The sequence below is a fragment of the Citrobacter sp. Ct235 genome, assembly GCF_030332305.1.
Classification (GTDB): domain Bacteria; phylum Pseudomonadota; class Gammaproteobacteria; order Enterobacterales; family Enterobacteriaceae; genus Citrobacter_A; species Citrobacter_A telavivensis.
The window spans coordinates 1-56156 of sequence record NZ_JAOWIC010000049.1 but is presented as its reverse complement, the minus strand read 5'-3'; the positions used below and the strand labels follow the sequence as shown (position 1 = coordinate 56156).

The following is a 56156-nucleotide window of genomic DNA, read 5'->3' as shown; positions in this document are numbered from 1 at the left end:
TTTGTTACTGGTTCATCGTAAAAGAGCCGGTAAAAGTAGAAGAATAATACCGTCAGGGGGAAATCTCCCTGACTTTTAACAGAGGTTATCAATGATTAAACATCGCGTTATTCACGCTATAGAACAGACCGGACTTATTGCCATCGTGCGCGGTATCGAGCCTGAATCTGTTTTGCCTTTGGCTGAAGCGTTATATGCAGGTGGCGTTGAGGTGATAGAGGTGACGTGCAATTCGACACGTTATCTGGAAAGTATCACCGCGCTAAAAACGAAAATGGGAGACAAGATGAAGGTGGGTGCGGGAACCGTTATCAATCCCGTCATGGCACAACTGGTTATCGATGCTGGTGCTGATTTCGTGTTGTCGCCAGATTTCAATCCCGACGTCGTCTCTATGGTTCATGAGAAGCAACGACTGATGATTCCGGCGGTGATGACGCCATCCGAAATCCTCCAGGCCTGTCGCCTGGGCGTGGATCTGTTGAAGCTTTTTCCGGCAAACAGCCTGGGCATCGATTATCTCAAAGAGATCCAGGGGCCGCTCGATAATCTCGCGCTGATCCCGGTTGGCGGCATCACGCTTGAAAATACGGCAAGCTTTGCGCAAGCAGGCGCGTTTGCTGTCGGCGTCGGGAGCGCGCTGACAAACAAACAGTGGGTAAAAGACGGCGAATGGGGAAAAATCACCCGCCAGGCGGAGGCATTTATCCGGGCGTTTCGTGATAACAAACACCGATAAATGACACCGGCACATCGCCCTGCACGTTTTTCCTTCATTGTGTTCATGAAGTCCGCCTGGCTATACTGCGGCTCATTAAAACTACAGTGAGGGAAGAACGTGTCTGAGAAGATTAACCGCTCTGTCGCACGGGCACTGGAAATCATGGAGCTGGTTGCGCAGAGCAAAGAAGATCTCACCATTTCAGAGATCAGCAAATTTCTGGCCATCCCGAAAAGTACCACTTTTGATATCTTGTATACCCTTCTTGAAAAAGGATATCTGGAGCAGACCAGCGAAAAGCAGAAAACGTTCAGGCTGGGCATGAAGCTGTTCCAGACCGGCGCTCACTATCTCGACAGAACGCCTTTTCGCGATGTCGCCCACGCCACGCTGGAAAATCTGGTTGAAAACGCAGGCGAAACGGCCTTCCTCGCGATTCTGAACAAAGATGAACTGGTGTATCTGGACAAGGTTGAAAGCCCCAATTCCGTCAGAACCTCGGCACGTATTGGTTCCAGTAATCCGCTTTACTGCACCGGTCTGGGTAAAGCCATTCTCGCCACCCTGCCCGATGATGAAGTGCGCGCGATAGTAAAACGAACCGGTGGCCTGCGTCCCGTCACCCCCTATACCATCACGGATGAAGCACAGTTTATGTCCATACTCGCCCAGGCAAGACAGCAGGGTTATGCGGTCGATGACAGGGAACATAACAGCGAAGTCTTTTGTCTCGCCGCGCCGGTGTACAACCTCCACGGGCATGTTAGCGCAGCGATTAGCGTGGCCAGTTTATTTTCCAAAGTGAAAGACGATCGGCAAAAAATTGAGGTACTGGGTAAAATGATCTCAGCCGCTGCCCTGGAGCTTTCACACCGAATTGGGTATCGCGGTAAGTCTCTCTATATGAATGAATAACGTCACCGTCTGTTCGCCTGAAAGAAACGCTCAGGCGAACCAACTGACTATCCCTGTCGCCAGAATAATAGCCGTTCTTTCTGCGCAATGAGCAACTCCGTCGCATTAATAAATAAAACCCCAGATATATATTCACAAAATAAATATTTCCAATAAATTTATCACTGCTGTTTTTGTTTTGAAGATGAATTGTACGACTACGATTCAATTCTCTCTGGTTACATAAAGCAATCTTGATATCACATCCAAAAAAACGATATTTCACTTTGCCGAAATAATAAAGTCAATGATAATGCGCCCGTTCGTCTCCTCAAAATGGCGGGATATTCTCTATGCTACATTTATTTGCTGGTCTGGATTTATATACCAGCTTGATGCTTTTACTTGCGCTGGTCTTTGTCCTGTTTTACGAAGCGATTAACGGATTTCATGACACCGCCAATGCAGTTGCGACCGTCATCTATACCCGAGCCATGCAACCCCAACTGGCGGTGATAATGGCTGCAGCGTTCAACTTTTTTGGCGTTCTACTGGGAGGACTCAGCGTCGCATATGCCATTGTGCATATGCTACCCACGGATTTACTGCTCAATATGGGCTCGTCGCATGGCCTCGCAATGATTTTCTCTATGTTACTGGCGGCGATTATCTGGAACCTGGGGACCTGGTATTTCGGTTTACCCGCCTCCAGTTCCCATACCCTGATCGGCGCAATTATTGGTATCGGGTTAACCAACGCGTTGATGACGGGAACCTCGGTAGTCGATGCGCTGAACATCCCGGCAGTGGTCAATATCTTTGCTTCGTTGATCGTTTCTCCCGTCGTCGGAATGGTGATTGCAGGCGCCCTTATCTTCCTGCTGCGCCGCTACTGGAGCGGTACCAAGAAACGCGATCGCATCCATCGTCTCCCTGAAGAACGGAAAAAAAAGGGCGGGAAAAAGAAGCCACCATTCTGGACGCGTATTTCACTCATTTCCTCCGCGGCCGGCGTAGCCTTCTCTCACGGGGCGAACGATGGTCAGAAAGGGATCGGTCTGGTCATGCTGGTCCTGGTGGGGATTGCACCAGCCGGATTCGTGGTGAACATGAGCGCGACCGGATACGAAATCACCCGCACCCGCGACGCGGTCAGTAATCTTGAGGTTTACTTCCTGCAACATCCCGACGCGTTAAAACAGGTCGCCGACAAGACTCAACCGCCTGTCACACCGGCGGCAAATATCGCACCGGCGACGGAATTTCATTGCCACCCCGCAAACACGATGGAGGCCATTCATCGCGTCAAAGCACTGTTGCCTGCCAACCTGGAGAGTTACGACACATTAAGCGTACCGCAACGCAGTCAGCTACGACGCATCATGCTGTGCATCTCCGATACAACGGATAAAGTGGCGAAACTGCCGGATATCAGCCGTAGCGATGTGCATCTGCTGAAGAAACTGAAAACCGATATGCTGAGCACGATTGAGTATGCGCCGATTTGGATAATCATGTCAGTCGCGCTGGCGCTGGGCATGGGAACCATGGTTGGCTGGCGTCGCGTGGCAACCACGATTGGCGAAAAAATTGGTAAGAAAGGAATGACCTATGCCCAGGGGATGTCCGCGCAGATCACGGCGGCAATCTCAATCGGTCTTGCCAGCTATATCGGGATGCCGGTTTCTACGACGCACGTACTCTCTTCTGCCGTAGCGGGAACGATGATTGTCGACGGTGGAGGATTGCAGCGAAAAACCGTCACCAGCATCGCGATGGCCTGGGTATTTACGTTGCCTGCGGCAATTCTGCTGTCGGGATGTCTGTACTGGGCTTCCCTGCAATTTCTCTGAGCCAACTGACGGTTCAGGTGAAGCGATATATGCGTAAAAATGCCCAGTCAGCCAGACTGGGCATACAGAAACAGAACGAATTTACTGAAGGGTGAGGCTAACGGCATCCGTATTATTGTTACGGTAATGATAGCCGCTGGCTGTCATAAACTCTGCTATCGCCTTTTCCGCATCCGCCAGTACATCATCCAGCGATTGATTCGCATCGATGTCGACCAATTGTGCGCCGCCAAAAGTCAGCTGTGGCGTTATTGCTATTTTTCTGGCCAGGGCTTCTCTGCGGTGATCGGGTTTACGCGCACAGGCAACATCGAGGTCAACATTCAGTTTTATCACTAAATCCGGCTTATGACTGGCCATCCAGCGGAACGCCGAGCGTTCTTGTTCAGCCAGCCAGGAAACGAAGCGACTTCCGTCAGCATTGGCAGGAAACACGGTGCCATCATAAGCTCCGGGAATTTGTATTTGAGGATAGCGATCGGCTAATACAATTAGCCCACGGCGTCGACACGCCAGCATATGACGAAAGCGCAATAACCGACGCACCACGAAGGACATAATCACTAATGCGGGTACAGGACCTGGTAATTTCCTCGCAGTTTTCACTTTATTACGCTCAATAGTTTTACCTAATAATCTCCCCATTAACGGTAATTTAACCACGGCGCGCCCCACATTTCCGGCCTGTTTACCTAAATGCACTTTTTCTGCGGGACCATATTTCTGCAAACAGATCAGAAGATGTTCACAGACCGTTGTTTTCCCCGAGCCATCGCTGCCAATAATGGCTATTAGCGGAGGTTTCATTGACATCATAAATATACCCTCAACATAAAATCCTTATCATGAATATTTTATTAACGCGACACCCTTTTGGATATAACTATTAATACTAAAACGACAATTAGACATTGTCACAACTTTGTTGAACAGATATTCTTGGGACACCACAGCGAATATACACCCCTTTATTTAAACTGGATCTTTCGTGAGTCAATATACTATTCCCACTATTAATCCCCCTTTCGTTCGGGTGATTGCCATAGTCGGCTGCGATGGTTCAGGTAAATCAACCCTGGCTGCCAGTCTGGCCCCTCTTCTGGCATCACAATTGCCGACAAAACAGCTTTATCTCGGGCAGTCTTCTGGTCGTATTGGTGAATGGATCGAACATTTGCCCGTCATCGGGGCGTCGGTGGGTCGTTACCTGCGAACAAAAGCGGCACGTGTGCACCAGCGCCCCTCGTCACCGCCAGGAAACATGACGGCGCTGGTGATCTTCCTGCTCTCCTGCTGGAGAGCGTATAAATTCCGCAACATGTTGATCCAGAGTCGGCAAGGCACATTATTTATCGTCGATCGTTACCCCCAGACGGAAGTCCCCGGGTTTCGCTTTGACGGGCCGCAGTTGGCCAAAACAACGGACGGCAACTGGTGGGTGCGCCTTCTGAAAGCGCGCGAACTCCAGTTGTACCAGTGGATGGCCTCCTGGCGCCCCCTGCTGCTGATCAGGCTGGATATTGATGAAGAAACCGCATTCTCGCGCAAGCCTGACCATCCACTGTCCATTCTCCACGAGAAGATCATGGTCACGCCGCATCTGACGTTCAATGGGGCGACAATCCTCGAACTGAATGGTCGGGAACCGGCGGATAAAATCCTTATTGCATCATTACGTTCAATTCAAGCCTCTCTTCGCGATCACCGGATCGGATTTGCGAGTCCTTTTTAAGACGGAACGACATGGAAACAGAGAACTCAAGCCCCCTGAATGCGCCGTTGCCGGAATACATTCAAGGACTTATTGCCGTGGTCGGCTGCGATGGTACCGGCAAATCCACGCTGACGGCCGATCTGGTTAAAAACCTGCAACAAAAGTGGGTGACCGAGCGCCGCTATTTAGGGCTTGTCTCCGGAGAGGATGGCAACAAAATCAAGCGTCTGCCGCTGATCGGCACATGGCTTGAGCGGCGACTGGCGGAGAAATCATCAAAAACGCAAAGCATGAGTACCCGAGCCCCCGCACTCTGGGCGACGTTAATTATGTACGGATTCTCTGTGCGCCGAATGGCTAACTTACGCAAAGCGCAGCGGCTGGCGCAAAGCGGCGTTCTGGTGATCAGCGATCGCTACCCTCAGGCCGAAATTTCCGGATTCCATTATGACGGACCGGGTATTGGCATCGAACGCGCGACGGGCTGGGTGAAAACTCGCATGGCAAAGCGCGAATCCCGTCTGTATCAGGAAATGGCGTTATGCCGTCCTGAACTCATTATTCGTCTTGGTATCGATATTGATACCGCATTTTCCCGTAAGCCTGACCATGACTACAACGAGCTGCGCGACAAAATCGACGTCATGGTGAAGCTCACCTACAACGGCTCAAGAATTCTCGATCTGGATTCCCGAGCGCCCTACCGCGAAGTGTTGGAAAAGGCGCTGGCTGCCGCATCCGTTGCGGCACGGAATTCCCGGCGCAGAAGCGTGATGTCGTGACGCATCAGCCCTCAACGGAGTCGGGGCGCACAGAGCGAAAGAATGTCTGAACTCAGGCGCGGTGCCATTCGCCAGACTGAGATTTTATACTGGGCGGGTTTGCTCCCGCTGAGTGATGATTAACCTGGCCTGACGGGTTTTCTCCCATGAAAAAGTGGTTTGCTGATGGCGCATTTCGCACCATCATTCGTAATAGCGCCTATTTAGGCTCCAGCAACGTGGTGAGCGCCCTGCTGGGTTTACTGGCGCTCTCCTGCGCCGGTAAAGGAATGACGCCAGCGATGTTTGGCGTGCTGGTCATCATTCAGTCGTATACCAAAGCCATTAGCGATTTTGCCAAATTCCAGACATGGCAACTGGTCGTTCAGTACGGTACACCCGCGCTGGAAAGCAATAACCTGCATCAGTTTCGCGATGTGATCTCTTTTTCTTTTAGTCTGGATATCGCCAGCGGCGCGGTGGCTATCCTCTGCGGAATGGGGTTACTGCCGTTTCTTTCGCACTCGTTAGGCCTCGACGCCGACAGCTTCTGGCTGGCAATGCTGTACTGCACGCTAATCCCTTCCATGGCCTCATCGACCCCAACAGGGATTTTACGGGCGGTCAACCGCTTTGACTTGATTGCCGTCCAGCAGGCGACCAAACCCTTCCTGCGCGCACTTGGCAGCGTTATCGCCTATTTCGGTGACTTTGGGTTTGCCGGTTTCGCGATCGCCTGGTACGCCTCCAGCCTGATTGGCGGCACGATGTACTGGTGGTTTGCCGCGCGCGAACTGCGTAGCCGGAATATTCACGGTGCGCTACGCCCACGGCTGTTCGAATCGGCGCGCCGGCTCCAGGGCGCATGGAGTTTTGTCTGGTCAACCAATATTGCCCACACTATCTGGTCTGCGCGAAATTCATGCAGCACGGTGTTGGTAGGTGTCGTTCTTGGCCCCGCCGCCGCCGGACTGTTCAAAATTGCGATGACCTTTTTCGATGCCACTGGCACGCCGGCGCAACTGCTTGCCAAGAGCTTTTATCCCGAAGTGATGCGTTTAGATCCGCGCAGCAAAAAGCCGTGGCAACTGGGAATGAAATCGGCGCTATTAGCCGGTGGTATCGGCATCGCCGTGGCGCTTGTTGTGGTGATTGTCGGTAAGCCGCTCATTTCGCTGGTTTTTGGCGTCAAATACCTGCAGGCGTACGACCTCATCCAGATCATGCTTGGCGCGATTATTGTGTCGATGCTGGGGTTTCCCCAGGAATCACTGCTGCTGATGTCCGGCAAACAACGGGCTTTTCTGACCGCGCAGACCATCGCTTCCATCGCCTACATTGTCCTTTTGCCGGGGCTGTCGCATCTCTTTGGCGTGGTCGGCGCGGCGTTTGCCTACTTCGCCGGGCAATGCCTGGATGTACTGCTTTCCCTGATCCCGACGCTACACGCTTATCACCATCGCCGTAGGTTGCCCTTTACCGCAGCCAAAGAGACTCACTCATGACGCACGAAAAATTCTCGCCTGACGTTCTCCAGCGCCTGTTTGTCGCGGTGGAAGAAGATGACATCGTCGATCGCCATGCCGTACTGCCGGATCGTGTGCAGATTGACTGCACCGACGTCAACATCCGCCGCTGTTATGATCTGTGCCTGCAGTTTTGGGAGGACGGTTTTACCCGCAAGGACTTACTACGGTTGGTACTGAAGCAATTACGAGGCTGCGAGCTGTCAGAAAATGAACGGATGCAATACAAACACATTCGCGCGCGTTATAAACATTTACGTTTTGCTCAGCGACTCTATCGCAAAAACCACCAGGCAGGCCGTTTATTCAGCAAAACCACCGTTTTTCTCGGCCATTTCCAGGACGGATTTCGTAATGGGAATAAAACGATTACTGCCACTTATGGAAGGCTGTTGCGTATTTACCTGAGTTTCCCCGTCTGGCGAGTCGTCCAGTATTCCCTGCGTCACAGTCAGTCAGAAACGACAAGCGGATTTATGGTCTATTGTCAGGCGCAAATGCGCACGCTGCGAGAATTAATTACCAGACCGCAACTGACAGGAAGTGAATTTCATGCCATGCGGAAAATCATTAGTCAGCAGGTTTCGTATTACGACACGTTACGTTCCCTCGATCCGGACAATCACGATGCCCGCGCAGTCTCCCGCTTTCTGGCCGCGATTAATGGTCTGATGGGAGACCGACATGATGAGATGGTGACCGATGCAATGGAAATGAGAAAACCGTACGATGTGCCGAGCGCACTGGATAGCGCTATTCGCGAACGTATAGAACAATTGCTCACCCATTATCCTCTGTAGGTCGAGCTGTACATGATTGCCCTTCCCGACTCAGCGAAATAAAGGATCTGCGATGCTGCTACGTCGATTACTGATTGCTTCACTCTTGCTCTCGCCATGGCTGGCGTCCGCGCATAACTTTGTCGAAGGCCAACCGGTCAAGCCGATCGTCATTACAGATCGTGGCGAATTGCAGTTGGATAATCATGATGCGTTTACCTACCGAAACTGGAACAGCAGCGAACTGGCGGGAAAGGTGCGCATTGTTCAGTACATCGCCGGGCGAAAATCCGCAAAAAAGAAAAACTCAATGCTGATTAAGGCCGTAAAGGTCGCCAATTTTCCCCAGGACCGCTTTCAACCCACCACCATCGTGAATACCGACGATGTGATCTTTGGCTCCGGTTTCTTCGTCCTCGGAAAAATAGAAAAAAACAAACGCCGCTACCCATGGGCACAATTTATCATCGACAGCAGCGGACTGGGCCGCAGAACCTGGCAACTCAATGAGATGAGTTCAACCATTCTGGTGCTGGACAAAGAGGGCCGCGTCCTGTGGGCAAAAGATGGCGATCTGACGCCAAAAGAGGTGCATCAGGTTATCGCGATGGTACATAAGATGGTTGATGAATAGCCGGGCCCGCGATGAAATTAATTGAACGCTATATCATGACCAGTATTCAACGACTGGTAGCAACCCTCGTGGGTTTTCTGATCTTTATTTTCGCCAGCTATTGCGCGCAGCGCTACCTGACCGACGCAGCAAACGGCACATTAGCCCTGGACGTCGTGTTGAACGTTGTCTTCTACAAGGTACTGATTGCGCTGGAGATGCTGCTCCCCGTCGGCCTGTATGTTTCCGTCGGCGTCACCCTCGGTCAGATGTATACCGATTCGGAAATCACAGCGATATCCGCCTCCGGCGCTACGCCTTCGTGCCTTTATCGCGCCGTCATATTCCTCGCCATTCCATTAAGCATTCTGGTGATGCTGCTGTCACTGTACGGCAGACCCTGGGCTTACGCGCAAATTTATCAGCTAGAACAACAGTCGCAGTCTGAGCTGGATGTCCGGCACCTGCAGGCAAGAAAGTTTAATATCAACAACAATGGGCGGATGATCCTCGCCCGGCAGATTGATCCCGACGCGGCTCATCTCAGCGATACGTTGATTTATACCTCCTCTGACAACAGGACCAGTATCTTCAGGGCCAGCAGTGTTGACGTTGTCGACCCATCGCCGTCGACCCCCACGGTGATGTTGCACACCGGTACCGCCTATGTTCTGGCGCATCAGGGGCGGGATGATAACGAGCAGGTTTTTCGCAATCTCAAACTGAACCTGAAACCGTTCGACCAGAGTGACGAGGTCAAACGCAAGGCGAAATCCGTCGCTACGCTCTCCCGCTCCTCTGCACCTGCTGATGCTGCGGAACTGCAATGGCGGGAAAGTCGTGGAGTCAGCGCATTGCTAATGGCGCTACTGGCTGTTCCATTAAGCCGCGTCAGGCCACGCCAGGGACGGTTTTCCACGCTGCTCCCACTCACGCTCTTATTCGTCATCATTTTTTATGGCGGCAACATTTGCCGTACGCTGGTTGCCAACGGCGCGTTGCCCGTGACTCCGGGCCTGTGGTTGGTTCCCCTGCTCATGCTGGCTGGCCTGTTTCTGCTGCTGATCCGCGACGGCACTCTGCTGTGGAAAATTCGTCGATGAACATCTTCAGCCGCTATTTAATACGTAATCTCTTTTTGGGATTTGCGGCTGCCGCAGGGTTATTGCTTCCCCTGTTTACCACCTTCAATCTGATCAACGAACTCGATGATGTGAATCCTGGCGGATATCGCTGGACGCAGGCCGTGATGGTTGTGTTGATGACATTGCCCAGAACTTTCATCGATCTTGGCCCGTTTATCGCGCTGATCGGCGGTATCGTCGGGCTGGGACAGTTGTCGAAAAGCGGGGAGTTAACCGCAATACGCACCACGGGATATTCAATTTTCAGAATAGCCATAGTGACGCTATGCGCAGGACTGATGCTAACCGTTGCCCTTGGTGTCATTGATGAATGGGTTGCCTCGCCAATGCAACAGCGGGCATTGCAGATAAAGACGCGCTATACCCGTCACGATATGGCGGGAAACATTCTGTGGGCCCGGCGCGGCAATGAGTTTGTAACGGTGAAGTCGCTGAACGAACAGCGTCAGCCAGTAGGCATTGAGCTGTTTTACTATCGGGCGGACCATTCTCTACAACGGTACATTTATGCGAAAACGGCGACCATTTCAGACAACGGGACCTGGCAGCTTGAGGATGTAAATCAAAAAGAGTGGGCCAACGGTAAGGAGACAACAGAGACGAAAGAGAGCGTAGCGTGGCCATCTCTCTTTGCCGGTATGAGCCTGCAGGAACTCACCCTGCCCAGCAGTAGCTTTTCAGTTAAGCAACTCGGTCATTATATTTCCTACCTGAAGAGCACGGGCCAACCCAGCCTCGAGTTTACGCTGGCGTTGTGGCAAAAAGTAGGGCATCCGCTTTTGATTCTGGCGATGATTTTACTGGCAATCCCTTTCACTTTTAGCGCCCCCCGCGCCCCCGGACTGGGGAGTCGCTTAGCCGTCGGCGTGGTCGTTGGACTGCTGACTTACGTCTGCGATCAGATCATCGTCAACCTGGGGTTGCTGTATTCCCTTAATGTGCAGATGACAACGCTGGCTCCGCCGGCATTGCTTCTGGCGATGGCGTTAATCCTTGTTTTTCGATTCGATCGCCAGCCCTGATATCACAACATTTATCAAGTTGCGCGATGGACCGAAGATTCAGAAACCACAGCAGGTATTCTCAGGAAGAATATCCGCTGCGGGGAGAGAGTATTATTTTTTCAGCTGTGCAAATGCCTGAATAATCGTGTCAATCTGCTCGTAGGTATGTGCCGCATTAACGCTGCAGCGTAGCATCGCGATCCCGGCGGGTGCTGCCGGTGGCAAAATGAGATTCACATAAACGCCTGCGGCAATCAGTTCGCGCCAGGTACGCAGCCCCTCTTCTTTCGTACCGATAATAACCGGGACCACGGGGCTGATGTGTGAACTCAGCTCATAACCCAGTTTCTCAAGCCCTTCATACAATCGCACTGCGTTATCCCACAGCTTTTGGCGCAACTCCGGTTGCGCGGCGATCGTTTTTAACGCAGAACGAACGGTTGCAATGCTCGACGGCGAAGGCGATGCGGTGAAAATATAAGGGCGACTGGCGTAACGCAGAACGTCCATACCCCGATCGCCTACGGCAAAACCACCAATGGAAGCCAGGCTCTTACTGAAGGTTCCCACAATAATGTCGACATCCTGCTCCACCCCCGTCGCTTCCGCCAGTCCTCGCCCCGTCGCCCCCATCACGCCAAAGGAGTGCGCTTCATCGACAATCAAAAAACCACCCAGCCGTTTTTTGATGTCGACAATGTCGACCAGTGGCGCGATGTCGCCCAGCATACTGTAAATGCCTTCGACGATGATGATAGCGTCTTTGGCGCGCTCACCGAGGCGTACCATACGTCGTTCCAGATCTTTCGCATCATTGTGGCGAAAACGGATAATTTCTGCGCCGCCTAACGCACAGGCATCATAAATACTGGCGTGGCTGTCCGCATCCAGCAGTACCACCGCATTATGATTGGCAAGCGTGCTGATTATCCCTAAATTAGCGGTATAGCCCGTGGAGAAGACGATGGCCGACGACCGGCCAAAAAACGCAGCAATCTCCTGTTCTAACGCTAAATGCGGTCCATAACTGCCGTTCGCCATCCGCGAACCGGTCGTACCCGTCCCCTGGTTCGCTAATGCCGCCTGCCCCTCAGCAATCGCCTGGGCATTAAAGGTTAGTCCCAGGTAGTTATTGGTACCCGCCAGAATAATCTTTTGGTTGCCAATCCGCCCTTCGGTTGCGGAATACACTTCATCTATACAGGTGCCAAATGGGTTAATCCCCGTCATTCGAAATTGTTCCCGCTCGCTGGCAAGGCGTGCGAATTTATCATAAAGACTCATTGATACTCTCCAGATAAGGGATTAACGCTTCCATTAATTGCGCAGGCGTTCTGACATCCAGCAGGATATTAATGGGGATAGAAATATCGAATTTATCTTCCAGCAACATTAATAAATCCATGACCTTAATTGATTCCAGCCCAAGATCATTAACCAGATCGCTGTCCGGTTGGATATCCACACCGCTTTCGACCATACCCTGCAAACAGTAAAGGGTGTAATCCATTACTTCTTCATGATTTAACATAGAAAATAACATACCTGTAATCTAAATAATCAAAATAGCCCCTGGCGTAACGCATATTCCAGGCTAACCCGGGGAACCCAATTTATGTTCTCGCACAGACATTTATTATTTGCTGACCAGTCCGGGTGGGTTAATTCGCAAACTTTACTGCGGGTCAACATCGGTTCTTTTCCGGCAAACCGACTGATTAACGTACTCGTCCCGGCAATCAATATCAGCAATGGCAGCGGAATGCTCACGGTCCGAACCGGCCGCTTACTTACCGCAGCCGCAATTTCCTGAAGACGTTGCCAGTTATAGCCGCCGGCAACCCCATCGCATAATTCATAAGGATAAACCGGCGTCCGTTCGGCCATGAGCCATTGACTGACGGCCTGAGCCAAATCGCTCACATGCAAAAATGACAATCGGGTATCGACAGCGCCAAATCGCGGAAGATAGCCTCGCAGCATCGTACGAAACAACGGGTTTAACTCTTTGTCACCGGGCCCGTACACCGCCGTAGGGCGAAATATCCCCAGCGTAATCCCGGCGGCCATCGCCGTTAGCCGTTGTTCAGCAACATGCTTGGAATTAGCATACCAGGAGAGTTCAGGGTGACGAGCCGCCAGCGAGGAGATAAACAGAAAGCGCTGACAACTGCCGCTCTCTTTCGCAGCCTGCATCAGTCGCTGACTCCCTTCGACATTACAGCGGGTGAAGACTGCTTCTTTGTGTCCTCGCACCTGCCCCGCACAGTGGACTACGTGATCGGCCCCTGCGACCAGTTGCGCCAGCGTCTCGCGTTCTTCCAGCGCCCCCCGGATCCAGACAAGATTTTCGCGCGCGTCGTGACGGGCGGTTCGGGTTAACGCCCGGACGATAAAACCCTGGGAAAGCAGCGCCTCAATAATATGTTTCCCGATAAAACCGGTCCCGCCGGTCACCGCAACGATGGTACTCATTGCGCATAACCCGACGCGGGGATTGGTGAATTCATGGGGTCGGCGAAAAGATTCAGATAGCGTTTTTTTGCTTCCGCACGGGCCGGTTTCCCGGAGGATGTTCGTGGAATGCTGTGCGGTGGCAAGAGCTCAATGCTAACAGAAACGCCAAACTCGCTTTGTACCCGGGCGGTCAGACTGTGGACTATCTGCGCGCGACGTTCTTCACAACTGACCCGGCACTGGATCTGTAAAATAATCCGTTCCTGGGACGTCACAAACGCGATTGCATCGCCAGAATGAATTTCCGGTTCCTGTTCCGCAATATACTCAATATCCTGTGGCCAGATATTCCGACCACGAATGATGATCAGATCTTTTATACGTCCCGTCACGTACAGATAGCCATCCAGCAAATAGCCCAGATCCCCGGTATCCATCCATCCGGTTGACTGGATTTCCTTTTGCGAAACCGGATCCTGAAAATAACCGTCCATCAAGCTCGGACCGGATATACAGATATGGCCCACTTCTCGTTCAGGAAGCGGGATCCCGATTTCGTTACGAATTTCAATGCGGTGACCCGGTAGTGCTTTGCCACAGTTCACAAAGGTGGAAATCGCCCGGGTATTTTTCGTTGGCGCAACCGCTTTGCCCTGGTACTCGAGTATGTCGCGATCGACGTCGTTCACCTGAGAACCCGACGCTTCATCGGAAAAACTCACCGCCAGCGCATTTTCAGCCAGTCCGTAGCACGGCATGAAGGCTTTACTGTCAAACCCCGCGCGCTGGAAACATTCGCCAAACTGATTGAGTTGCCCGGCAGAAATGGGTTCGGCCCCCACCCCAGCCACACGCCAGCAGGAGAGATCTAACCCGGCAAGTTCGTTGTCATTGATGCGACGCAAGCATAAATCGTAACCGAAGGGGGGGGCCACGGAGACGGTGCAGCGGTTCTGACTGATCAATTTCAACCACTGTAACGGGCGCATAGCGAAATCCTGGGTGCGCAGATAGTCCACGGAGAGTTGAGTCGCCACAGGCGTCAGCAGAAACCCCACCAGCCCCATATCATGATAAAAGGGCAGCCAGGAAACGCAGCGGTCGCTGTCGCGTAATTTGATCCCATCATGGCTAATCACACGCAGATTCGACATCACTTCACGGTGGGTAATAATGACACCGCGAGGAAAACGCGTACTGCCAGAGGTGTACTGGAGGTAGGCAATGTCATCCGGCAATGGCTGTGGCAGTTCGATATCCTTTTCCGGCAACGCATTAAATTGCGCATTGCTGAGGATATGGATTGCCGCCCCATGATCGTTGACAACATCTATCAGTGACAACCATTGGTCGCTGCTGATAATGACCGCAGGCTGACAGCTGGCTAACAGACCCTGCAATTTCGCAGAATAAGAATCGCGTTGCCCGACGCCCATTGGAATGGCCAGCGGTACCGCCACTAAACCCGCATACTGACAGGCAAAAAAGGCTTCGACAAAACCCACGCTGGTTTCCGCAATCAGCGCGACGCGATCGCCCTTATTGAGATTCAGCGAAAGCAACCGCCGTGCCCCGGCTTGTGCCCGCCATTTTAGCTGACGATACTCCAGTACGGCTTCAGGCTGATTGCGTCGATCATAAAAATTCATTCCTGCATTTCCCAAAGCGGCGTAGTCCAAAGCTTCCGCCAGGGTTGAAAAGTCAGCATAACGCATAGGAAGAGAATGAGTAGATATTCTATTGGACATATACACCATGAAAATGTTTGGATTTAAAATCGCTGGATATACGAAACAAATAATCGGCACTGGGTAATATAAATTAAATGGTCATTAAACAGCACTTCTTTTTTTGGATAAATAACCATAACAATTATAAATGATTGCAAATATTTTAATGATGACAGGAATAATATCCTTCGCACATATATTTCATCTCTTCACCAACATTAAAAATTATCATTTATTTCCTTGAACGCCACTATCTAACGTTTTATCTTCCCGTTTTATCGACAACCGCATAAAGTGGTAAAAGAGAAAAATAGACATTTCATAATTTATTCCGTTTTCGGATGCTGACGTTACCGTATGGTAATGAATGTAATTATGTTTATTTCTGCACTTTTTATTTAGGGCAATTTATGATTCAGATACAAAAAGTCATGAATAAACATGACCTCAACACCTTTATCTCTTTCCCTTCTTCACTCTATGGCGCTGACGACTGCTGGATCGCCCCCTTGAATTTTGAACGCGCAGAGCATCTGTCTGCAAAAAATCCGGGGTCAGAACATATCAACTGGCAGGCATGGATCGCAAAAAAAGAGGGACGGGTGGTCGGGCGAATAACCGCGCAGATTGATACCTTACATCGCAGACTGTACGGCGATGACACCGGTCATTTTGGCATGATCGACGCCATCGACGATCCTGAGGTCTTTAGCGCGCTGTTTGCTGCCGCCGAAACATGGCTGAAATCCGTCGGGGCGCGAAAGATAACGGGCCCTTTTAGCCTGAACATTAACCAGGAAAGCGGCCTGCTGGTTGATGGCTTCGGGACGCCCCCCTGCGCACTGATGCCGCACGGTAAGCCCTATTATGGCTCCCGGGTCGAACAACTGGGGTACACCAAAGGAATCGATCTACTGGCTTACTGGATGCAGCGGACAGATTTATTCTTCTCGCCATCGCTGGTCCGACTGATGGATCAGGTGCGTGAAAAGGTGACCATCCGCAGCATTAATCGCAAGCAATTCAGTGAAGAGATGCAGATTCTGCGGGAAATTTTTAACTCCGGATGGCAGCACAACTGGGGATTTGTCCCCTTCACGGAACACGAATTCGCCGCCATGGGCGAGCAGCTCAAGTTCCTTGTACCGGACGATATGATTTACATCGCTGAGATAGATTCTATCCCCTGTGCCTTTATCGTTGGTCTGCCAAATATTAATGAGGCTATCGCCGATCTCAATGGTCGGCTGTTGCCGTTCGGCTGGGCCAAACTGCTCTGGCGGCTGAAAGTAAGCGGTGTCCGTACCGCGCGGGTGCCTCTGATGGGCGTACGTCAGGAGTATCAGTTCAGTCGTATTGGTCCGGTCATGGCTCTGCTGTTAATTGAGGCGTTACGTGAACCGTTTGCCAGACACCATATCGACGCAATAGAGATGTCCTGGATTCTGGAATCTAATAGCGGAATGCGCACGATCCTGGAACGCATCGGCGGGATTGCCTATAAGCGCTATCGCCTGTACGAAAAACAGCTCTGAGCGCATCATGGACAGACCTTAAACAGATTACACGAGCAATACGTACCGGCTCTGTTCCGGTGATGACCGACGCCCTCCACTGGAAGAGAATATCGCCATCACACGCCGCGAAAAGGGAATCCGTAAGGATTCCCTTTCCTGTGACTTCTCGGTTTACGCGATGATCGCATTCATTTCAGAGTCTGCTCGTCTTCAGCAGCAGAGAAGACAATATTCAGACCACGAGGCCGAAATATTGTTGAATGAATCAACATATATTTGTACCAGCGTAAAAATAGCCGCCGATCGTTGACCCCAATACGTTCAAGAATACTGTACAATCTTGAATATATTGACTTTTGACTCAACCCCAGATATTGCGACGCGTCAGCATACGTTTCCAGACAAACAATCGCATTGAGCGTGTGTTTGTCTGCCCGGTTCATCTTTGTCATAAACTGACAAAACTCACACTTCTGTTCGTCACTGTTATCCTGTGCATCTCTGAGTTTTTCAATAATCCGCTGGATAGAATCACAATAATTGATATGCTGTTTCAGGTATAAATTATCTTGCTTTTCGGAAATACTCACTACTGTATATTCAGAAAGCAATGCACAACAGCATCGTGTTTGTACCCACATAGCAGGAAGAAAGCAGAATGGTTTCCTGTCTGACGGTCTCGCTGCCCTATTCTTTAATTCACTCAGCGCAAGAGCGATAAGTGGAGAAAGTTTATCATCAACAACCACGTTATCCCTCCTTGTACCGCCGTTTGCAAATATACACTTATCTTAAATAAAACTGCCAAAAGATATAACTGTTCAATCTAATACATCATGATAGGAAACAGCTATCACCATTTCTTTTTTTACCGCCAGATCAGATCACATCATTAACAATCCTGAAAGATTAAACTTAATTATCAATAGATTACATTTCAACAAAAACACACGAAGAGCAACAAAAATCAAACAAAACACAACAATAAATTCATATCCCGGGCATGCAACACCATCAATTAAATAGGATTATTTATCCTATAATCAGAAAAACAAACAAATTACATCGTCATTCTTAGGTGTCATAGGAAAATACAAATTAGGATTGTTCTTAGATCAAGGAATAATCTCTAAATAAGAAGAAAGAATGAATGGAATGCATTAACTCAAGGTCGTTTTATTTAATGGCAAATTTGAACAGAACGCCTTTTCATTTTTATAAAGCCACTATCACTTCGTCAAAAGCAATAGTTCTCATCTGGGGTAAATAACGGCATAGCCGAAAGGCTATGCCGTATCACTCACATCATCGCGCCATTAACGCAAATACGCCCCAACCGAAGTATTCCCGGGCGTACGTGACATGGCGTTTAGGCGCTATCGTCAACTCCGTACGAACCTCGTCGGCAAAATCATCCTCAGCGTTAGCCTCTAACCAACGACGCATTGTCAGCCATTTCGCCGCTTCGTACCGATCCCAGCCCTCCTGATCTGCCAGTACCATTTCCACCACGTCATAGCCGAGTTCGTCGAAAGAGCCGACGAGCGCAGGAAGGGTGAGAAAATCAGTCATGGACGAGACGCCACAAGCCTGGGCAATCTCTTCCGTCGCGGGAACCTGACGCCAGTATGGTTCACCGATCAGTATCATTCCGCCAGGCTTGAGGCTTTTTGCCAGCAGTTCGATACATCCGGCGACACCACCGGCAATCCAGGTCGCGCCAACACAGGCCGCCATGTCGCATTTTTCGTCCGTGACGTAACCCGCCGCGTCGTTATGAATAAAATGGACGCGTTCACTGACGCCGAGCTCTTCAGCACGCTGTTTTGCCTGCGCGGTGAAGAGCGGACTCATGTCGATACCGGTACCGTTAATACCGAGATCGCGCGCCCAGGTACAAAGCATCTCACCTGAGCCACTGCCGAGATCGAGAATACGCGCCCCCGACTTCATGCGTAACACGCGGCCCAGTGTGGCGTACTTTTCCGGCGTGAACGGGTTATGAATACGGTGTTCACTTTCGCTAATCGTAAAAATACGTGGGATATCCATTAATTAATTCCTTTCATTGGGTTACGAATGACAGAACGTTCAATCAGGTCATTATTCATGCCAGTGCTCCGGTTGCATTAAGGCCTGCGCACACTGAATTTGGCCAGTACGAGCATGTGGCTGAGCAGAGAGGGATTGCAGCATCCAGCAGGCCTTGTGCTCTTCCGGGATGGGATAAGGCGCAGGATAGCCGTTGTCTCCTGCGCAAGGTTTGAATCCATGTCGCGGATAGTACGTGGCATGACCGAGAACAAATACGCGCTGACACCCCATCAACCGTAAGTGTTCTAAACCGGTACGTATTAATAATCCACCCACTCCTCTCCCCTGGTATTCCGGTATGACCGCCAGAGGCGCGAGGATATGCATCAGGGGAGATTCCATTTCCCCTTTGAATGTCGCCCGGGTGAACAAGATATGCCCGACGGCTTTACCTTCATGTCTGGCCAGCAACGATAACGTCGGACGTGCACTTTCGTCTTGCAGCAAAGCAGCCACCAGATCGGCCTCTTTACTGTAGCCAAATGCACGGGTTTCGACTTCCCGAATGTCACTTGCATCACTCTCATCGGTGATATGAAAGGTGAAGTTGCGTGTTGTCATAGAACTCTCCTTAGCGGTTATCTGGCTGGGCGCGAACGTTGTTCAGCCCGGTGGTATTAATGCGGTAGGGTTGACCATTGACGGATTTGATCAGCTTTTTGGTTTTGAGTTTTTTGAAGACGGCGAGCGTACAGTCGGCGAGCAGCAGCCCTTCGCGGCTGTAACATTCAACGGCGGTGACGCGGCCTGACGTATCGCGAACGTGCGCAATACGTCCACCTTTGGCGAGAACGTGTAAGGTACGTTGTTCCTGACGGGATAAATTCATACTGGAAAACCTGTTTAATCATCATGTGCAAAACGTGCAAACACACAGCGGTGTCCGCATTCGATTTCAGCGCATTGATAATCAGTCCGGCCTGGAAAGGTCGGGGAAACTGATTATCAGATGATTACATTCTCCAGCATCAAAGCCTCGGGTTGAGTTGAAAGGTATTTACGGCATGAATGGTAACACGTAATTTCAGCAGGGATATGTGCAGGTCGGGGAAATGTGATCGATGTCGAAAACGCGAGCCCGCCCACGGTCATGGCTTCCTCTTCTGTCCATCCACGGTCTCGCTGGCAGGCAGAAAGATAACCCATTGTTCTGTAACGATAACTCTCAATTTTCTTGATTTTAATTAAAATAAAACGATAAAAAATTATTGTTTTACTTTAATTTTGTGTATTGTTTGCACTATCACGCTAAGCTGACACACCGAGGTTCTATGTCCACTGATGCACTGGCACAACTCAGCCAAAGAATGGTCACTTTCACCATGATGCTATTGATTACCATCGTTTTGGTAAATTCGATTGTTCTGTTTTTTCCCATATTGTCATTTTCGAATGAGTTCTACGGGATAACGCTGTCTCTCACTGACCAGCGACTCTCTGCTCTCAATGTCAGCCTGCAGACGTTGCCATGGTGGCAGGCAGCGGGGGCCGGAGTCATCAACCTGTTGGTCATGGCGCCACTTTGTTACTGCCTGTATCAACTACGATCGCTATTTAAGGCCTATGCCAGGCGGAACTATTTTTCCGCCCGTTCGGCACAACATATGAGCAGAGTCGGCGCTTCTCTGGGGGTCTGGACTGTAATGACCCTGCTTGCGGATCCTGTTACCAGTTACTGGTTGACGATGCTTAACCCCGCAGGAGAGCGTGAAATACTCATCGGGTTTGAGCTCCATCATGTCGTCTGGTTTTTTATTGCGCTGTGTGTGATGGCAGTGGCTAAAATACTGGAAAAGGCGAGTGCTCTGTACGAAGAAAATAAACTTTTCCTCTGAGGCGGTAACAGCTATGGCAATCATTGTTAAACTGGATGTGTTACTGGCCGCAAGAAAAGTCAAATCAAAGGAGCTTGCGGATGCGATTGGAATTACGGAGCAGAATCTTTCGCTAATAAAACAAGGGAAAATTAAAGGCTTTCGATTTTCAACCCTTGATGCATTATGTAAATATCTTGATTGTCAGCCCGGCGATCTGTTCAGTTATATCCCCGTTAAGGAGGATAACGACGATTAATCGCCCGATTCAATCCTGATATTATATTTCTTCCAGCCTGAATAAACACCGCTGCTTGCGGCGGCGTTTATTATTGGACAAGCCCCCTGTAGCCCTACCCCGATTTTGGTTTCTGATGACAACACAGGTTTACGACCTGCACGAGTACATGATTAATTCTATCTGAAAGGAGCATCAATTATGTTTATACGGATAATAGCCACTTCCCTTGCCCTCTGTTCTGTTTCTTTCATCCCCTTTGCTATGGGGGAAAGCGATAATATGTCTCAGGCCACGAGTACGCCGGGGAATATTGCTGAAGAGCGACTGAATCGCGGGGATTATCGGGATCTTATCGTTTACAAGACCGGTCGTCTTGCCGGGCAACCCGCGAACAATGCCTTGCGCTGGGATATTGCGCAGGATGAATTGATAACAGGAAACCTCGATAAAGCAGAAGAATATCTGAAACCTTTATTCGACGATCCACTATACATGGATGAGGCGACCTATACGCAGGGGCTGATTCGTTATTTGCAGGGTGATTATGTACAAGCGGAAACACTTTTTCGGAAAGTATCCAGGGATCTGAGAAGTCAAATTCGACTGCTTTACGTTTATTATCAGACGGGCCAATATACGAAAGCGAAAACATTGTTCGACAATGCGCAACTGAATTCCCTCAGTCAGCATGACAGCGCCCTTCTGAGTTTAATGAACGCATTTGGCACAGACCAACCCTACAAACCCGAGTGGAAAGCTGACCAGGCCCTGTTGCCGTTTATCTCCATGAATCATCTACCGGTGGTCTCCGTCAGGGTGAACGGAGAACCGGTTAATGTTTTTATCGATACCGGCGCTGATTTATTTGTGCTTAATACGGCAATGGCGAAGAAACTGAATCTCAAATCGCAGGGTAGTTTCACAGGGACCTATGCCGGAGGAAAGACCGCAGAAACCCATTATTCCCGACTGCAAACATTGGGTCTGGGAGAGGTGACATTGCATGACGTCCCTGTTGATGTTGCAGAGTTTCCGGACTCATGGGTTTTTACGGATGAGACCACGGGTGAAAAAATTGATGTCGACGGTATTTTATCCACCGGCGTGTTTCACCAGTTCCTCACCACGCTGGACTATTCGCAGCGACAACTGGTGCTGATGCCCAGAAATAAAGAGAGTCAACGCAAAGTCGCCGAAGGCGGTGGCACAAACATTCCCTTTATCCTCGAGGGGACGCATTTCATGATAGTCAAAGGCGCGGTGAACGGTAAGGAGGACATGACCTTTTTCCTCGATTCAGGTCTTGACGATCCAGAGGCCGCAATTTTGTTGCAGAAAGAAGCACTAAATTACATCGGGATGAAATTGCAGGACGGGGAGCACATGATGCCGGATGACGGCAAAGGAGGACTTGGCGGTGGCGGTTTTGCAATAACCCGCCTGCCCGTCGACAGTATCTCGGTCGGCAGGTTAAATCAGAACAATTCGACAGGGCTTTACGGTGTGTTACCGGCAGAACTCTATTTCACTGAATCCGGCATGATTCTGGACGGCTTTATCAGTCATCAGTTTTTAAAACACTATAAATGGACCATCGATTTTGACTCAATGGTGATGACATTCCAGTAACGAAATAGCGTTAAGGCCTGTGATATCACGACAGGGGGAATCGGTCTGGAAGTATCACTATCACCCTATAGTCAATATCGTCGCTCGCATAACACGCGGCCTACCGATACAGGCAGGCCGCGTAAACGGTCTTACCGCTGACGCGTTGCCGCTTTCATGCTCATCACAAATGCCCCCAGCTCAGCCAGCATCGCCCCCTCGTTATCGACATACTTCTCGATGATTTTGACGATGGCAGAGCCTGAAATGGCCCCGGTCGCACCGGCTTTAATCGCGTCCGTCACCTGATCGGGCGTGGAAATGCCAAACCCCAGGAGGGTTGGCGGGGCCTGATACTTATCCAGCGTTGCAACCAGATGTTGCAGCGGCTTTGCCGCCTGCCGTTCGGTACCCGTAACCCCTGCCCGGGAAAGCAGGTAGGTATAGCCCCTTCCATGGAGGGCAATCTCCTGGAGAAGTTTATCGTCGGCGTTCGGGGGACAGATAAAAATGGGTGCCACGTTATGACGCATCGCGGCCTGACGGAACGGCTCCGACTCTTCGAACGGCACATCCGCCACCAGCACCGAATCAACCCCAATACGTGCACATTCAGCATAAAACGTGTCGATACCCCGGTTGAAGACCAGATTGGCATACACCAACAGCCCCATCGGAATGGTCGGGTGCCGCTGGCGAACAGTGGCCAACATCTCAAAACACAGGGCCGGTGTGACGTCTGCTGCAAAGGCCCGCAACGCGGCATTCTGAATCGTCGGACCATCAGCCAATGGATCCGAAAATGGGATCCCCAACTCCAGCGCGTCTGCCCCTGCCGCAATCAGGGCATCGATAATTCGTAGCGACTGCTTCGGGCCCGGATCGCCGATCATCACGAAGGGAACAAAAGCACCTTCTCCACGGGCGTTTAGCTCAGTAAAAAGCGTGTTATAGCGTTCCATCAAATTTCTCCTCGTGCGTGCAGAATATCGTGTACGGTAAAAATATCCTTGTCTCCCCGACCTGAGAGGTTAACCACCAGCAGTTGCTCTTTGTCAGGATTTTCGCGCATCATTCTCAGGGCGTGAGCCAGCGCGTGAGAGGATTCAAGGGCCGGAATAATGCCCTCTTCCCGACTCAGGATCTTAAAGGCCTCCAGCGCTTCATCATCGGTAACGGAGACATAGTCCGCACGCCCAATGCTGTTCAGGTACGCATGTTGTGGTCCGACGGAGGGGAAATCCAGCCCCGCAGAAATGGAACAGGACTCAATGATTTGCCCCTCATCGGTCTGCATCATTGGCGATTTCATGCCGAAATAGATGCCCACGCGACCGTGCTTTAATGGTGCCCCATGCTCACCCGTTTCAATGCCATGACCGGCCGGTTCCACACCGATAAGCCCGACGCGCGGCTCATCAATAAAGTCAGCAAACATACCGATTGCATTCGAACCGCCCCCCACACAAGCGATCACCGCATCCGGCAGACGACCTTCTTTTTCCAGAATCTGTACCCGGGTTTCTTCCCCTATCATGCGCTGGAACTCACGAACGATGGTTGGGAATGGGTGGGGCCCCGCCGCCGTGCCCAACATGAAATGCGCTGTTTCATAGCTACCGGACCAGTCGCGGAGCGCCTCGTTAGATGCATCTTTCAGGGTTGCAGAACCGCTGTGCACCGGGATCACCTCCGCCCCCATCAGGCGCATACGAAAGACGTTCGGCGACTGGCGCGCTATATCCTTCGCCCCCATATAAATGCGACATTTCAGTCCTAGCAGCGCGCTGGCGAGGGCGGACGCTACGCCGTGCTGCCCGGCCCCGGTTTCAGCAATGATCTCGGTTTTCCCCATGCGCTTTGCCAGCAACGCCTGCCCCAACACCTGGTTGGTTTTGTGCGCCCCGCCGTGGAGCAGATCTTCCCGTTTGAGATACAACGTCGTGCGGGTTCCTCTGGTGAGATTGCGGCACCGGGTCAGCGCGGTGGGACGTCCGGCATAGTTTTTCAACAGATCGGTAAACTCGGTCTGAAAGGCCGGATCGTTCTGCGCGTTAACAAAGGCTTCTTCAAGCTGAAGCAGGGCGGGCATGAGGATTTGTGGAACATACATACCGCCGAATTCGCCGAAGCGGGGGTTGAGTATTGTGCTCATTATGGCTCCTTAATGTCTGCGCATTGCCTGAAAAACCGGGCCTTTTCCCTGGTCTGGACTCTGCACGTAAAGTGAATTCAGTAACTGCGCAGCATCTGCTGGCTTCGTTCATGCGGTGAGACTTTCCGCGTGTGACAAAATTTGGGCAAAAAAAAGCCCGCTCATGGCGGGCCGGGTATCGGTGTGCAGACTGCAGACGTGACGATACTGCCCGTTAACGGGAAGTGCGCCACCAGTTGTGCTGAGTCATCATTGAGAATGCCATTACCTGATACCTGTATAATTCATCATTTTGTACTAGTTAACTAGTTCAATAGTGTAAAGTCAACACTTTCCATGAATAAAATGTGTTCACCCCGGAATCGCCCCCGCTGTCGTTCAAAACGCGTTAGCGTAATAGACAAACGCCAGCTTATTGCCGTCAGGGTCTCTGACATAGGCGCTATGAAAACCTTGTCCATAATACGGTCTGTGGCCCGGCGCGCCTTCATCCGTTCCCCCCAGGCTGAGAGCAAGCGCGTGAAGCTGCTGAATATGTTCAAACGAGCGGGCATTCAGCGCGACCATCGTACCATTACCGACGCTGGCAACGTGACCATCAAAGGGTTTACCTACGCACAGTCCGGTGGTGCAGTTTTCACTGAACGTTCCCCATGATGCGCCCTCTTCACCCCGACCTGCCTTCGGGTGTCCAAGCAATTCCATTAATGGATCATAGAAAGCGATCGCGCGTGGCAGATCGTTAGTGCCCAGCATGACGTATGAAAACATACTCCCTCCTCATTGTGATGCCACGGGGATTATCCGTTTTATGTCCCCAGGCAAGTATCGCCGTCAGGTAGCAGCAGTCTACTTAACATACAGAACGATGGCGCAGCGTTAAGCGTGTCAGATCAATAGAACAGGTCAATACCACTATGAAGATTGATTGAACTCATATACCCGACGATCGCCGTTTTGCTAGTCTCAGCGTATCTCTTTGCGAGTCAACAGGATGATGACACAGGAATTTTCTTCCATTACTGCGCATCCATACGCCATGTAGTACGGCGCTGACTTTGGTTGGATTAAATAAGATGGATGAAAATGCGGTTCTGACATTGCTCAACGAGCTGGGTATACCTTATCAGTATGTCTCACACCCGGAGGTGAAAACGGTTGCCGATCACAGGCGTTTCACAGTGACGTTTCCGGCCCAGTTGCTCAAAAACCTGTTACTGAAAAATAGCTCGGGTAAGCACTTCTACCTGTACATTCTTGATGGTAATCACAAGGCAGATCTTCGCGGATTAGCGTTGCAGCTTGAAGAATCTCGTCTGTCTTTCGCGTCGCCAGCCGAGTTGATGGAAACGTTAGGCGTTGAACCTGGCTGCGTGACGCCTTTTGCTGTCGCGCATAGCGGCAAAAGAGATATTCAAATAATCATCGACTCATCCGTCTCTGCCAGGCAGTCACTGGGATTTCATCCTCTGGTCAACACCGCGTCAGTCTGTATTTCCCGGTCGGATTTACTACGGCTGCTGGCAGCTTACGGTTATTTTCCGGCAGAAATTCAATCTGATGGCCTGCTCCGGTTACTGGCTCACCCGCTTTAGGGCGGGCGAGCCAGTAGCGCATCCTGGATGAGCTTAGCGTAGCAGCACTTTACCCAGCAGATACGTTGTTGCCTGTCCGCCGATATAAACACGCTCTCCCACGCTCTGGCAGCGTAACTCCCCGCCGCGTTCAGCGCCCTGATGCGCCAGCATCTCTGCTTTGTTTAGTCTTTCGGCCCAGTAAGGAATGAGCATACTGTGCGCTGAACCAGTGACGGGGTCTTCCGCTACGGCTTCTCCCGGGCAGAAGAAACGGCTGACAAAATCGTATTTCCCTTCCCCTGGCGCGGTGACGCAAACCATTTTCCCCAGGGGAAGCATGGCATTGATGTCCGGACGTAGCGCATTGATCTGCTGTGGAGTATCCAGGACAACCATGTAGTCGCGCGCCACGCGCACTTCTTTATATTCCGTGATACCCAACGCATCCAGCAGTAAGGACGGCGGCGTGACGGGCTGGGTTTCCCAGGCAGGGAAATCCAGCGTCAACCATTCACCGCTGCGCTCAACGGTTAACGGCCCCACAAACCGGGTATCAAAATGGAGAATCTCACCCGGATAATCCAGATGTTCAAAGATGACGTGAGCTGCCGCAAGTGTGGCATGTCCACACAGATTTATTTCTCCCTGAGTGGTAAACCAGCGCAGCATAAAGCCGTTTTCATTGGGGACAAAATAAGCCGTCTCTGACTGGTTATGCTGTTTAGCCATTTTCAATAATGTTTCATCAGGCAACCATTCGGCTAGCGGACATACTGCTGCGGCATTGCCCCCAAAAGTCTCCGTACTAAAGGCATCAATCATGTAAAAATCAATTTGTTGCATCGTGCGAACCTCGAATCGTTCTTTGAGCACCTCACACTCTACCATACCACGACGGTATGGCGTCTTATCATTTCCAATGCATTCACATTTGACCGAATGTCAGCACGAGAATTCTGCTATTCAAACTGAGTACAAGATCACATTTAATCACCCCATTACGGTTCAGCATGTTGAACAAGGTATATTTTCACTTCAGCAATGCCGATACTATTTATTCTACCAGCAAGAGGGTTCCATGATGGTTCGCAAAGGGTGTAATTCATTAGTTCGTGCCGAAAAAATATTAACCCACATCGCATGGGTAGGCGTGGCGAGTTATATGGAATTATTAAAAGAATTTCAGTATCCCAAAAGCAGCCTGCTTAATTTATTGAATGTGATGGTGGAGTGCGGCTTCTTAATTAAAAACAAAAACGGCCATTATTCGCTGGGAATAAAAAACTACGAACTGGGTTGCCAGGCGCTGCACCGCCAAAATATCTTTGAGGTGACAAAGCGGCCAATGCAGGAGCTGTCGCTGAAAAGCGGCCTGGTCTGCCATCTGGGGGCAATGGAGAGCTATTCAGCTCTCTATCTCGACAAGGTTGAGAGCCCGAACTCGGTGCCAACAAGCAAAAGCTGGATTGGTAAAAAACTTGAATTGCATATCACTGCGCTGGGTAAGGCGTTATTAGCCTGGAAAACGCGGGAAGAGCTGGATTATTTTTTAGATGCGCTCACGTTGACGCCACACACGCGCAATACGTTTACCGATAAAAAGTTATTTCTGGAAGAGTTGCAAAAAACGCGACTTCGGGGATGGGCCATAGACAATGAAGAATCAACCTATGGTGCGGTATGTTTAAGTATGCCGGTATTCAATATGTATAACCGGGTTAACTATGCGATCTCGCTTTCGGGCGATCCGGTGGTTTATTCAGGAAATAAGATCGACGGTTATCTGGAACTGCTGCGAAAATGCGCCGGGCAAATATCATATGGGCTGGGATACAGAAACGAAAATGAATATTTACGAAAAGGAAACTGAGGTAATGACAAAATTCAGCGGTATTATTCCACCGGTATCCAGCACGTTTCATCGTGACGGAACCATTGATAAAACGGCAATGCGTCAGGTTGCTGACTTCCTGATTAATAAGGGTGTCGACGGGCTGTTTTACCTTGGTACGGGTGGGGAATTTAGCCAGATGAATACCGCCCAGCGAATGGCGTTCACCGAAGAAGCCGTCGCCGTTGTCGGCGGACGGGTCCCGGTATTGATTGGCGTCGGTTCGCCTTCCACTGACGAAGCGGTCAAACTGGCGCGACATGCACAAGCCTGCGGCGCTGACGGCGTCGTCGCTATCAACCCCTACTACTGGAAAGTTGCGGCGCGGAATCTTGACGACTACTACCAGCAGATCGCCCGCAGCGTCACACTGCCGGTGATCCTGTACAACTTTCCGGATCTAACCGGTCAGGACTTAACCCCGGAGACCGTGAAACGTCTGGCACTGCAAAATGAGAATATCGTCGGCATCAAAGACACCATCGACAGCGTCGGCCATCTGCGCACGATGATCAACACCGTTAAGTCTGTACGTCCGTCATTTTCGGTATTCTGCGGCTTCGACGACCATTTACTGAATACCCTGCTGCTGGGCGGCGATGGCGCGATATCCGCCAGCGCTAATTTTGCTCCGGAACTCTCTGTCGGTATCTACCGCGCCTGGCGCGAGGGCGATCTGGCAACTGCCGCCACCCTGAATAAAAAGCTCCTTCAACTGCCCGCGATTTACGGCCTTGAAACGCCGTTTGTCTCACTGATCAAATACAGCATGCAGTGCGTGGGGTTGCCGGTGGAGACATATTGCCTGCCGCCGATTCTTGACGTCTCAGAAGAAGCCAAAGAAAAAGTCCACGCACTGCTGGCCGCGCAGGGCATTTTATCGGACTGAGGAGAAGATCATGTCTGTTCGCCATATTTTTGCTGACGAAAGTCGCGATATCTACACCGTCAGAACCCACGCCGATGGCCCTGACGGAGAACTGCCGCTTACGGCGGAAATGCTCATCAACCGCCCGAGCGGGGATCTGTTCGGGATGACCATGAATGCCGGAATGGGCTGGTCCCCAGACGAACTGGATCGGGACGGTATTCTACTGCTCAGCACGCTGGGAGGGTTACGCGGGGCAGACGGTAAGCCCATCGCGCTGGCGCTGCACCAGGGTCACTACGAGCTGGATATCCAGATGAAAGCGGCCGCGGAGGTAATCAAAGCGAACCGTGCCCTGCCCTATGCCGTGTATGTTTCCGATCCGTGCGACGGACGTACTCAGGGTACGACGGGTATGTTTGACTCGCTACCGTACCGTAATGACGCCGCCATGGTGATGCGTCGTCTTATCCGCTCTCTGCCCGATGCAAAAGCCGTCATTGGAGTGGCGAGCTGCGACAAGGGACTTCCGGCCACCATGATGGCGCTTGCCGCGCAGCATGACAAAGCGACGGTGCTGGTGCCCGGTGGCGCGACGCTACCCGCAAGGGATGGGGAGGATAACGGCAAGGTGCAGACCATCGGCGCCCGCTTCGCCAATGGCGAGTTATCGCTACAGGATGCCCGCCGTGCGGGTTGTAAAGCCTGCGCCTCCTCCGGCGGCGGCTGTCAATTTCTGGGCACCGCCGGGACATCGCAGGTCGTAGCCGAAGGATTAGGACTGGCCATCCCGCACTCAGCACTGGCCCCTTCCGGCGAACCGGTGTGGCAGGAGATAGCCAGAGCCTCCGCGAAGGCGGCGTTGAACTTATGTAAACAAGGCATCACCACCCGGGAAATACTCACCGATAAAGCGATTGAGAATGCGATGACGGTCCATGCGGCGTTCGGTGGCTCAACAAACCTGCTGCTGCATATTCCGGCGATTGCCCATCAGGCCGGCTGCCATATTCCAACCGTTGACGACTGGATCCGCATCAACAAGCGGGTGCCCCGACTGGTGAGCGTACTCCCCAATGGTCCGGTTTATCACCCGACGGTGAATGCCTTCATGGCGGGAGGTGTGCCGGAAGTGATGCTGCATCTTCGCAGTCTGGGATTGCTGCATGAAGACGTGATGACCGTCACCGGCAGCACGCTGAAAGAGAACCTGGACTGGTGGGAACACTCCGAACGGCGGCAACGGTTCAAACAGCTTCTGCGCGAACAGGAGCAGATCGACGCCGACGAGGTGATCATGTCGCCACAGCGGGCACGGGAGCGCGGCCTGACCTCAACGATCACTTTCCCGGTGGGCAATATTGCCCCGGAAGGGTCGGTTATCAAATCCACCGCCATCGACCCCTCGGTGATTGACGATCGGGGCATCTATTACCATAAAGGCGTGGCGAAGGTTTATCTGTCCGAGAAAAGCGCGATTTACGATATCAAGCACGACAAGATTAAAGCGGGCGATATTCTGGTCATCATCGGCGTTGGCCCTTCCGGCACCGGGATGGAGGAAACCTACCAGGTCACCAGCGCCCTGAAACATCTGTCCTACGGCAAGCATGTTTCACTGATCACCGATGCGCGTTTCTCGGGCGTTTCCACGGGTGCGTGCATCGGCCACGCAGGGCCAGAAGCACTGGCCGGAGGGCCAATCGGTAAATTACGCACCGGGGATATTATTGAAATTAAAATTGATTGTCGCGAGCTTCAGGGCGAAGTCAATTTCCTCGGAACCCGTAACGATGAAACATTACCCTCACGGGAGGAGGCCACCGCAATATTAAACGCCCGACCCAGTCATCAGGATTTACTTCCTGATCCTGAGCTGCCCGATGACACCCGACTCTGGGCGATGCTCCAGGCGGTAAGCGGCGGGACATGGACGGGTTGTATTTATGATGTAAATAAAATCGGCGCGGCCTTGCGCGATTATATGAATAAGAACTGAAAGCAAAAATAAAAACATCCAGACACCTGAATTATCCGGTTACGCATTATTCATCCTGTGCGCAGCCGGATAATGACGGGTCGTTACCCTATGATGAGAGGACGTTATGCCACTAATTATCGTTGTGGCAGGGATTGCTTTACTCCTGCTTTTAACCATAAAAATTAAGCTCAATACGTTTGTTTCACTAATTATTGTCTCGATTGCTGTCGCCATCGCCAGTGGTATGGATTTGAATAAAGTTGTCACCTCGGTCGAATCCGGACTTGGCGGCACGCTGGGCCATATCGGTTTAATATTTGGCTTCGGCGTCATGCTGGGTCGTTTGCTGGCCGACGCGGGGGGTGCACAGCGAATAGCGCTGACCATGCTGAATTATTTCGGCAAAAATAAACTTGACTGGGCGGTAGTTTGCTCAGCCTTTATTGTCGGCATTGCACTTTTTTTCGAAGTCGGTTTAATTCTTCTGGTCCCTATTTTATTCGCTATTGCCCGTGAAGCGAAAATATCGCCGATGTTTATGTGCGTGCCCATGCTTTCCGGTTTACTGGTTGCACACGGTTTTTTACCGCCGCACCCCGGCCCGACCGTTATCGCCCGTGAATATGGCGCCGATGTAGGACTGGTACTGATATACGGTATCATTGTCGGCATCCCGACCTTTATTCTTTGCGGCCCGGTACTGAATAAATTCTGCCAGCGCATTATTCCGGACGCATTTAAAAAAGAGGGCAATATTGCCTCCCTTGGCGCGACCCGTCGGTTCAGCGAAAGCGAAATGCCTGGCTTTGGGATCAGTTTTCTCACCGCGATGCTGCCGGTTATCCTGATGGCGGTCGTCACCATCATCCAGATGACCCATGCCAAAAGCGCCGCGGATTCAGGCTTGTTCTACAACATACTGCTGTTCCTGGGTAACTCGACGATTGCGATGCTGATTTCACTGCTGTTCGCGATTTATACCATGGGTCTGGGCCGCGGAAAGACGATCCCTGAACTGATGGATTCCTGCGGGAAAGCCATTGCGGGTATTGCCGGACTGCTGCTGATTATCGGCGGTGGCGGCGCATTCAAGCAGGTGCTCATCGATTCTGGCGTGGGTCAGTACATTTCCACCCTGGTCTCAGGCATGGATATTAATCCCATCCTGATGGCCTGGGGCGTAGCCGCGTTCCTGCGTATTTGTCTGGGTTCCGCCACCGTGGCGGCGATCTCTACCGCCGGTCTGGTCATCCCACTGCTGGCAGTACATCCTAATACTAACCTGGCATTGATTACGCTAGCGACCGGGGCAGGATCCTGTATCTGCTCCCACGTTAACGACGCCAGTTTCTGGATGATTAAAGACTTCTTCGGCCTGACCACCAAAGAGACACTGTTGTCCTGGACGCTGATGTCGACGCTGTTATCCATCTGTGGGCTGATATTTATTCTGCTCGCCAGCATGATTATATAATTGTGCCTTCGCCAGTGGATCGCGTTGTCGGTTCACTGGCTCCTCTTTTTCACTCATTTTACGGGGATGAGAAAAACACCATTCCTTCATAAGGATATTTCATACACGCGTTAAGGCGGCTGGTTAAATCGCCGTCATGGATTTCCAACTTGTGCCCATCGGGATCCAAAAAGTAGAAAGACCGCCCTTCACTCTTATTGATTTTCCATTCGGTAACGCCCAACGCTCTGAGATTATCCACAAACACATCAAACTCGTCGCGTTGAATACTGAATGCGTAGTGGGTGTAATCATCCTTACTGGCAACGGTATCCGCCGAAAGACACAGCCACAAATTGCCCAGACTCAGGTAAGCACCATGGGCCCATTTGGCCTTAGGCGTAAACCCAAGTGTGTTGACATAAAAAGCAAAACTTCTTGAAACATCACTGACGGCGAGGGTGATGTGGTTCAGCCCATTCAGCATGCTTGAGTCTCTTCAACAGGATGCAGGATTATCAAAACTACCATAGGCGTACCGAATCGCGCAGCGTGAGTGACTTGCCAGCACAAAAAACCGCTTCAGCAAAAAGCGGTTTTTTGTGCTTCTCAATATGATAGATAAAGAGTCACGCTCCATACTATTTGATAAATAATTAGAATGAGAGAGTTAGATTTTCATTGTTCACTATCATCTTTTTGTGGTTGATGACCAGCAAGGAGGTTGTGCCCACTCCAGTAAAAAGTGCATCGCCTTTGAAGAAGTCCTGCTTGGGATCCCCCATTAAATGCCTTGCCATCTCCAGATCATTTCCTTGCAGAAAGAAGGTTACATCCTGTTTTCTTACTCCAATGGCCTCCATCCCTGCATCACTTAGAATCGGCGCCATACCGGACAGAGCAAAAAACAAACACAAAGCTGAAGCAATAATGCATATTGTGTGCTTTCTTTTACTTTCCTTTTTAATTCTTTTATCAAAGTAAACATTTGGTATTAATGTAATAAAAATAGCCATAACGAATACTGACAGGAATATTGAATGTACATCATTCCTCCCTGATTTAACAGACAAGAAAATAACGACCCCTCCAATAAGTGACACTACGACATATACCAACAGAGGGTCATATATTTTCATCAACCTTGCCATTCTATATGTCCCTTTGAATGAGTAAGGTAATGGTTTACGTCTCATTTTAAAAAAAAGCACTATACACTTTATAAGAACGTAAGAGACAAGCACCGACATGGAATACCACAATAACAAAACAAAACTAAGGAGTAATGAAAATGAAGTGATAACCATCAGAAAAAAAATCACATCGGATATGGTCAACCCTGTTGGAAAGAACTTTATGCGCATACAGTAGAATATGAAGACAACGACCCCTGCGCCAGGGAGGAAAAAATAGACATTTTTTGCCATATCCATGGTTAAAATACGATTTAGCGAAATCAATTACCTCTCCACTTATATGTCACAATTTAATAAAAATAGTATCTATGAATACAGGGCTCATCTTTCGAAAAGATGTATGAGTCCTTATGTGGCAGTCGTCCAAATGCCTATACTGCTCTTAATATATTAGAATAGAGTAATATTTATATATATATACTTCTGTCACAGATCATCCAGCGAAATCGATGAGAATAGCCAATAAACTCTGGCTAATGTCCCCATCTATCGAATAAATCAGTTTTTGCTATCCTTTTGCCGGTCAAAAACTGAAGGTCGACATAATGGCAACATATACAGATCGTGTTCTGCGCTGTTCAATTGACTAGCGAGAAAATAACCTAAAAAACTCAAGCTTAACCTTGAGAAAGGCGAAACAAGGGACCGTTCCGGCCCCCTCTCAGGCACCAGCAAGGTACTGGTAAAACTGGACGCAGAATAACCGCCTGGAAATAAGCATTAACGAATTATCCTTAATAACCATGTTAATTAGAGGGTTATTAAGTAACAACGCGGTATGACATATTTATTAATCCGTCTTGCGTAAAATCTTAAAGTGAAATTTAGCGTGAATTTTTATAAACAGGATACGGCCCGCAGGTCACAAAACCATCATCTTTCGGCCATTCTTTTGCAGTAATCCCCTTTCACACTGTCTGGCTTCAGAAACATGTCGACGAGCCCGCAGATGATGATGAAAAAGAACTGGCTTCCCTGGCTTATCCTGTCGCCTTCACTGCTTTTTTTACTGCTGTTTACCTGGTTCCCGCTGATTCGTTCAGTGTATGACAGCCTGTTTGATACACGCATGGCAAGCGACGAGGCCCCCTACGTCGGCGCAGGGAATTTCATCCGTCTGTTTGAAGACAGCGTCTTCTGGCAGTCGCTGGTGAACAACCTGATTTACATCGCCCTGACGGTTATCCCCGGTGTGGCACTGGCTTTACTGCTGGCCGTTGCGTTATGGGAAAACCACCGCGTCAATCGCTGGCTACGCACCGCTTTTTTCTTCCCGATGATTATTCCCATGGTCAGCGCGGCGGCGATTTGGCTGTTCATCTTTATGCCGGGAATGGGAATGTTCGACTACTACCTGGCGAAGCTGTTCGGCCCTATGAATAACAACTGGCTGGGTCGCAGCAACAGCGCGCTGTATGCCCTGGCGCTGATTGGTGTATGGAAATTCGCCGGCTATTACATGTTGTTCTTTCTGGCGGGGTTACAGAGCATTCCGCAGTCGGCACGCGAAGCCGCGATGATGGAAGGCGCCACCCCGACACAGATATTTTTTAAGGTGACGCTACCTCTGCTACGACCGACGCTGAGCTTCGTGATCACAACGGCGCTGATTTATGCCATTACGCAGATAGACCATGTCGCCGTCATGACCCGCGGCGGGCCGGATAACGCCACCAGCGTACTGCTTTATTACATCCAGAATCTCGCCTGGGATACCCACGATCTGGGCAAAGCCTCCGCCGCCACGTTTCTGACGCTGGCAGGACTGTTTGTCTTCTCCTTTTTTAACCTGAAGCTACTGGAGCGAGGAGCGCATCATGAGCGTTGAGATCTCCCCTGCCATTCCCAGAACGCAACGCGCCACGCGACCGCTGTGGCTACGCCTGCGTCAGTCCAGGAAAGTCACGCTGGGTGCGCTGATGACCTGCCTGGCGCTGCTGTGGGTGAGCCCTTTCCTGTGGATGCTGTCCTCGGCGTTTAGCGCCACGACCTTTGGGGAAGGAATGGCCTCCGTACTGCCGCGCTTCCCGTTAACGCTTGATAACTTTCGCGATGCCTGGGCCAGCGCAAACTGGTTCAGCCTGTACGCTAACACGCTGATCTTCGCGTTTGGCACCTTCGCCGTACAGCTACTGACCATCACCACCGCCGGATACGTTTTTGCCTGCCACGAATTTCGCGGCAAGCAAACGCTTTTTCTGCTGTTTCTTGTTCAGTTGATGATCATGCCCGTCGTAATGATGGTGCCGAACATGATGACGTTGAAAACCTTCGGTCTTCTTAACACGCTGACCGGCGTGATGATGCCCTATTTCACATCGGCATTCGGCGTGTTCCTGATGCGCCAGGCGTTCCTTGCCATTCCAAAAGAGCTGGAGGAAGCGGCGTTGATGGAAGGTTGCCGGTGGTGGCAGGTGCTTTACCGCGTCCTGCTGCCGATGTCATGGCCGTCAGTGCTGGCGTTCGCCACCGTCAGCATTACCTATCACTGGAACGAGTATTTATGGCCTCTCATGATGCTTAACGACCCTGACAAGCAGGTGCTGACCGTCGGCCTCGTCTCCTTTGCGATGGGCGCGGAATCGGGCGGACAGTGGGGAACCATTGGCGCAGGAACGCTAATGGTCTGTCTGCCGCTTATGGTGGCCTTTATCGCCTTTCAGAAACAGTTTCTGAGAAGCTTCGGTTTTTCAGGTATTAAATAAGGAGTGATTTCATGCTGTTAGCCCATATTAGCGACACCCATTTCCGCAGTCGCGACCAGAAGCTCTACGGTTTTATCGACGTTAACGCCGGAAATGCAGACGTGGTTTCCCAGTTGAATGCGCTGCGTGAACGTCCACATGCCGTTATCGTCAGCGGAGATATCGTTAACTGTGGCCGCCCGGAGGAGTATCGCATTGCCCGCCAGATCCTCGGCGCGCTCCACTACCCGCTGCTGCTGATCCCGGGGAACCATGATGATAAGGCGCATTTTCTTGAATATCTGCACCCACTGTGTCCACAACTGGGCACCGACCCGCAAAATATGCGTTATGCCGTCGATGATTTTGCGACTCGCCTGCTGTTTATTGACTCCAGCCTTGCGGGTCATTCGAAAGGCTGGTTAACCGAAGAGACGCTAGAATGGCTGGAAGCCCAGCTATTCAGCGCCGGTGATAAGCCGACTGCCGTCTTTATGCACCACCCGCCGCTGCCGTTGGGAAATGCTCAGATGGATCCGATCGCCTGTGAAAATGGTCATCGTCTGCTGGCACTGGTGGAACGCTTCCCTTCGCTTATCCGCATCTTCTGCGGTCATAACCATAATCTGACGATGACGCAGTATCGTCAGGCGACCATCACCACGCTTCCCGCGACGGTTCATCAGGTGCCCTACTGCCATGAAGATACACGTCCCTATTACGACATGTCACCGCCGTCCTGCCTGATGCATCGTCAGGTGGGAGAGCACTGGGTGAGCTACCAGCACTCGCTGGCGCACTACGCCGGGCCATGGCTGTATGACGAGAATACCAGTTGCCCAACGGATGAGTACTCATCGCCATGTTAAGACTGAATAATGTCAGTAAAACGTTTGACGGCAAACCGGCGCTGAACTCGCTGTCTCTGGATATTGCCGAAGGGGAATTCGTGGTGCTGGTAGGCCCCTCCGGCTGCGGCAAAAGCACCCTGCTGCGTCTGCTTTCCGGACTGGAAAGCGTCAGCGGAGGCGACATCTGGCTGCAGGAAGAGAACATCACCTTTCTCTCACCACGCGAACGCAACTTTGCGATGATTTTCCAGAACTATGCGCTGTTTCCGCATCTGTCGGTGCGTGACAACATTACCTTCGGGATGAAAATTCGCAAAGAGGATAAAGCCAGTTGGCAACCGCGGCTGGAACAGGTCTCCCGGATGCTGCAACTGGAGCCGCTACTCGATCGCAAACCGGCCAAACTCTCCGGCGGTCAGCGGCAGCGTGTGGCGATGGCGCGTGCCATTGTGCGCAATCCGCGACTTTTTCTCATGGACGAACCGCTCTCCAACCTTGACGCGCGCCTGCGTAGCGAGGTTCGCGATAGCATTATGGCGCTGCATCAACAGCTCAGGACCAGCACCATCTACGTTACGCACGATCAGACCGAAGCCATGTCGATGGCCGATCGTATCGTCGTGATGAACAATGGTTACGTGCAGCAGGTCGGTCGCCCTGAACATCTCTACGCCAGCCCGGCAAACCTGTTCGTCGCCGGTTTCATCGGCTCTCCCGCAATGAACCTCCTCCTTCTGCCTTGCCAGAACGGTCAGGTACAACTCGGTGATATCAGACATCCGCTGCCACCGCTGTCGAGTGACGAAACGCAGGTCTGGCTGGGGATACGCCCTGAACACATCACTGACAGACCGACTGACGGGCTGTACGTCCTGCCCGCCACGGTAATGCAACGAGAACTGATGGGGGCAGATTATCTGCTCCACGTCAGCACGCCTGTCGGCACACTGCGCTACAGCCGCCGCCATCGCGGCACCGTGCCCGAAAAAGGCGACACGCTTACCCTCGGTTTTTCACCGTCGGATCTTCATCTTTTTCATGCTGAGAAACAGCACAATTTACTCCAGGAGATTGACCATGTTTAAGCCCCTGAATACGAAATTGCAGGCGCTCGCCCTAAGCGGCGCGCTGGCCTTTAGCGGGTCTGCGTTGGCGAAAGAAAAAATCGATTTTATGTTTCCCGCCCCCGTCGATGGCAAACTGACCATGGAGATGACCCGGGTCATCAACGTATTCAATGAATCACAACAGGATGTCGAAGTACGGGGCATTTTTACCGGCAACTATGACACCACCAAGATCAAAGCCGAATCCGCGCAAAAGGCGGGACAACCGCCCGCGCTGGTCATCATGTCCGCCAACTTCACCACCGACCTGGCGTTAAAAGATGAAATCCTGCCGATGGACGAGCTGTTCAGGTTCGGTAATCAAAAAGCGGGGCCATTTTTGCTTAACGAGTTCTGGCCCGCCATGCATAAGAACGCTCAGGTGATGGGCGTGACTTACGCGATCCCGTTCCATAACTCCACGCCAATTCTGTATTACAACAAAGCGTTATTTGACCAGGCGGGTATCAAACAACCGCCGCAAACCTGGGCTGAACTGCAGGCGGATGCGAAAAAATTAACCGACGAAAGCAAGGGTCAGTGGGGGGTAATGTTGCCATCGACCAATGACGATTACGGCGGCTGGATTTTCTCGGCGCTGGTTCGCGCCAATGGCGGTAAATATTTCAATGAAGACTATCCCGGCGAAGTGTATTACAACGCCCCCTCCACCATTGGCGCCCTGCGTTTCTGGCAGGATTTGATCTATCAGGACAAGGTGATGCCTTCTGGTGTCCTGAACTCAAAACAGATCAGCGCCGCCTTCTTTTCGGGGAAAGTTGGAATGGCAATGCTGAGCACCGGCGCACTGGGCTTTATGCGTGAAAATACCAAAGACTTTGAGCTTGGCGTCGCCATGCTGCCGGCAAAAGAGCAGCGTGCGGTGCCGATTGGCGGTGCCAGCCTGGTGAGTTTCAAAGGCATTTCAGACGCGCAGAAAAAAGCGGCATATCAGTTTCTGAGCTGGCTGGTCAGCCCGCAGGTGAACGGAGAATGGAGTCGCTTTACCGGCTACTTCTCGCCGCGTAAAGCCGCGTATGACACACCAGAAATGAAAGCGTACATGCAGCAGGATCCCCGTGCGGCCATCGCCCTTGAGCAGCTGAAATATGCCCATCCCTGGTACTCCACCTATGAAACGGTCGCCGTACGTAAAGCGATGGAAAACCAGTTGGCGGCCGTTGTCAACGATCCAAAAGTGACGCCGGAAGAGGCAGTTAAAACGGCCCAACAGGAAGCCGATACGCTGATGAAGCCCTACGTTGATAAAAGCGCGCTGGCAGAAGTGAAATAGCTTATTACGCATCGTGTCATTGTGGACAGGCCGACATTATTTTGGCCGATGATACGTTTTTTGTTCCACGGTGACATGTTCATACTCAACTCTCCTGCCGTGTGGGAGCGTTGAGTATGGCTATCCCTCAAGAGCGAGCCGCTGACGTCCTTTGTCCGTTTTTATTCATTGCGTTCGCGTTGGCAGTCATCCACTCAGCAAGAGAATCAAGTGTCGGACGCAACGATTTACCCAGCTCGGTTATTTCATACTCCACTCTCGGTGGAACTTCAGCGAACACTTTTCTGTTAACCAACCCGCGAGCCTCAAACTGTCGCAACTGACGAGTCAGTTCTTTCTGAGTGATAGGTCTGACTGCTCGTTGTAGCTCACTGAAACGAACAGGTTCGCCTAATACAATCAAACGATAAAGGATTGGGATCGCCCACTTACCGGCTATCAGATTCACAAAACTGACCATCGGGCATCCTGTATTACTCTCAGCTAACGTCGAAATATTCTGTGTCATTGGGCTCCCGGTCTCACTTCATTGCATCCCATAAGGTTCCTTAGTATCCAAATGGTGCCTACTTTCCAAAGGATACTAAAGGATAAATAATTACTCCACGAATAATACGTGGGGGTAGGAAAATGGGCAGACTTGAGGGCAAGTACGCACTGATTACCGGTGGTACTAGCGGTATTGGTTTAGAGACGGCACGTCAGTTTCTGGCAGAAGGAGCAAAGGTTGCCATCACCGGTCGTAGTGAAAAAAAACTACTGGAGGCCAAAAAAGAGTTAAGTGATGTGGCTATTTTTCGCATTGAGGCAGGTGATATCTCTCAACAAAATCACTTAGCAACGGCGTTACAGGCGCGATGGCCGAGACTTGATATTTTATATATAAACGCAGGTGATGTGACACATAAGCCACTGGAATCCTGGGATGAGCAGGCTTACGATGCGCTGATGAATACCAATCTTAAGGGCCCATTCTTCCTGATCAAAGCCCTGCTTCCTATGCTTTCCAACCCGTCCTCCGTCATTGTTTGTGGCTCAGTCAGCGCGCGTATTGGTTTTCCACAAAGTAGCGCTTACGCTGCAAGTAAAGCCGCAATACTCTCTCTGGCACGAACACTTTCTGCAGAGCTTCATCCGCGTGGGATTCGTGTAAATGGCTTAAGTCCCGGACCGACTGAAACACCGGCATTGAATAACGTTGGGGGCGGCGTGGACGAAGATAAGCTCCGGGAAGAAATTCGCGCTCTGGTACCCATCGGACGTTTAGGCACCCCCTATGAATTGGCTAAGGCCGCCGTTTTCCTTGCTTCTGATGAATCTTCATTCGTCGTTGGTACTGAGCTACTGGTTGATGGTGGTGTGGGTAATCTATAGCTGAGTAGCCTGGCAGTGGTCTGGTAGAAGGGTTATCAGGCCACAATGCGCAGGGAGCAAAAAGCAAACGCTCAGGAAGAAGAAAAGGGATAAAGCTGATACACCGCCACCATCACTGAGACACTCAATATCACGCTGACGATGAAATAGGTTTTGAATGGCTGCTTTTGTGTTTTATGCCGGAAGAGTTGTTGACCCACCATCGCGCCCGGCCACCCTCCCACAAAACCAAACACCAACAGAGTGGATTCCGGTACTCTGCGCCTGGCCTTACGCGCCGCCATTTTATCCACGCCGTAAATCACCAGCGTCAGTATGTTGGTGAGCAGGAACCAGATAGCAACGGGATGTGAGGTAAAGATGCTGCCGATAGCAGAGAAGATCAGGAGCAAATAACAAAAGCGATTGAGATTCATAGTTCGTGGCACAGTCGATTTTAGCGTGTGTAGAGGCGGCATTATACGCAGTAAAGACACGGGGCCAAAACCCCGGAACAAGTCTCTGAGTAAGTATGGCTTTGGGCGGTTATGCGCGATATTAATCAATGGGGGCAGATCAACTTAGGCAGGTACACTTGCTTTGTACTAAGATGCCTATTCAACAGGTGCTTTAAGATATCGTCTTAGTATCAAGATGGATTTATCAACATGACCAGAACAGAAAGGCTTCTCGAATTACTACAGATATTAAGGGCGCAAAGATATCCGATCACGGCATCCACTCTTGCAGAAAGATTAGAAATAAATGTACGCTCCCTTTACAGAGATATAAAAACGCTACAGCAACAGGGAGTGTGCATTGAAGGCGGCGCAGGAATTGGATACATCGTTAAGTCTGACTTTCATTTGCCCCCCTTAAATCTTTCTCATGAAGAAATCAACGCTATTATACTTGGGCTAAATTGGGTGTCTCATAATACGGATTATGATTTCAAAAATACCGCAAGAAATGCGCTTGCCAAAATACACGCCGTCATTCCCGGTGAATTAAAAAATCTTATTGAGAGCCAATCCTATCTGACCGGTCCTTCAGAAAACAATGAGATATTTTTTGAAGACATTCGTAATGCGATTAAAAATCGAAAGAGAGTCAAAATAAAATATTGTGACAAGAAAGAGGTTTACTCTTCTCGAGTCATATGGCCCATCGCATTAGTATATATGGAGTCATGCTGGATTTTGGTTGCATGGTGTGAGATGAGAAATGATTTTCGTCATTTCAGAACTGACAAAATCGAAGAGATTGTGCAACTGGATTCCATGTATAGAGAAAACAGGACGGCTTTATTGAAAAAATGGAGAGAAAAAGAGGGGCTCCGCGAGGGAAAAGAGTACTGACAAAAACTGTCACTGCTAATTTGTATACTACCCCAGATGTAAGACTCCATTCTACTTCGCAGGGGGAATTATGAATTTTCAGAATAAAGTAGCGGTTATAACAGGAAGTACTACAGGTATAGGTGAGGCCGTTGCAGACCAATTACACAAACATGGCGCTAAGGTCGTCATTGTATCCCGCTCGTCAGCGCAGGCTAAACAAAAAGCGAAGCGGTTATCTTCACAGGGACAACAAGCGATGGGGATCGGATGTGATGTGTCACAGCCTGAACAGGTACGGCAAATGATAGATGACGTTATCAAACATTTCGGCAGGCTTGATTATGCTGTAAACAATGCAGGCCTGACAGGTGAACATGGTAAAAATATCACAGAGCAGACAGTTGAAAACTGGAATAAGGTCATTGCCACCTCATTGAGCGGTATTTTTTACTGCCTAAAATATGAAATACCTCAGATGATAAAGTTTGGTGGTTCTATCGTTAATTTATCTGCAGTAAATGGCCTGGTTGGTATTCCTGGATTGGCGCCTTACACCGCAGCTAAGCACGGTATAATCGGTTTAACCCAAACCGCAGCGCTAGAGTTTGCCTGCCAGGGTATTCGAATCAATGCAGTCGCTCCGGGTTATGTCCAAACCCCACGGATGAATGAATTCCCTGAAAACATCGTACAAAGTTTCGCAAATAGCCACCCGATGAAAAGGATGGCAAAAATGCAAGAAATAGCAGACTTCATCTTGTTTTTGCTGTCAGACAGATCAGCGTTCTGTACCGGGGGCGTTTATCCCATTGATGGTGGGTATTTAGCTGAGTGACATTTACCTTAAATCATATTAAACCGTAATAATTATCTCACCGGAATGGTTGGTTCAATGGGAGCGATAAAATACCTATAGTTAGTGCTTCTGCTGTAGAGCCGGTAATAGCCACATTGCCAGAATCTATTAACAGGGGTATAGATCATCGGCTCTCCATTGGTTTATACATCAAGCCATTAACAATCTCCGCTGCTGGCACTGAGCTGCTAAACTAACTGAGCTGAAGGGCCGTAGTGACCGAGGAGCGGACATATCGTTCAAGTCTATAGATTCTGCAGTGTTACTCACCTCGTTTTTAATAAACCACTATGCTAGTTTGTGAAGTCTATACCAGCGTTAAGGAGATGCTATGGGTGTTGAATTGCACATAACGAGAGCTGAATTTTGGGCAGATAATGAGGATGCGCAGATAACCGCTGATGAATGGCTTAACTACATTAATAACGATAATGAATTAAGCAGATATATTATAAACGGCGATTACAACGCCTTGTGGTCAGGTCACTCTTTGTACGAAGAACCATGGCTTGACTGGAGCGCAGGTAATATTTATACCACATGGCCCGATACATATCTGTACAGAAAGATGTTGCGGATTGCAAGACACCTTAATGCCCAAGTAATGGATGATGATGGTACGATTTACAGTGACGAATCGCAGTGGGAGTATGATCCGTCAACTAACGCGTAACGTCTGCTGTTGGCTCGCAGAGGTTAGGCTGACTGGTCCTCAGGTCTGCTTTGAGCTGTGAGTTCAACGCCAGCGTTCCATTCGGTACCGGACAGTGATTCCATTCTCGGACATGGTATGAACGTAACCGGGTTGCTTCAACGTCCGATCGATTGCCTTAGTACGATGCGTTTTATATTTTTGTCTAGCCTCTTCTGGAAAGTTTTCACCAGTCACCATTTCATCCCAGCTTTCATAGGATTTCTCCCCCGGAACCATAATGACTTTCCAGCGCTGAAACCGACGTTCGATCTGGTCCATTTATTACATCACCCCAGTAAAGTTATCACTAATTCACCTTAACACACTGTAATCATATCCACATTAGTTCCACGCACTTTTTGAGATTTCCGTTTTTTCTATCATCAGCCGGTACTCTTCTGAGTGACAGGCTATTCAGGTATTCATGAGGCAGCTCGCTGTTGTATTAGCAACTTCTGCTTCTGGCACGAAGTTGCCGTAGGAAAGCCAAGGGCAGCTTTGAGCGAAGAACGGACATTAGTACTGCCTGATAACTAGCCGCAAGCCGAATGGCTGTTATCTATTGAATTGATTACGCCTTCAATAGATGTTTTGATAGGGGATGTATTTCATCTGACAATATGCAAGGAATAGCATGTTAACTGACGCTTCCATGATTTATCCCTATCTGCCTATTGAAGTCTTTGTTCCAAATTGGATAGAGAAAAATCTAACATCGACCCTGGTTCTGAACTGGCGGAGTGCGCTAGTGTCATTTTTCGTCAAAAAAGAATTCAGCACTCAGGAGGCTGTACTGGTCGGAAGCGGTTTTCTCTACTTGCTTGATGGCAAAGTGCCATGCATTATGACAGCTTCTCATGTTATCACCGAGATGCATAAAAGCGATTTACCTTTTATCTCAATTGATGGTGTTAAATTTCTGTTCGAAAATCTGGAAATCCTTTTTAATAATGAACAAGACTATGCAGTGATACCTTTGCCGAAAAAGATTGCAATGGGTATTCCCAATAGCAAATTATTCTCTTCCATCTATAATACCGGAGATATTAAAACCTCATCTTTTGTCATTATTGGTTATCCTGCAAAGCACAACAAACTACATAAACTGCGACCAGAGAAAGGGCTGACTCCTTTCGCCCTAACCTTTCACAATTTTCACTATGATCGGATAACAGAGGATATCTTCTTCCATTTTATCCCTGATGGGAAAAAGAAAAATATCAATTTTGAACCGATCAGCTGTACAACAGCTATACCATCGCTGGCTGGAATGAGTGGAGGAGTGATTGCTCAGATCGTTATGAGCAGCAACGTTGAACGATATTCACTTCGAGCAGTTGGCTCATTTAAAGAACATCGAGCTAAAAGAGGAAATTTCCTTGTGGGTGCTACCTTTATTGATTTTTCTAATGAACTTAATGCATTGTTCAAATAAATATCGTTCCCTGTGCCTATCTTCATCTAACTCCCATAATCTTAACGCCATCCGCTCTTGGCTCGAAGCCGTCGGTCAAGGGGGGAATGTGCACTCTGAGCAAGAAGCGGAGCTTGATATGTGGTCCGTGCTATGTAGATTTTTATTGTTCTTGCTTCATTGGTGGAAGAGATATCCTCGCCTCCAAAATCAATTTCTCCACTGCTTCCAGAGGGATATTCTCTTCGTAGCAGGTCAAAAAGAATTCGTGTGTAACATCAGAATAGAAAACCTCTGCAACCTGCCGTAGAGGAGATGTCTCGCTGACAGATAATTCCAGATACATGCCATCTCGTAGCAAGTCGCTTCCACGAATCAATTCAAACTTAATCTTAGACATATACGAAATCCTTCTTTTCAACAACGCAAAATATTTTGCATTAGTGATATCAAAAACGATTTGGTCAGGATATAGCGCGATAGCATTCCGAACACTTTAGTCTGAACCACAAAGCCATTTCATGGGTAATCCTGAAATAGTCATAACATGCCAACGTTCGCTTCTGGCAATTACTGTGAGGGTAATCCCTTCTTCAAATCGGGATGCCCGTTTTAAGATCGAGCTTAAAAGATTCCCAACCTCCTGGCGGGTCCCACTCTCCCAAGCCCAGTACCGTATCATTCTCTATCGATGTAATGATCACGCCATCAATGGCGCACTCCCTGGATTTCCAGAGAATGCCCGCAGCAATATCCATCAGAAAAACGTGGCAGTAAGTGGTAACCAGAACCCGATTATGTAGCCTGTCAGAATGGATGTCAGGAACTGAATAAATATGGCCAACGTAATCACCTAGTGGATGGCTTCTGAACGAGTGTGTGGTCATCTCAACAACATGAAAGTGGTCGCCACAAATGATTGCCACCTGGGATTCATTCAGAAGGAAATCACAAAAGGCGCTGGAAATCAGCCAGCCATCCTCATCGGCACGTATATATAACTGTAAAATCACAATGGGCTCACCGCCCTTACAGATTAACAGTCGTCGATCCTTTTCTCCATTAGCGCCAAAGGGATTGACGTCAATGATCGAAACACCTTCCCTTTCATCACCGGGCTTAGGCTGTTCAAGCCAGGTCGCTTGCAATGTCATTGAGTATCCAAAGTGTGCATAGCAGAAGAACACATACTACTTTACAAGCTGATGTCACGACAGCGCCTTAGGTTACCATATTGCGCAGACCGGCCCCCGCGGATGAGTACATTCAAGTGTTAACAACCTCCGCTCCTGGCACTGAGCTGCCGTCGATAAGGTTTAAAGGACAACAGTGAGCGAGTAGCTGACACTGTAAGGGCTACTATGGTGCTAACCGCGCATATCGAAGCCGGATTTTTGAAAATCCCTATAGACTTCTGGATTGTTGAAGGCTGGAAATTTGGCTTTATGGGCTGCTGATTTTATCGCTTCGCAATAGGCTTTATTGCCGTTGCTGGTTGATATGTTCAAAGCCGTGCCATCCTGAGCAAATTCAATATGCAACCTGCATTTTTTCCCCTTCCAGTTTTGCGGCTCATCAAGTTTGGCATTTATTGCCGCCCTGATTGCCCGCGCTTTCGCACCCCATTCATCCTGATCATCCCAGCGTCCTGAACTGCAACTCCCCGTTGCCGTGGTCTTATGGCAGCCGGAAGGATGTAACGGCGCGCAACCCGCGGTCAGGCTAGCCGCAATGGCCAGCATAACGATTTTCTTTACTGTTCCAGACGATCCCACTTCTTGCCCCTCAATCCATCTAAACCTCAGCAATGTTGGCATATTCTTCCGTCATTTCTGGCACCTTTTCAACCATTAATTATCGACATCAACTGGATGTTTCGAATGAGCCTTCTGAATATGTAGAGAGAGGAATAGGCTACGATTTATTGCCTGATGATTGGCACAAGTCGTTTTTACGTCCGCTTCGGCTCACTGCCGCCCTCTTACCGGAAAATCGCCAGCTCGCTCATCCGCGATACATAAACGCCCCACATTTAAGGCATCACTAGTAATAGTAATGATAATTATTTGCATTGATATGGTATGTTGAATGCGCTTATAACAAGACATACTTCTCATGGCGGAAGATAAGACTCATCGCATGGGAAATAACCTGTGGCTGCGCTGAGATGCAGCATCAATTCAATTTATGGAGATAAGATGAGAAGAATTTCAGTCCGTTCGGTGTTGTTGGCCTCCACTATTGCGATGGCAACCGCCACAACGGCATACGCCGATAGCCAGTGGGCAGCCGCCACCACTACCTTCCCTGGCAGTATCCGTGCAGGGTCACGGGACGTTCCTGTTAAGCCCGGAGATAAAACTGTCATAGCGATTAAGAGCCTGCAGGCGGGCACGACCGTCACCCTGCTGAATGGTGCGGAAGTCCTGACACCGAAACCACTGACCGCCGACGAGAAGGGAAACCTCACTATTCCGCTAACCGTTCCGATCGATGCTGCTACAGGTCTTCATCCACTCACTGTTATCACGCAAAATCCCGCGAGCGTTTCGCAGGTCATGTTGAAATTGTCCCAAATTGTTCCCCCGATAAACACTGAGGCTTTCAGGCTGCAAAAAATTTCCGTCGGTGAGCGAGCTTACCAGTCGGCAGTTTCAACCGACGGGAAGCTGTTCGTGACCTCTGCACGCGGCCCACATGATGGTAGCCGCCTGATGAGACTGAACGCCGGAACGCTGACTGTCGAAGCGGAGGCTACGCTGCCTAAAGACAAAAAGGGTGAGCAGATTGGAGTCTTCGGCATCGGTGTTGATAATGTCCATAATCATATCTGGACAACGAACACGCTCGCCGAGACGGTGACCGTCTATGACGCAAAAACGCTTTCCGTCGTGAAAGTCTTCCCGGAGGGGTCGGTCGTACATCCACGCGATGTGATTATTGATGAAGCCCACAATCGGGCTTATGTCAGCGCAGCACTGACCGGCTTTATCGAGGTTTATGATACCAAAACGCTGGAACATATCGGTCAGATGGAGTTCGTGACGAACCGCGGCCGCGACCAGTTTTACAGTACAGATCTTGCCCTCGACAGTGCCGGTGGGAAACTCTACGGCGTCAGTCGCGATACGCCCTGGGTGGGCTGGATTGATCTCAAAACGGGCAAGAGTACGACGGTGAAAATACCTCAGGCGCAAGGTGCTACCGACATCGCTCGCGATCCAGAGACCGGCCGTCTTTACGTCGCTTCCCAGGAGACGAACAATGTCGTGGTTCTTGATGCGGACGGTAAGGTTCTCGCGGATACTTACATTGGGGCCGGGGGCGTATCTGTCGTCTGGGATCCCGTGACGTCACAGGTTTTCGCCGCCACGCGCGCAGGCGGAACCGTTGCTGTTCTGAACAAGGATGGCAAACTGGTCGCTAATATCCCGATGGATGATACGCCAAACCACCTGACCGCCGGGCCTGATGGTGCCGTTTATCTGGTGTCTATGTATGGGACTATCGGGGATAAAACGCAAACAGGCTCAGTGACGAAAATCACTCCCAAAAAATAACGGTTTAAAATCCGCTACGCAATTCGCGGGCAGGTCAGTCTGGCATTATTATTAACCCCCAACCGCCTTCGGGCTGGGGGTATTAACGTTGATTTTATATCGTCAACGCATTACGTTTTTCGCGCAGTCCCTTCTGTAATATATTCTTTTTCCGTCAATCACCAGAGTGTTAAGACCAGCAATTTCAATGATTGTGTTTTGTTTTAGGAGACAGTAATTTTATCTATTTTTTATAATCAACACATCGGGTTAGATATATTTTTATAACAACTTTATAAGTTAAAAAATCTGCCATAATGACAGATTTTTTGATTTCTAATTAGAGATTTGCAACGTTATGATATACTTTTTGAACATCATCGTCATCTTCAAGGGCATCAACAAGTCCTTCAAAGATTTCTAAATCTTCTGGCGAAAGTTCAACTTCTGATTGAGCAATCATCTCTAATTCTGTTGTTGAGAATTCGGTAATTCCGGCTGCTTTTAGCGCTGCAATGCCTTTGTGAAGGTCTGAGGATTCTGTATAAACAACGATGTTTCCTTCGTCTTCGGTTACATCACGAACATTAACTTCTGCATCAAGCAAAATTTCAAAAATATGGTCAGGGTCTGTTCCTTTAAATACAATCACTCCAGTATTGTCAAACATATAGCTGACAGCACCTGCCGCTCCGATATTCCCGCCTTTTTTATTGAAAATTGAGCGAACATTAGCAATCGTACGGTTAACATTTGACGTCAACGTTTCAGCGATAATCATTGAACCATTGGGTCCAAAGCCTTCGTAACGTCCTTGTACGAACGTTTCATCGCCGCCACCTTTGGCTTTATCAATGGCTTTATCAATAACGTGTTTTGGGACTTGTGCTTGCTTCGCACGTTCAATAACGAATTTTAAAGATGAGTTTAATTCTGGGTCTGGTTCGCCTTGTTTAGCAGCAGCATAGATTTCGACACCGAATTTTGCATATACTTTAGACGTTGCACCGTCTTTAGCCGTTTTTTTAGCAACAATATTGGCCCATTTACGTCCCACTGGAATGGTCTCCTCAAAAATTTATTTACATTACTGGCAGATTAATAACCTGCATTCTTTTCCGCCATATTATATCATGATATGTAAATTCTCGTCTATGAGAAATAAAAACATCCGCACCTCACAGAATGTTACTTTAATTTTATCAAAAGTTAACATTGTGGCTGATCTATTCCCGTATTTTCTTCTGGTTCGTTTGTTTTTATTCTCAATAATTGAACCGCAGCAAAAATACATAAGACAAGAGAGACAAAAGTGATAATCCAGACAGACACCGATTATTAACGTTGAGCGAAAGCAGACATCAGTGATTTTCACTCACTGCAAAAAGGCCCCGACGACAGCTAAACCTCGCGTTTTTCCGCCCATTTCAACATTGCATCAAGGGCCGGGCACAGCGCCTGCCCCCACTCGGTCAGGCGATATTCCACCTTCGGTGGCACTTGCGGGTACACCGTGCGTGATACGATGCCGTCAGCTTCCAGTTGTCGCAGTTGCTGCGCCAGCATCTTCTGTGAAATACCGGGGATCAGTTTTTCAAAATCAGAATAGCGTTGTACCTTTCCATCGAACAGATGAAAAAGAATAATTAATTTCCAACGACCTTCCAACAGTCGCAGCACGTGCTCCACACCGCTTGCGGCAGATTCTGGAGTATATAACTTACTCATAATTCAGTGGCTCACTTTTTAGTGCGTACTTGTTAATTTCACAGTCTATGTTGAAAATGCCCGTACTGTAAATAACAGGAGTAAAGAGCCATGTCATTAGCCCTACCGCATGCTATTTCAGACTATTTCTCGATCAGTAACGGTGCAGATATTGCCAACGTTAAGCACTGTTTTACTGTCGATGCTGTCGTGACAGACGAAGGTAAAACTCACAAGGGACACGCAGCGATCAAGGCATGGCAACGTGCCGCACAGGCCGCGTTTGACTACAGCGTTGAGCCGGTTAAGTTTATCACTGAAGGTCACCGGGTGACGGTCACTTCAAACGTCGTCGGTAATTTTCCCGGCAGCCCGGTCACACTTGAACATGTCTTCAGCCTGGTCGGCGACAAGATCAACACGCTGGAGATTATCTGATGTCGTTAGATCTTGATTTTCAGGACAAACGCATACTGGTTACTGCAGGTACCAAAGGCGTCGGCAAAGCGGTCGTTGAATTATTTAAGCAACTGGGTGCCAGGGTGTTAACCACTGCGCGTCATGTGCCCACAGAATGTTTCGCAGACGCCTTCGTAGCGGCGGACCTGACCACCGTCAACGGATGTGCCGTAGTAGTGGAAGCCGTTCACAAGCATCTGGGGGGTGTCGACGCCATCATCCATGTTGCTGGCGGTTCAACCTCGCCTGCCGGAGGCTTTGCCGCGCTGGGCGAAACAGAGTGGCAGCAGGAACTCAACCTAAATCTGTTACCCGCGGTGCGCTTAGATCGTGCGCTGTTGCCTGGGATGCTGGCGCAGGGTAGCGGGGTTATTATTCACGTGACATCTATCCAGCGTGAACTGCCGTTACCAGAATCAACCACCGGTTATGCGGCGGCTAAAGCTGCGCTGTCGGCGTACAGCAAAAGCCTGTCGAAAGAGGTATCCCCGAAGGGGATTCGTGTCGTGCGTGTTGCGCCCGGTTGGATCGAAACCGAAGCTTCAGTCGCGATGGCGCAGCGACTGGCGAAGCAGGCAGGAACGGATTACGAAGGCGGTAAGCAGATAATCATGAATGCTCTCGGTGGTATTCCTCTTGGTCGTCCGTCAAAGCCCATCGAGGTTGCGAAACTCATTTCCTTCCTTGCGTCATCTCATGCAGCCGCCATCACCGGCACCGAATATGTCATTGATGGTGGTACCATCCCAACGGTGTAATCATGCATCTTAATCAGCTCATATTATGAGCTGATTAAGATCAGCCAGAGGCAGAAAATAATTAATCATAATGTCCCTTTTAGCAAAAAGCTGGCACGCACTCTACGTTGAAGGTCCGCTGTGAGTGAAGAGCGGACGCTGGCTCTTCATATATGTACGATTTACTCGCTCGCCTGCCCTGACGTATATATCATAGATTCAGGGACTCATTAGCATGATCGGAGATTACATATGCTGATATATAACGTTTTTGGGCGGCATATTGGCGTTCAACGTAAGAATGAGCGGTGGCTGGTATTTCGTGCCGACCTGACGGAGAGAAAGTTTTCTCGACTCTATGACATCGCTATTCCAGACGATATGACAGAAAGCGAGATTGCCGGCTGGCTGGGTGACATTTTCCACGAAGCCGCAACCGAGCGTCATCCAAATGTGGAACGCATCGAATAAGGATTTAATGGATAGCATTACATTGAGTCCATTCCTGGCACTGAGCAGACGCCCAGGTGGGCTTAAGTTCGCTATTACGAATATGCGGACAAATATGGGTGTGTAAATCACCTACTTCCACTCTTTTTTGAGAAGCGCGTAGATAAAGGTATCATCGTATCTTTCTTCGCCATCATCTTGTATGAACGTAACAAATTCTTTAAAACAGCCCTCCATGCGCATATGGAGGCGTGTACAAAGCTTTTGAGAGGCTATGTTATAATCTTCAACGTAAGCATAGAGACGTCGAGCTTCCTTTTGAAAAAACAAATATTCAAACAAAGCAGTAACGGATTCCGTAGCATAACCCTGACCTTCGTAACGCTGGTTGAAGTGCCATCCAACTGACCAGGTATTCACATCTGGCTCTTCACGATTATCAGCGAAAAGATGGCCAATCAATTCATCAGTCTCTTTGAGGCATACCGCTAGCTGGCTGGTATCACGGGATCTTCTATCAACTTCTTTTCTTGCGTCTTCCAGTGAAGCGAGTTTCTCGTCGTGGAAACACGGTGTGCGGGGTGAAGACAGGTAATCAAAAAGTGCAGATGCGTCTTTGTGTTTGAATGTGCGAATAATGAGTCGCGGTGTCGTGGCTACGATCATGAAAACCTCATGTTATCTGGCAGGCGTAGAGACATTCTAATGAATATCGCCGTCACTATCTCAGACCATTTTGCTTTTCCACATTTCACATCAACCTGATGTTAGCAACCTTCCGCTTCCCGGTTGAGAGAACGGTAAGATCATCATTTCGAATAGCCGGGCTGCCCGCTAACTTTTACCTGAACTGCTTATCCAGAGTCGCTTCAGGTCACTGGTTATCAGTATGGCGACATCAGATACCGACAAAATTGATGAACATAGCTAATAAACCCTAGCTAATTACCCCATCTAATCGAATAAATCAGTTTGCATTATGCTTTTTCTGAACAAAAGCGGAAGGACTATGTCATGCAAACTGTAAAACTGAACAACGGTATTGAAATGCCCCTGCTGGGTTTTGGTGTGTTCCAGATGACGGATGCCGCTGAATGCGAGAGAGCCGTTATTGATGCCATTGAAACGGGATATCGCCTGATTGATACCGCGGCGTCCTACCAGAATGAAACCCAGGTCGGGAACGCCCTGAAGCAAAGTGGTATCGCGCGCAACGAACTCTTTATCACCACCAAACTTTGGCTACAGGATACGAATTACGAAGGTGCCAAAGCACAGTTTGAACGTTCACTGAACCGACTTCAGTTGGACTATGTTGACCTGTACCTGATTCACCAGCCTTACGGTGACGTCCACGGCGCCTGGCGTGCAATGGAAGAACTGCAGCAGGCAGGCAAAATTCGCGCCATTGGCGTAAGCAACTTCCATCCGGACAGACTGGCCGATCTTATCGCCTTCAACCGCGTTGCCCCAGCGGTAAACCAGATTGAAGTTAACCCCTTCAACCAGCAACTGCACGCTGTGGCGTGGATGCAAAGCCGTGGCATCCAACCGGAAGCATGGGCACCGTTTGCTGAAGGAAAAAATGGGTTGTTCCAGCATCCCGAATTAGAGTCGATAGGCCAGAAGTACGGAAAAAGTGTAGGTCAGGTTGTCCTGCGGTGGATTTTCCAGCGAGGCATTATTTCGCTTGCAAAATCAGTGCGAAAAGAACGCATGGAAGAGAACATCAACATTCTCGATTTTGAACTCAGTGCTGAAGACATGCTGCAGATTACCGCACTTGATACTGCCACCAGCGCATTCTTCTCTCATCGCGATCCGGCGAGAGTGGAGTGGCTCACTGGCCGTAAACTCGACGTTTAAGCCGCAATAATAGAGGTATTCACACAATGCAAAAACGTTATCTGGGTAAATCCGGGCTTGAAGTATCAGCCCTTGGACTCGGTTGTATGGGCTTAAGCCACGGCTATGGCCCGGCGACAGATACCCGCCAGGCGATTGAACTCATACGGACAGCGGTTGAACGTGGCGTCACGTTCTTCGACACCGCCGAAGTGTATGGTCCGTTTTTGAATGAAGAGGTTGTCGGTGAAGCGCTAAAACCCTTTCGCGACCGCGTGGTCATCGCCACAAAATTTGGCTTTACCTTTGGCGATGACAACAAACAGCAGATTTTAAACAGCCGCCCCGAGCATATCCGCATGGCCGTTGAAGGATCGTTACGCCGCCTTAAAACCGATGTCATTGACCTGCTTTATCAACACCGTGTCGATCCGGACGTGCCAATTGAAGATGTCGCAGGAACGGTGAGAGACCTCATTGCCGAAGGAAAGGTCAAACATTTCGGTCTTTCCGAAGCGGGCGCGCAGACGATTCGTCGTGCGCATGCGGTTCAACCTGTCAGCGCCCTGCAAAGCGAATACTCCATGTGGTGGCGTGAACCTGAACAGGAGATCCTGCCGCTTCTGGAGGAGTTGGGTATTGGTTTTGTGCCATTCAGCCCGTTAGGTAAAGGCTTTCTGACCGGAGCAATTACGTCAGGAACAACGTTTGGTAAGGATGATTACCGAAGCCAGGTGCCGCGTTTCACCGCTCAGGCAATTGCCGCCAACGAAAAGCTGGTTTCGTTGTTGGGTGAACTGGCAGCCGACAAAGGGGTGACGTCTGCACAAATCGCGCTGGCATGGCTGTTGGCACAAAAATCGTGGATTGTTCCTATTCCGGGCACCACCAAACTGCATCGCCTCGAGGAAAACCTGGGCGCCGTTGACGTTATTCTTTCTCAGGATGAGTTGTCCCAGGTCACGCACGTGCTGGAAACGATAAAAATCATTGGCGAGCGTTATTCGCCTGAGCATCAGGCTCGCGTAGGCCGCTGAAACTTAAGCTTGCGATATCCATAAATCAAAATCGCAAAAATTGCTGCGATGCGGGAAGATTCCGTCACAGGTCAATGTTCCGACGACGCCTGTGCAACACCAGAGAAAAGAACCCGGAACCGTTGATGTGTGCCAAAGGGAAATACGGTGTTTTCCTCGATATTAACCCACGCGGCACGGTACTGGCAGCCACGTTGCACTCCCCCACCGCAAGCATGCCGAAAGGTAAAAATCACGCCGTTGACCGACGCGACAGCACAGGAAAAACAGGCATAGTAAATATCCTCCGGCATAGCCGGAGGTTTTTCAGATGCGCCTGTAAGACTCTGTTACCTGCCACGCCCTGACAGGCGCAGACGATCTGACATTTGCATCAGACTTCGTTACTTACGACCCGTAAACGGGCTGCCCGGATATGGGATCGAAACTGCTCCCCCATTTTATCCTCTGCAAGCTGCTGCTTTATGTATTCCTGTATCTTCGCCGTGTTCTTACCCACCGTATCTACGTAGTATCCACGACACCAGAACTCCCTGTTACTGTATTTAAACTTCATATCCCCAAACTGCTCATACATCATCAGACTGCTTTTCCCTTTCAGATACCCCATAAAGCCGGACAACGCGGTACGGACCAGAGTAACCAGATCGCCATTTACGCCAGTTAAATTGTTTTGGCTGCGCTGACAGAATTTACGTGTCATGTTTTTTATTTCCTTTAAATCAATACCGGTTCTTTCTTCCAGAAATACGTAACTAAAACGTAAATAACGTGACTGCCGGCGAGCGATATGACGATCGCAATTGTCCCCCACGGCACCTGCACGCCGAACAGCGTCGGCATGACGGGAATAAACGGGTGAACGCAGTATTACGCCAGAATGCAAAATACCATCTCGCCCAGGCGTTTCAGCTGTGAGTTTGATGACGCGCGGCACGCCCGCGCCAGCGCTCCGCCGGCCATTACGGAAATGATGCGGATAGCCTCCGGCGGATTGATAAACAGCATCACCAGCACCTCAGAGAGCGTGTGTTTGTAGGGCATTTTCTTTCGTCCATAAAAAACCGGCCAGCAGAGAGAATCTAATTTATAAATAGTTGATTTCATTTATATAGATAACATGGATAGTGGTTAATATCGCCTCACCATCAATTACAAAAATTCTTCAATTACAGGCGTACAACATTCCTTGTCATTC

61 protein-coding genes, 1 pseudogene and 1 other annotated feature (1 of these 63 running past the window's edge) are annotated in these 56156 nt (G+C 49.9%); of the genes and pseudogenes, 36 read left to right on the top strand and 26 right to left on the bottom strand.

Annotation, left to right across the window (positions count from 1 at the left end):
* The 4 genes from OGY35_RS17395 to pitA all read left to right on the top strand — a co-directional run.
* Positions 1–47, top strand: the 3' end of a protein-coding gene (locus OGY35_RS17395) for an MFS transporter (protein WP_046478879.1). 1261 nt of this gene lie to the left of the window's left edge; 47 of the gene's 1308 nt are visible here — the last part of the coding sequence; its start codon lies beyond the left edge, outside the window; it ends in the stop codon at positions 45–47.
* Positions 48–91: 44 nt separating this feature from the next.
* On the top strand, positions 92–739 hold the full coding sequence (locus tag OGY35_RS17390; protein ID WP_152405147.1) for a bifunctional 4-hydroxy-2-oxoglutarate aldolase/2-dehydro-3-deoxy-phosphogluconate aldolase: 648 nt from the start codon (positions 92–94) through the stop codon (positions 737–739).
* A 99-nt stretch (positions 740–838) separates the two neighbouring features.
* Positions 839–1636 (top strand): IclR family transcriptional regulator, encoded by a 798-nt coding sequence (locus OGY35_RS17385; RefSeq protein WP_152405148.1) that lies wholly within the window; start codon positions 839–841, stop codon positions 1634–1636.
* Positions 1637–1968: 332 nt separating this feature from the next.
* Positions 1969–3468, top strand: a complete 1500-nt coding sequence (pitA, locus tag OGY35_RS17380) for an inorganic phosphate transporter PitA (protein ID WP_286632964.1) — start codon at positions 1969–1971, stop codon at positions 3466–3468.
* An 81-nt stretch (positions 3469–3549) separates the two neighbouring features.
* Here the strand turns inward: pitA and OGY35_RS17375 are convergent, their stop codons facing one another.
* Entirely contained in the window at positions 3550–4284 is a 735-nt protein-coding gene (locus OGY35_RS17375; protein WP_286632963.1) for a dTMP kinase, read from the bottom strand.
* A 172-nt stretch (positions 4285–4456) separates the two neighbouring features.
* Between OGY35_RS17375 and OGY35_RS17370 the strand changes: the two genes are divergently transcribed.
* From OGY35_RS17370 to lptG, 7 genes are all read left to right on the top strand, one after another.
* Positions 4457–5200 (top strand): nucleoside/nucleotide kinase family protein, encoded by a 744-nt coding sequence (locus tag OGY35_RS17370; protein ID WP_178828482.1) that lies wholly within the window; start codon positions 4457–4459, stop codon positions 5198–5200.
* Positions 5201–5211: 11 nt separating this feature from the next.
* Entirely contained in the window at positions 5212–5964 is a 753-nt protein-coding gene (locus OGY35_RS17365) for a nucleoside/nucleotide kinase family protein (RefSeq protein ID WP_286632962.1), read from the top strand.
* A gap of 146 nt (positions 5965–6110) precedes the next feature.
* Positions 6111–7448: a lipopolysaccharide biosynthesis protein gene (locus tag OGY35_RS17360; protein ID WP_286632961.1), complete on the top strand. Its 1338-nt coding sequence runs from the start codon at positions 6111–6113 to the stop codon at positions 7446–7448.
* Complete coding sequence (locus OGY35_RS17355) at positions 7445–8269, top strand: hypothetical protein (protein ID WP_286632960.1); 825 nt, start codon at positions 7445–7447, stop codon at positions 8267–8269. The genes OGY35_RS17360 and OGY35_RS17355 overlap by 4 nt, the downstream gene beginning before the upstream one ends.
* A gap of 52 nt (positions 8270–8321) precedes the next feature.
* Positions 8322–8882 carry a YtfJ family protein gene (locus OGY35_RS17350; RefSeq protein ID WP_286632959.1) on the top strand — a complete coding sequence of 187 codons (561 nt, stop codon included), beginning with the start codon at positions 8322–8324 and terminating at the stop codon, positions 8880–8882.
* A gap of 11 nt (positions 8883–8893) precedes the next feature.
* On the top strand, positions 8894–9964 hold the full coding sequence (gene lptF / locus OGY35_RS17345) for an LPS export ABC transporter permease LptF (RefSeq protein ID WP_152405156.1): 1071 nt from the start codon (positions 8894–8896) through the stop codon (positions 9962–9964).
* Positions 9961–11028 (top strand): LPS export ABC transporter permease LptG, encoded by a 1068-nt coding sequence (lptG, locus tag OGY35_RS17340; protein ID WP_286632958.1) that lies wholly within the window; start codon positions 9961–9963, stop codon positions 11026–11028. Before lptF ends, lptG begins: the two co-directional genes overlap by 4 nt.
* Before the next feature lie 93 nt (positions 11029–11121).
* On the opposite strand, the gene spt is transcribed toward lptG, so the two are convergent.
* From spt to OGY35_RS17320, 4 genes are read right to left on the bottom strand one after another with little or no spacing between them, the layout of a single operon-like run.
* Positions 11122–12294, bottom strand: a complete 1173-nt coding sequence (gene spt, locus OGY35_RS17335) for a serine palmitoyltransferase (protein WP_286632957.1) — start codon at positions 12292–12294, stop codon at positions 11122–11124.
* Positions 12281–12541, bottom strand: coding sequence for an acyl carrier protein (locus OGY35_RS17330; RefSeq protein ID WP_152405159.1), 261 nt, complete (start codon positions 12539–12541; stop codon positions 12281–12283). The genes spt and OGY35_RS17330 overlap by 14 nt, the downstream gene beginning before the upstream one ends.
* 29 nt (positions 12542–12570) lie before the next feature.
* Positions 12571–13485: an NAD-dependent epimerase/dehydratase family protein gene (locus OGY35_RS17325; RefSeq protein WP_286632956.1), complete on the bottom strand. Its 915-nt coding sequence runs from the start codon at positions 13483–13485 to the stop codon at positions 12571–12573.
* Complete coding sequence (locus OGY35_RS17320; RefSeq protein WP_286632955.1) at positions 13482–15215, bottom strand: fatty acyl-AMP ligase; 1734 nt, start codon at positions 15213–15215, stop codon at positions 13482–13484. The genes OGY35_RS17325 and OGY35_RS17320 overlap by 4 nt, the downstream gene beginning before the upstream one ends.
* A 392-nt stretch (positions 15216–15607) precedes the next feature.
* Between OGY35_RS17320 and OGY35_RS17315 the strand changes: the two genes are divergently transcribed.
* Positions 15608–16732, top strand: a complete 1125-nt coding sequence (locus OGY35_RS17315; protein ID WP_286632954.1) for an N-acetyltransferase — start codon at positions 15608–15610, stop codon at positions 16730–16732.
* A 170-nt stretch (positions 16733–16902) separates the two neighbouring features.
* Here the strand turns inward: OGY35_RS17315 and OGY35_RS17310 are convergent, their stop codons facing one another.
* The 4 genes from OGY35_RS17310 to OGY35_RS17295 all read right to left on the bottom strand — a co-directional run bounded on the left by OGY35_RS17310 (position 16903) and on the right by OGY35_RS17295 (position 19637).
* The gene (locus OGY35_RS17310; RefSeq protein WP_152405171.1) at positions 16903–17463 is read right to left on the bottom strand and encodes a hypothetical protein; all 561 of its coding nucleotides are present in this window, start codon (positions 17461–17463) and stop codon (positions 16903–16905) included.
* Positions 17464–18019: 556 nt separating this feature from the next.
* The gene (locus tag OGY35_RS17305; protein ID WP_286632953.1) at positions 18020–18766 is read right to left on the bottom strand and encodes an SAM-dependent methyltransferase; all 747 of its coding nucleotides are present in this window, start codon (positions 18764–18766) and stop codon (positions 18020–18022) included.
* 51 nt (positions 18767–18817) lie between these two features.
* Complete coding sequence (locus tag OGY35_RS17300; RefSeq protein WP_286632952.1) at positions 18818–19369, bottom strand: GNAT family N-acetyltransferase; 552 nt, start codon at positions 19367–19369, stop codon at positions 18818–18820.
* Between the two features lie 10 nt (positions 19370–19379).
* Complete coding sequence (locus OGY35_RS17295; RefSeq protein ID WP_006174186.1) at positions 19380–19637, bottom strand: YjhX family toxin; 258 nt, start codon at positions 19635–19637, stop codon at positions 19380–19382.
* A 442-nt stretch (positions 19638–20079) separates the two neighbouring features.
* Between OGY35_RS17295 and OGY35_RS17290 the strand changes: the two genes are divergently transcribed.
* From OGY35_RS17290 to OGY35_RS17280, 3 genes are all read left to right on the top strand, one after another.
* On the top strand, positions 20080–20643 hold the full coding sequence (locus OGY35_RS17290; protein WP_286632951.1) for a DUF2975 domain-containing protein: 564 nt from the start codon (positions 20080–20082) through the stop codon (positions 20641–20643).
* 13 nt (positions 20644–20656) lie between these two features.
* A complete protein-coding gene (locus tag OGY35_RS17285) occupies positions 20657–20881 on the top strand; it encodes a helix-turn-helix domain-containing protein (RefSeq protein ID WP_178825517.1) in 225 nt (74 codons plus the stop codon).
* Between the two features lie 180 nt (positions 20882–21061).
* Positions 21062–22492: an aspartyl protease family protein gene (locus OGY35_RS17280; protein ID WP_286632950.1), complete on the top strand. Its 1431-nt coding sequence runs from the start codon at positions 21062–21064 to the stop codon at positions 22490–22492.
* A gap of 131 nt (positions 22493–22623) precedes the next feature.
* Here the strand turns inward: OGY35_RS17280 and trpA are convergent, their stop codons facing one another.
* The 3 genes from trpA to OGY35_RS17265 all read right to left on the bottom strand — a co-directional run bounded on the left by trpA (position 22624) and on the right by OGY35_RS17265 (position 25397).
* A complete protein-coding gene (gene trpA / locus OGY35_RS17275; protein WP_286632949.1) occupies positions 22624–23433 on the bottom strand; it encodes a tryptophan synthase subunit alpha in 810 nt (269 codons plus the stop codon).
* Entirely contained in the window at positions 23433–24626 is a 1194-nt protein-coding gene (trpB, locus tag OGY35_RS17270; RefSeq protein WP_286632948.1) for a tryptophan synthase subunit beta, read from the bottom strand. Before trpB ends, trpA begins: the two co-directional genes overlap by 1 nt.
* 147 nt (positions 24627–24773) lie before the next feature.
* Positions 24774–24867, bottom strand: a sequence feature (Trp leader region).
* Between the two features lie 137 nt (positions 24868–25004).
* Positions 25005–25397, bottom strand: a complete 393-nt coding sequence (locus OGY35_RS17265) for a VOC family protein (RefSeq protein WP_286632947.1) — start codon at positions 25395–25397, stop codon at positions 25005–25007.
* Positions 25398–25702: 305 nt separating this feature from the next.
* Between OGY35_RS17265 and OGY35_RS17260 the strand changes: the two genes are divergently transcribed.
* The gene (locus OGY35_RS17260; RefSeq protein WP_286632946.1) at positions 25703–26221 is read left to right on the top strand and encodes a YbaK/EbsC family protein; all 519 of its coding nucleotides are present in this window, start codon (positions 25703–25705) and stop codon (positions 26219–26221) included.
* A gap of 33 nt (positions 26222–26254) precedes the next feature.
* Here the strand turns inward: OGY35_RS17260 and OGY35_RS17255 are convergent, their stop codons facing one another.
* Positions 26255–27046: a PhzF family phenazine biosynthesis protein gene (locus OGY35_RS17255; protein WP_286632945.1), complete on the bottom strand. Its 792-nt coding sequence runs from the start codon at positions 27044–27046 to the stop codon at positions 26255–26257.
* Positions 27047–27284: 238 nt separating this feature from the next.
* On the opposite strand from OGY35_RS17255, the gene OGY35_RS17250 reads away from it, so the two are divergent.
* The 4 genes from OGY35_RS17250 to OGY35_RS17235 all read left to right on the top strand — a co-directional run bounded on the left by OGY35_RS17250 (position 27285) and on the right by OGY35_RS17235 (position 32417).
* Complete coding sequence (locus OGY35_RS17250) at positions 27285–28073, top strand: IclR family transcriptional regulator (RefSeq protein WP_046478802.1); 789 nt, start codon at positions 27285–27287, stop codon at positions 28071–28073.
* Positions 28074–28077: 4 nt separating this feature from the next.
* The gene (locus OGY35_RS17245; protein ID WP_072146797.1) at positions 28078–28983 is read left to right on the top strand and encodes a dihydrodipicolinate synthase family protein; all 906 of its coding nucleotides are present in this window, start codon (positions 28078–28080) and stop codon (positions 28981–28983) included.
* A gap of 10 nt (positions 28984–28993) precedes the next feature.
* Positions 28994–30961, top strand: a complete 1968-nt coding sequence (gene yjhG, locus OGY35_RS17240; RefSeq protein WP_057078681.1) for a xylonate dehydratase YjhG — start codon at positions 28994–28996, stop codon at positions 30959–30961.
* Positions 30962–31067: 106 nt separating this feature from the next.
* The gene (locus OGY35_RS17235; protein WP_057078678.1) at positions 31068–32417 is read left to right on the top strand and encodes a GntP family permease; all 1350 of its coding nucleotides are present in this window, start codon (positions 31068–31070) and stop codon (positions 32415–32417) included.
* A 58-nt stretch (positions 32418–32475) separates the two neighbouring features.
* Here the strand turns inward: OGY35_RS17235 and fos are convergent, their stop codons facing one another.
* Positions 32476–32883: a fosfomycin resistance glutathione transferase gene (fos, locus tag OGY35_RS17230; protein ID WP_286632944.1), complete on the bottom strand. Its 408-nt coding sequence runs from the start codon at positions 32881–32883 to the stop codon at positions 32476–32478.
* Positions 32884–33052: 169 nt separating this feature from the next.
* Entirely contained in the window at positions 33053–33412 is a 360-nt protein-coding gene (locus OGY35_RS17225; RefSeq protein ID WP_286632943.1) for a hypothetical protein, read from the bottom strand.
* A 1135-nt stretch (positions 33413–34547) separates the two neighbouring features.
* Here OGY35_RS17225 and OGY35_RS17220 point away from each other — a divergent pair.
* The 5 genes from OGY35_RS17220 to OGY35_RS17200 are packed head-to-tail and all read left to right on the top strand — an operon-like array spanning position 34548 to position 39527.
* Entirely contained in the window at positions 34548–35420 is an 873-nt protein-coding gene (locus tag OGY35_RS17220; protein WP_286633703.1) for a carbohydrate ABC transporter permease, read from the top strand.
* A complete protein-coding gene (locus OGY35_RS17215; RefSeq protein WP_152405190.1) occupies positions 35410–36297 on the top strand; it encodes a carbohydrate ABC transporter permease in 888 nt (295 codons plus the stop codon). The genes OGY35_RS17220 and OGY35_RS17215 overlap by 11 nt, the downstream gene beginning before the upstream one ends.
* Before the next feature lie 11 nt (positions 36298–36308).
* Positions 36309–37145 (top strand): glycerophosphodiester phosphodiesterase GpdQ, encoded by an 837-nt coding sequence (gpdQ, locus tag OGY35_RS17210; RefSeq protein ID WP_286632942.1) that lies wholly within the window; start codon positions 36309–36311, stop codon positions 37143–37145.
* Positions 37139–38212, top strand: coding sequence for an ABC transporter ATP-binding protein (locus OGY35_RS17205; RefSeq protein ID WP_286632941.1), 1074 nt, complete (start codon positions 37139–37141; stop codon positions 38210–38212). Before gpdQ ends, OGY35_RS17205 begins: the two co-directional genes overlap by 7 nt.
* Positions 38205–39527 carry an ABC transporter substrate-binding protein gene (locus OGY35_RS17200; protein ID WP_286632940.1) on the top strand — a complete coding sequence of 441 codons (1323 nt, stop codon included), beginning with the start codon at positions 38205–38207 and terminating at the stop codon, positions 39525–39527. The genes OGY35_RS17205 and OGY35_RS17200 overlap by 8 nt, the downstream gene beginning before the upstream one ends.
* Before the next feature lie 127 nt (positions 39528–39654).
* Here the strand turns inward: OGY35_RS17200 and OGY35_RS17195 are convergent, their stop codons facing one another.
* The gene (locus tag OGY35_RS17195) at positions 39655–40035 is read right to left on the bottom strand and encodes a winged helix-turn-helix transcriptional regulator (RefSeq protein ID WP_286632939.1); all 381 of its coding nucleotides are present in this window, start codon (positions 40033–40035) and stop codon (positions 39655–39657) included.
* Between the two features lie 122 nt (positions 40036–40157).
* Here OGY35_RS17195 and OGY35_RS17190 point away from each other — a divergent pair, with 122 nt between their 5' ends.
* Positions 40158–40901 carry an SDR family oxidoreductase gene (locus OGY35_RS17190; protein WP_286632938.1) on the top strand — a complete coding sequence of 248 codons (744 nt, stop codon included), beginning with the start codon at positions 40158–40160 and terminating at the stop codon, positions 40899–40901.
* 71 nt (positions 40902–40972) lie between these two features.
* On the opposite strand, the gene OGY35_RS17185 is transcribed toward OGY35_RS17190, so the two are convergent.
* Positions 40973–41317 carry a DUF1294 domain-containing protein gene (locus OGY35_RS17185; protein WP_286632937.1) on the bottom strand — a complete coding sequence of 115 codons (345 nt, stop codon included), beginning with the start codon at positions 41315–41317 and terminating at the stop codon, positions 40973–40975.
* Positions 41318–41548: 231 nt separating this feature from the next.
* Between OGY35_RS17185 and OGY35_RS17180 the strand changes: the two genes are divergently transcribed.
* The 3 genes from OGY35_RS17180 to OGY35_RS17170 all read left to right on the top strand — a co-directional run bounded on the left by OGY35_RS17180 (position 41549) and on the right by OGY35_RS17170 (position 43749).
* Complete coding sequence (locus tag OGY35_RS17180; RefSeq protein ID WP_286632936.1) at positions 41549–42238, top strand: helix-turn-helix transcriptional regulator; 690 nt, start codon at positions 41549–41551, stop codon at positions 42236–42238.
* Between the two features lie 70 nt (positions 42239–42308).
* The gene (locus OGY35_RS17175) at positions 42309–43055 is read left to right on the top strand and encodes an SDR family NAD(P)-dependent oxidoreductase (protein ID WP_286632934.1); all 747 of its coding nucleotides are present in this window, start codon (positions 42309–42311) and stop codon (positions 43053–43055) included.
* A 352-nt stretch (positions 43056–43407) separates the two neighbouring features.
* Positions 43408–43749, top strand: a complete 342-nt coding sequence (locus OGY35_RS17170) for a hypothetical protein (protein WP_054176790.1) — start codon at positions 43408–43410, stop codon at positions 43747–43749.
* Positions 43750–43812: 63 nt separating this feature from the next.
* Here OGY35_RS17170 and OGY35_RS17165 read toward each other — a convergent pair whose 3' ends face one another.
* Positions 43813–44049 carry a hypothetical protein gene (locus OGY35_RS17165; protein WP_286632933.1) on the bottom strand — a complete coding sequence of 79 codons (237 nt, stop codon included), beginning with the start codon at positions 44047–44049 and terminating at the stop codon, positions 43813–43815.
* A 355-nt stretch (positions 44050–44404) separates the two neighbouring features.
* Between OGY35_RS17165 and OGY35_RS17160 the strand changes: the two genes are divergently transcribed.
* Positions 44405–45205, top strand: a complete 801-nt coding sequence (locus OGY35_RS17160; protein ID WP_286632932.1) for a serine protease — start codon at positions 44405–44407, stop codon at positions 45203–45205.
* A gap of 142 nt (positions 45206–45347) precedes the next feature.
* Here OGY35_RS17160 and OGY35_RS17155 read toward each other — a convergent pair whose 3' ends face one another.
* The 3 genes from OGY35_RS17155 to OGY35_RS17145 all read right to left on the bottom strand — a co-directional run bounded on the left by OGY35_RS17155 (position 45348) and on the right by OGY35_RS17145 (position 47001).
* A complete protein-coding gene (locus OGY35_RS17155; protein WP_286632931.1) occupies positions 45348–45584 on the bottom strand; it encodes a hypothetical protein in 237 nt (78 codons plus the stop codon).
* Between the two features lie 193 nt (positions 45585–45777).
* On the bottom strand, positions 45778–46338 hold the full coding sequence (locus tag OGY35_RS17150; RefSeq protein ID WP_286632930.1) for a hypothetical protein: 561 nt from the start codon (positions 46336–46338) through the stop codon (positions 45778–45780).
* Positions 46339–46551: 213 nt separating this feature from the next.
* Entirely contained in the window at positions 46552–47001 is a 450-nt protein-coding gene (locus OGY35_RS17145) for a cell envelope integrity TolA C-terminal domain-containing protein (RefSeq protein WP_286632928.1), read from the bottom strand.
* Positions 47002–47382: 381 nt separating this feature from the next.
* Between OGY35_RS17145 and OGY35_RS17140 the strand changes: the two genes are divergently transcribed.
* Complete coding sequence (locus tag OGY35_RS17140) at positions 47383–48744, top strand: YncE family protein (RefSeq protein ID WP_286632927.1); 1362 nt, start codon at positions 47383–47385, stop codon at positions 48742–48744.
* 319 nt (positions 48745–49063) lie between these two features.
* Here OGY35_RS17140 and OGY35_RS17135 read toward each other — a convergent pair whose 3' ends face one another.
* Together OGY35_RS17135 and OGY35_RS17130 are read right to left on the bottom strand one after the other, a co-directional pair.
* Positions 49064–49780: a YebC/PmpR family DNA-binding transcriptional regulator gene (locus tag OGY35_RS17135; RefSeq protein ID WP_152405200.1), complete on the bottom strand. Its 717-nt coding sequence runs from the start codon at positions 49778–49780 to the stop codon at positions 49064–49066.
* A 344-nt stretch (positions 49781–50124) separates the two neighbouring features.
* Positions 50125–50451, bottom strand: coding sequence for a winged helix-turn-helix transcriptional regulator (locus OGY35_RS17130; protein ID WP_152405201.1), 327 nt, complete (start codon positions 50449–50451; stop codon positions 50125–50127).
* A 90-nt stretch (positions 50452–50541) separates the two neighbouring features.
* On the opposite strand from OGY35_RS17130, the gene OGY35_RS17125 reads away from it, so the two are divergent.
* The 3 genes from OGY35_RS17125 to OGY35_RS17115 all read left to right on the top strand — a co-directional run bounded on the left by OGY35_RS17125 (position 50542) and on the right by OGY35_RS17115 (position 52097).
* On the top strand, positions 50542–50868 hold the full coding sequence (locus OGY35_RS17125; protein WP_286632926.1) for a nuclear transport factor 2 family protein: 327 nt from the start codon (positions 50542–50544) through the stop codon (positions 50866–50868).
* Positions 50868–51647 carry an SDR family oxidoreductase gene (locus OGY35_RS17120; protein WP_152405203.1) on the top strand — a complete coding sequence of 260 codons (780 nt, stop codon included), beginning with the start codon at positions 50868–50870 and terminating at the stop codon, positions 51645–51647. Before OGY35_RS17125 ends, OGY35_RS17120 begins: the two co-directional genes overlap by 1 nt.
* A gap of 231 nt (positions 51648–51878) precedes the next feature.
* On the top strand, positions 51879–52097 hold the full coding sequence (locus OGY35_RS17115) for a DUF7661 family protein (protein ID WP_086512949.1): 219 nt from the start codon (positions 51879–51881) through the stop codon (positions 52095–52097).
* 111 nt (positions 52098–52208) lie between these two features.
* Here OGY35_RS17115 and OGY35_RS17110 read toward each other — a convergent pair whose 3' ends face one another.
* The gene (locus OGY35_RS17110) at positions 52209–52742 is read right to left on the bottom strand and encodes a GNAT family N-acetyltransferase (protein WP_286632925.1); all 534 of its coding nucleotides are present in this window, start codon (positions 52740–52742) and stop codon (positions 52209–52211) included.
* A 348-nt stretch (positions 52743–53090) separates the two neighbouring features.
* On the opposite strand from OGY35_RS17110, the gene OGY35_RS17105 reads away from it, so the two are divergent.
* Complete coding sequence (locus OGY35_RS17105) at positions 53091–53942, top strand: aldo/keto reductase (RefSeq protein ID WP_286632924.1); 852 nt, start codon at positions 53091–53093, stop codon at positions 53940–53942.
* A gap of 26 nt (positions 53943–53968) precedes the next feature.
* Positions 53969–54958, top strand: coding sequence for an aldo/keto reductase (locus OGY35_RS17100; RefSeq protein WP_286632923.1), 990 nt, complete (start codon positions 53969–53971; stop codon positions 54956–54958).
* 383 nt (positions 54959–55341) lie between these two features.
* On the opposite strand, the pseudogene OGY35_RS17095 reads toward OGY35_RS17100, so the two are convergent.
* Both OGY35_RS17095 and OGY35_RS17090 read right to left on the bottom strand, forming a co-directional pair.
* Positions 55342–55661 (bottom strand): annotated as a pseudogene (locus OGY35_RS17095) (transposase).
* A gap of 167 nt (positions 55662–55828) precedes the next feature.
* Positions 55829–56002 (bottom strand): hypothetical protein, encoded by a 174-nt coding sequence (locus tag OGY35_RS17090; RefSeq protein WP_286631507.1) that lies wholly within the window; start codon positions 56000–56002, stop codon positions 55829–55831.
* Positions 56003–56156 lie beyond the last annotated feature (154 nt).

Bases quoted from the DNA above. Each gene is read 5' to 3' on its own strand.
- OGY35_RS17390 (WP_152405147.1), top strand. From the start codon at position 92: ATGATTAAACATCGCGTTATTCACGCTATAGAACAGACCGGACTTATT.
- pitA (WP_286632964.1), top strand. From the start codon at position 1,969: ATGCTACATTTATTTGCTGGTCTGGATTTATATACCAGCTTGATGCTT.
- OGY35_RS17375 (WP_286632963.1), bottom strand. From the start codon at position 4,284: ATGATGTCAATGAAACCTCCGCTAATAGCCATTATTGGCAGCGATGGC.
- OGY35_RS17365 (WP_286632962.1), top strand. From the start codon at position 5,212: ATGGAAACAGAGAACTCAAGCCCCCTGAATGCGCCGTTGCCGGAATAC.
- OGY35_RS17360 (WP_286632961.1), top strand. From the start codon at position 6,111: ATGAAAAAGTGGTTTGCTGATGGCGCATTTCGCACCATCATTCGTAAT.
- OGY35_RS17355 (WP_286632960.1), top strand. From the start codon at position 7,445: ATGACGCACGAAAAATTCTCGCCTGACGTTCTCCAGCGCCTGTTTGTC.
- OGY35_RS17350 (WP_286632959.1), top strand. From the start codon at position 8,322: ATGCTGCTACGTCGATTACTGATTGCTTCACTCTTGCTCTCGCCATGG.
- lptF (WP_152405156.1), top strand. From the start codon at position 8,894: ATGAAATTAATTGAACGCTATATCATGACCAGTATTCAACGACTGGTA.
- lptG (WP_286632958.1), top strand. From the start codon at position 9,961: ATGAACATCTTCAGCCGCTATTTAATACGTAATCTCTTTTTGGGATTT.
- spt (WP_286632957.1), bottom strand. From the start codon at position 12,294: ATGAGTCTTTATGATAAATTCGCACGCCTTGCCAGCGAGCGGGAACAA.
- OGY35_RS17330 (WP_152405159.1), bottom strand. From the start codon at position 12,541: ATGTTAAATCATGAAGAAGTAATGGATTACACCCTTTACTGTTTGCAG.
- OGY35_RS17325 (WP_286632956.1), bottom strand. From the start codon at position 13,485: ATGAGTACCATCGTTGCGGTGACCGGCGGGACCGGTTTTATCGGGAAA.
- OGY35_RS17320 (WP_286632955.1), bottom strand. From the start codon at position 15,215: ATGTCCAATAGAATATCTACTCATTCTCTTCCTATGCGTTATGCTGAC.
- OGY35_RS17315 (WP_286632954.1), top strand. From the start codon at position 15,608: ATGATTCAGATACAAAAAGTCATGAATAAACATGACCTCAACACCTTT.
- OGY35_RS17305 (WP_286632953.1), bottom strand. From the start codon at position 18,766: ATGGATATCCCACGTATTTTTACGATTAGCGAAAGTGAACACCGTATT.
- OGY35_RS17300 (WP_286632952.1), bottom strand. From the start codon at position 19,369: ATGACAACACGCAACTTCACCTTTCATATCACCGATGAGAGTGATGCA.
- OGY35_RS17295 (WP_006174186.1), bottom strand. From the start codon at position 19,637: ATGAATTTATCCCGTCAGGAACAACGTACCTTACACGTTCTCGCCAAA.
- OGY35_RS17290 (WP_286632951.1), top strand. From the start codon at position 20,080: ATGTCCACTGATGCACTGGCACAACTCAGCCAAAGAATGGTCACTTTC.
- OGY35_RS17285 (WP_178825517.1), top strand. From the start codon at position 20,657: ATGGCAATCATTGTTAAACTGGATGTGTTACTGGCCGCAAGAAAAGTC.
- OGY35_RS17280 (WP_286632950.1), top strand. From the start codon at position 21,062: ATGTTTATACGGATAATAGCCACTTCCCTTGCCCTCTGTTCTGTTTCT.
- trpA (WP_286632949.1), bottom strand. From the start codon at position 23,433: ATGGAACGCTATAACACGCTTTTTACTGAGCTAAACGCCCGTGGAGAA.
- trpB (WP_286632948.1), bottom strand. From the start codon at position 24,626: ATGAGCACAATACTCAACCCCCGCTTCGGCGAATTCGGCGGTATGTAT.
- OGY35_RS17265 (WP_286632947.1), bottom strand. From the start codon at position 25,397: ATGTTTTCATACGTCATGCTGGGCACTAACGATCTGCCACGCGCGATC.
- OGY35_RS17260 (WP_286632946.1), top strand. From the start codon at position 25,703: ATGGATGAAAATGCGGTTCTGACATTGCTCAACGAGCTGGGTATACCT.
- OGY35_RS17255 (WP_286632945.1), bottom strand. From the start codon at position 27,046: ATGCAACAAATTGATTTTTACATGATTGATGCCTTTAGTACGGAGACT.
- OGY35_RS17250 (WP_046478802.1), top strand. From the start codon at position 27,285: ATGGTTCGCAAAGGGTGTAATTCATTAGTTCGTGCCGAAAAAATATTA.
- OGY35_RS17245 (WP_072146797.1), top strand. From the start codon at position 28,078: ATGACAAAATTCAGCGGTATTATTCCACCGGTATCCAGCACGTTTCAT.
- yjhG (WP_057078681.1), top strand. From the start codon at position 28,994: ATGTCTGTTCGCCATATTTTTGCTGACGAAAGTCGCGATATCTACACC.
- OGY35_RS17235 (WP_057078678.1), top strand. From the start codon at position 31,068: ATGCCACTAATTATCGTTGTGGCAGGGATTGCTTTACTCCTGCTTTTA.
- fos (WP_286632944.1), bottom strand. From the start codon at position 32,883: ATGCTGAATGGGCTGAACCACATCACCCTCGCCGTCAGTGATGTTTCA.
- OGY35_RS17225 (WP_286632943.1), bottom strand. From the start codon at position 33,412: ATGGCTATTTTTATTACATTAATACCAAATGTTTACTTTGATAAAAGA.
- OGY35_RS17220 (WP_286633703.1), top strand. From the start codon at position 34,548: ATGAAAAAGAACTGGCTTCCCTGGCTTATCCTGTCGCCTTCACTGCTT.
- OGY35_RS17215 (WP_152405190.1), top strand. From the start codon at position 35,410: ATGAGCGTTGAGATCTCCCCTGCCATTCCCAGAACGCAACGCGCCACG.
- gpdQ (WP_286632942.1), top strand. From the start codon at position 36,309: ATGCTGTTAGCCCATATTAGCGACACCCATTTCCGCAGTCGCGACCAG.
- OGY35_RS17205 (WP_286632941.1), top strand. From the start codon at position 37,139: ATGTTAAGACTGAATAATGTCAGTAAAACGTTTGACGGCAAACCGGCG.
- OGY35_RS17200 (WP_286632940.1), top strand. From the start codon at position 38,205: ATGTTTAAGCCCCTGAATACGAAATTGCAGGCGCTCGCCCTAAGCGGC.
- OGY35_RS17195 (WP_286632939.1), bottom strand. From the start codon at position 40,035: ATGACACAGAATATTTCGACGTTAGCTGAGAGTAATACAGGATGCCCG.
- OGY35_RS17190 (WP_286632938.1), top strand. From the start codon at position 40,158: ATGGGCAGACTTGAGGGCAAGTACGCACTGATTACCGGTGGTACTAGC.
- OGY35_RS17185 (WP_286632937.1), bottom strand. From the start codon at position 41,317: ATGAATCTCAATCGCTTTTGTTATTTGCTCCTGATCTTCTCTGCTATC.
- OGY35_RS17180 (WP_286632936.1), top strand. From the start codon at position 41,549: ATGACCAGAACAGAAAGGCTTCTCGAATTACTACAGATATTAAGGGCG.
- OGY35_RS17175 (WP_286632934.1), top strand. From the start codon at position 42,309: ATGAATTTTCAGAATAAAGTAGCGGTTATAACAGGAAGTACTACAGGT.
- OGY35_RS17170 (WP_054176790.1), top strand. From the start codon at position 43,408: ATGGGTGTTGAATTGCACATAACGAGAGCTGAATTTTGGGCAGATAAT.
- OGY35_RS17165 (WP_286632933.1), bottom strand. From the start codon at position 44,049: ATGGACCAGATCGAACGTCGGTTTCAGCGCTGGAAAGTCATTATGGTT.
- OGY35_RS17160 (WP_286632932.1), top strand. From the start codon at position 44,405: ATGTTAACTGACGCTTCCATGATTTATCCCTATCTGCCTATTGAAGTC.
- OGY35_RS17155 (WP_286632931.1), bottom strand. From the start codon at position 45,584: ATGTCTAAGATTAAGTTTGAATTGATTCGTGGAAGCGACTTGCTACGA.
- OGY35_RS17150 (WP_286632930.1), bottom strand. From the start codon at position 46,338: ATGACATTGCAAGCGACCTGGCTTGAACAGCCTAAGCCCGGTGATGAA.
- OGY35_RS17145 (WP_286632928.1), bottom strand. From the start codon at position 47,001: ATGCCAACATTGCTGAGGTTTAGATGGATTGAGGGGCAAGAAGTGGGA.
- OGY35_RS17140 (WP_286632927.1), top strand. From the start codon at position 47,383: ATGAGAAGAATTTCAGTCCGTTCGGTGTTGTTGGCCTCCACTATTGCG.
- OGY35_RS17130 (WP_152405201.1), bottom strand. From the start codon at position 50,451: ATGAGTAAGTTATATACTCCAGAATCTGCCGCAAGCGGTGTGGAGCAC.
- OGY35_RS17125 (WP_286632926.1), top strand. From the start codon at position 50,542: ATGTCATTAGCCCTACCGCATGCTATTTCAGACTATTTCTCGATCAGT.
- OGY35_RS17120 (WP_152405203.1), top strand. From the start codon at position 50,868: ATGTCGTTAGATCTTGATTTTCAGGACAAACGCATACTGGTTACTGCA.
- OGY35_RS17115 (WP_086512949.1), top strand. From the start codon at position 51,879: ATGCTGATATATAACGTTTTTGGGCGGCATATTGGCGTTCAACGTAAG.
- OGY35_RS17110 (WP_286632925.1), bottom strand. From the start codon at position 52,742: ATGATCGTAGCCACGACACCGCGACTCATTATTCGCACATTCAAACAC.
- OGY35_RS17105 (WP_286632924.1), top strand. From the start codon at position 53,091: ATGCAAACTGTAAAACTGAACAACGGTATTGAAATGCCCCTGCTGGGT.
- OGY35_RS17100 (WP_286632923.1), top strand. From the start codon at position 53,969: ATGCAAAAACGTTATCTGGGTAAATCCGGGCTTGAAGTATCAGCCCTT.
- OGY35_RS17090 (WP_286631507.1), bottom strand. From the start codon at position 56,002: ATGCCCTACAAACACACGCTCTCTGAGGTGCTGGTGATGCTGTTTATC.